Raw genomic sequence first — 57,540 nt, forward strand, 5'->3', positions numbered from 1 at the left:
CGTGGAACGACGTGTCGTGCGCACAGCGGAATGCGCCGGATGGGTCCGTCTTGATCCAACTGAGACTCCGGTGCGAGACACCATGCGGTGGACAGAGCCAGTGGACACCACAGACCGGTCTCCGACCCACCTAGGGGCGGCGCCTGGACGGAAGCGCGCGTGGCGGACCCCACTGCGCGAATGCCGGCTCCGGAACAGCCGAGGTCGCTGAGGGAGCCAACCGCTGACGACTCGCGGTTCTCGCAGTCCTGGAGGAACCGAGCCCGCTCCCCCACTCGGCACCGGCTTGCACCGCGCCAGGCCGAGCGTCGCTCATCCGCGAACACCATTGGTATTCAGGGGTATGGGCATCAGCCCGTGCGCGGAGTTGGTGTTTCACGTGAAACACCATCGCCCCGCGTGGATATGCTGCCGTCGGTACTGTGACAACGCCGGACGGTGGCGTTGCTCCTATGCGTTGATGAGCGGCGTGTCTCGACTCCAGCGGACGGCGCCGTAGACGCAGCACGACTAGCCGCTGAACTTCCTGCCTGCGCATGAGGCGTGCGGTCTGCGCAGCGATGAGAAGAGGACCGCCGCCAGTGGATGTCTGGCCATGGAGAGGATCCGCCATGCCGCGGAACAGACCTCCGGCGTAGGCGGACTGCGGCCCGTCGATGAACAGGTTCGCGAGGCGCGTCGTGTTTCACGTGAAACCATGGTGCGGTCCTGAGGTACGCCGCGTCGGATAGGCCTCGGTAGGTCTACACCACGCTGGCTGTACTCTTGGCGCCGCCACAACTGCGCCTCCTCGCGACTCGCGAGGAGTGCGGGACGGCGTCCGTTCGGAGGGGGGCATCCGGCCGGGTCCGGGCGGCCACCGGTGTCGCGGGGGACGTTCTGAGTGCGCTTGGGTTGGCAGGACATCGCGATGTTCCACGTGAAACACTGGCGCGGAACGCACGCGCCGTTCGCAATGATCCACTGCCGACTCGAGCGGCTGCTCTCTGTGGATAACTCTGTGGACAGTTTGCGGCAGCTGGCACGGTTCGTCGGCCTTCATCTCCCGTTTCTGCTCGCGCATCCATTGGCGGGTCGTCGATGAGGGCACTGTCTGCCGGGGGTGGTTGAGTGTCGGTGCTCGTCCAGAACCAGCCGTACGGCACGAAAATCCGCATGTTTCCGCGGATCCATCGAGCACTCGTCCCGCGAGCGAGGAGCCACCCAGCTCGGGCGGTCGCCGAGCAAGGCGATCGGTCCGGTGTCGTCGGAGCGACAGCGGCCGAGATTCAGTGAACGCCAGAATGCCGTCAAGCCTCGGGAGCGCCTGTGGATAAGTGTGTGCACAACTCACGCCCTGACGTGCGCCGGTGCCGGCGGTATCGATCCCTCGGAGAGCCCACGGCGGAGAATGTGCCCGAAGTCCAGCGCCCGACACCCTCGGATCCGTCGCGCTCGTGGCAGATCCCCGTCCCCCGCGTCAGCCTGCGCTGGTACGGTTGAAGAACACGTTTCGAGCGAGAAGGTTTCACGTGAAACAACCCGAACCAACGCATTCCGCAGCATCCGCGCGCGACTCCGTTGGTAGCGCCTTCGATGCATCGACTCCCCTGGCTCGCGAACTCCACCATCTGACTGAGAGGCGCAAAGCCTTGGCTACTGCGACGCTGCCGACTCCAGACCACACCCGGGTGTTCACGGTTTCCAATCAGAAGGGCGGAGTCGGCAAGACGACAACGACGGTCAACATCGGTGCGGCTCTCGCCCGCTCAGGGGCCCGGGTGCTCGTCATCGACCTCGATCCGCAGGGGAATGCGTCCACGGCGCTGGGTGTGGAGCACCACTCGGACGTGCCCAGCGTGTACGACGTCCTGATCGACGACTTCCCGCTCGCCGACGTGGTGCAGCAGAGCCCCGAGTTCCCCACCCTCTTCTGTGCCCCCTCCACCATCCACCTGGCCGGTGCCGAGATCGAGCTCGTTTCCCAGGTGGCACGTGAACACCGGCTGCGTACCGCCCTCGAGCAGTTCATCCAGGACGCCGAGGAGCCGTTCCACTACGTCCTCATCGACTGCCCGCCGTCGCTCGGCCTCCTCACGATCAACGCGTTCGTCGCGGCAAAGGAGGTGCTCATCCCGATCCAGTGCGAGTACTACGCGCTGGAGGGGCTCAGCCAGCTGTTGAGCAGCATCCAATTGATCCAGCGCCATCTGAATCCTGGTCTGGCTGTGAGCACCATCTTGCTCACGATGTACGACGGCCGCACCAACCTCGCGCAGCAGGTCGCACAGGATGTCCGCGACCACTTCACCGGTCAGGTCCTGGAGTCCATCATCCCCCGCGCCGTGCGCATCTCGGAGGCGCCCAGCTTCGGACAGAGCGTCATCAGCTACGACCCGACGTCGCTTGGTGCGGTGTCCTACCTCGAGGCCGCTGCCGAGATAGCGAATCGCTGGGCCGCACAGCAGCACGCATCACCCGATACGAACCAACCTGAGGGAGTCAGTCACTGATGGCAACGAAACGAACCGGACTCGGCCGCGGAATCGGTGCCCTCATTCCGACCACGAGCTCCGATACTCAGGCGAACCGTCCCGTCGACGTGTTCTTCCCCGACAACCAGGGGACGGCTCGGAAGGCCGCGAAGGACGCCGCTACCGCCGCTGCCGACGCTGCTGCTGCGGCCGCCGAGCCTCAGGCACCGTCATCGGAGGCGACCCCGTCCGATGGCCCACAGCTCGTCGCCGTCCCCGGCGCGCGGCTCGCCTACCTCTCCCCCGCGCTCATCGTCCCGAACGCGAACCAGCCGCGCACCGTGTTCGACGAGGACCACCTCGCCGAACTCGTGACCAGCATCCGCGAGGTCGGTGTACTCCAGCCGATCGTCGTCCGCCCCATCCCCGGCGACGACGAGCAGTACGAGCTCATCATGGGTGAGCGGCGCCTCCGGGCCTCGAAAGAGGTCGGACTCGACCGGATCCCCGCGATCATCAAGGACACCGCGGACGAGGACATGCTCCGTGATGCGCTCCTCGAGAACCTTCACCGCTCCGAACTGAACCCGCTGGAGGAAGCCTCTGCGTACCAGCAGCTCCTCGCGGACTTCGGGATCACCCAGGACGAGCTCGCGAACCGGATCGGCCGCTCACGCCCGCAGATCAGCAACACCATCCGGCTCCTCAAGCTGCCAGCAGCGGTCCAGCAGCGCGTCGCAGCGGGCGTCCTGAGCGCCGGCCACGCACGGGCCATCCTCTCTCTGACGGACCCTGAAGCACAGCAGCGTCTCGCCGACAAGATCGTCAACGAAGACCTCTCCGTTCGCGCGGCGGAAGCTGCCGCAGCTCAGGGCGTCCAGGCGAAGAAGCCGCGGCCGATCGCCGGGTCCCGCCGTGGCCAGCTCGACGAGATCGCGGACCGACTCGGCGACCGACTGAACACTCGGGTGAAGGTCACGCTCGGCGCGAAGAAGGGCCAGATGGTGGTCGAGTTCGCGACGATCGCGGACCTCAACCGCATCCTCAGCGAGCTCGGCGAGTCCGGATTCGGCCAGTCCTCCTAAGTAGGTTTCACGTGAAACACGGGGACCGGTCAGTCGACCGGTCCCCGTGTTCGTGGATGAGACGAGATATCGACACACCACTGCTCTCGTTTCACCCTGCGTCGACTATCGGGACAAATCCCTGGTCAACGGTATGAAACGTGGTTCGACGTCGAGGTTTCACGTGAAACCTCGGGCTGCAGCTGTGTCTCGTCAGAGTCGACCCAAGAGGCCCGCACCAACGAAGAACCGCCCGACTCCGGAGAGTCGGGCGGTTCTGAACGAGAAGGATCTCCTGGTCAGCCGATGAAAGCTGCGAGGTCCTTCTCGAGGGCGGCCTTCGGCTTCGCGCCGATGACGGTCTGAACGACCTCGCCACCCTTGAAGACCTTCATGGCCGGGATGGAGGTGATCTGGTACTTCATCGCGAGGTTCGGGTTCTCGTCGACGTTCAGCTTGAGCACGGTGATCTTGTCACTGTTCTCAGAGCCGATGGTGTCGAGGATCGGGCCGACGGCGCGACACGGACCGCACCAGGCGGCCCAGAAGTCGACCAGGACGGGCTTGTCGCTGTTGATGACCAGCTCGTCGAACGTTGCTTCGGTGACTGCATCTGACATGAGTGTTCTCCTTCGTGGTGCGCGCGTCGAGATGGGCGCGCGGTCGATCAAACGGTGGTGGCGAGGACCGGGTCGGAGGGCTGCGGGCGACCAGCGGTCTGAGCCTCGCCGATAGCGGACAACTCGCCTGCGGCCTGCTCGCGGTCGGCGAGGTAGTGCTCCGCGTCGAGGGCCGCGATGGTGCCACTGCCGGCAGCGGTGATCGCCTGACGGTAGGTGGGGTCGATGACGTCGCCGGCGGCGAAGACGCCGGGCAGGTTGGTCTTCGACGAGCGACCCTTGACCGCGATGGTGCCCTCGGGAGCGAGGTCCAGCTGACCGTGGATGAGGTGCGTCCGTGGGTCGTTGCCGATCGCGATGAACAAGCCGCCCAGCGGCAGGTGGGTCTCGGTGCCGTCGGTGGTGGATCGCAGCGTCACGCCGTCGACCGCGTCGGCGCCGGTGATCCCCGCGACCTCGCTGTTCCAGATGAACTCGATCTTGTCGTTCGCGAAAGCGCGGTCCTGCATGATCTTCGACGCGCGGAGCGTGTCCTTGCGGTGGATGACGTAGACCTTCGACGCGAAGCGCGTGAGGAAGGTGGCCTCCTCCATCGCGCTGTCGCCGCCACCGATGACCGCGATGGTCTTCTCCTTGAAGAAGAACCCGTCGCAGGTCGCGCACCAGGAGACGCCGTGGCCGGAGAGACGCTCCTCGTCGGCCAGTCCGAGCTTGCGGTACGCGGAACCGGTGGCGAAGATGACGGTGTGTGCCTCGTGGACCTGACCGTTGCCGAGGGTGACGGTCTTCACGTCACCATCGAGCTTGAGGTCGGTGACGTCGTCGTAGAGCACCTCGGTGCCGAACCGCTCGGCCTGCTCCTGCAACTTCATCATGAGCTCAGGGCCCTGGATGCCGTCGGGGAAGCCCGGGAAGTTCTCGATCTCGGTGGTGTTCATGAGTTCGCCGCCCGCCTCGACCGACGACGCGACGAGCAACGGCTGCAACGAGGCGCGCGCAGCGTAGATCGCCGCCGTGTAGCCGGCGGGTCCTGATCCGATGATGATGACCTGACGCACGATGCTCCTCAGTGGTTCGTGGACTCCCGGACCAGGTGGGTTCCGGGCTTCCGAGTGGTGTAACACATCCTAACCGGCGCCTATTCCGGTCCTGCGGGGCCTCGGACAGCTCTCAGGTGGGCGTGATGAGTCCGACCCGCCTGCCCGGTGATCAGCGGCCGAGGCGGGCCAGGACGGGCGCCAGAGCGGCCTGCAGTTCCGGCGTCCGCAGCAGGGCCAGGACGGCCAGGTAGACCGCGGCCATGACGGCTCCGACGACGGCCATCGTGATGATGGCCCCGGGGATCGTCGCGGTGGTGAACCCCTCCTCGCCGACGCCGCCCAACAGCAGCAGGACGACGACACCGACCGCTGCGGCCGGCACGGCGGCCGCGACGTACCGGAGCAGGCTGAGGAGGATCCGCTTGGTGTCGAGGCCGCCCAGTCGACGACGGAGCAACAGTGCGGCGACCACGGTCTGCGCGACGCACGCGATCGTGATGGCGAGCGCGACACCGGCACCGACCAGGTGAGCCGGGAGGACGAGGATGACGATGATCGCGAGCAGCACGAAGAGCAGCGTCTGGAAGAGGGTGAAGAAGAAGGGGGTCTTCGTGTCGCCGAGGGCGTAGAAGGCGCGCTGCAGGACGAAGAGGATGCAGAACGGGACGAGCCCGATGACGAAGGCGATGACGATGCCGCCCATGGCCTGCGCCTGTTCGAAGGTCTCGGCGAACACGCTGCCGAAGGGGACGGCGACGACCATGATGACGGCGGCTGCGAGGACGATGAGGACGCTCACCACGCGGATCGCGGCCGAGATGTCGGCCTGGAGCCGAGGGATGTCCCGTCCCTGCTCCCGTGTCCCCTGCGCGTGCTCGCTCATGCGGGTGAAGTACGCCGTCGCGATGGAGACGGTGATGATCGAGTGCGGGAGCATGAAGATCAGCCACGCGTAGTTGAGGATCGCGACGGACGGCCCCTGGTTACTGACGGAGGCGACGATCTGGGTCTCGATGATCCCCGCACCGGTCGTCAGCAGCAGCATGCCGAAGGTCCAGCTGGCGATCCGGCCGGTGGCACGGAGTCCCACGCCCCGCCACTGGAAGTCGGGCCGGAAGCGCAGCCCGGCCTTCCGCCAGAAGAGCATGAGGAACGCGGCTTGGACCACGACGCCGAGCGTGGCGGACCCGGCGAGCAGGACGGTCCGGCCGTCGGTCCACTCGCGGACGGCGAGATCGCCGCTGCCGTACAGGCCGATGAAGGCGATCAGGCCGGCGATCGCGATGACGTTGTTGAGCACGGGCGCCCAGGTGAACGGCCCGAACATCTTGCGGGCGTTGAGGACCTCACCGAGCACGGTGTACAGCGCGTAGAACAGGATCTGCGGGAGACACCAGTAGGCGAACGCCGTCGCGAGCGCGAACTGCTCCGGCGGCAGGGCGGCGGCGACGATGAACACGAAGACCGGTGCCAGGAGCGTGATGACCGCCGTGGCTCCGCCGATGAACACCAGGGTGATCGTCACGAGCTTGTTGATGTACGCGTTGCCACCGTCGGCGTGGATCCCGGCTCGGACGATCTGCGGCACGAGCACGGCGCTCAGGACACCGCCGCCGATGATCACGTAGATGGTGTTCGGCAACTGGTTCGCGATGGCGAAGGTGTCACCGATGACGACGACACCGATCGCCTGTGCCACCAGGATGGCCTTGACGAAGCCGAGGAGCCGGGAGACCAGCGTCCCCGAGGCGAGGAGGGCGCTCGCCCTGCCGATGCCGTCAGCCATTCGTCTCCCGTCGTCCGGGTGACGACTCTACCGGGGGCTCTCCGTCCGCACGCTCATCGTCGTCCGGAGCGACGCCCGCGGAAGCGGCGAGAGCACGACGCTTCGCCCGCCGGCTGAGCACCATGCGGATCACCCCGCTGACGAACAGCAGGGCGACGAGCAGCGCGAGGACGATGGCGCCGATGCCCTCCCAGTCGGCGCGGACGTTCACCCCGACGAACGACTGCTCGCCGATGGCCTGACCACCCGTGCTGAACAGTTGCAGTCGGAGGGTGGCGTCACCGTTCCCGATCTGCGCCTGGACGGGGACGAGGACGGTGGCCCGTGAATCCGCGGCGATCTCCTGCGTGACGGACCCGGAGATGCTGAGGCGACCGTTGCTCGGCGACGCCTGCATCACGACGGTGACGGGGTACGGCAGGTCGTTCCGGACCGCGAACGGCAACGACACCTCGCCGCCCACCATGTTGATGCGACTGCTGTCCGTCACGCGGACCGATGTGAGGACGGTGTCCGTGCGTTCCTGTTGCGCGGTGACCGCGGCGCCCCACCCCTCCGCCGTGGGGAGCCACCCGGCCGCGAGGCTGGAGAGCAGCGTGGCGCGCTCACGCCCGGTCAACAGCTCGGGGTCGTTCAACACGGAGGAGAACTCGGTGACGAGTCGTTCGTCGTCGAGGAGGACCCGGACATCCGACACCCGGTCGTCGTTCGGGGCCATCGCACCGAGGGTGACCGCGGTCGGCGGCTCCGTGAGGGTGCTCGCGAGGGACGTCCGGGACGTGGCCGGCAACGAGCGGAGCGCGTTGACCGTGTCGCCCAGGGCTGGAAGGGCAGCGTCGACGGCGCGCGGGAGGACGGCGACGACCGTTCCGCCCGTCGACCCCTCGGTCCCGATGGCGGCGGCCCGGGCGTTCACGTCTGCGATGGCGTTCTGGAACGCGCTGTCCGTCGTCGCCGAGGCGGCGGCGCTCAAGGAGTCGGCGAGGCCGTGGTCGACCAGGAGGGTCGGTGTGGTCCCGGCCGTCGCCGACGCGCGGAGCGTCTGGCCGCTCGTGGAGGTGTTGTCGGAGTCGATCATCGCGACCGCGCCACCGGACGCGGTGAAGACGGAGAGGTCGGCGTCGGACACCGCGCCGCCCGCCCAGACGATGCTCGGGAGGGTGTAGCTCCACTCGAGCAGCTCGGCCATCGTCGGAACGGTCGGGACAGGTTGAGCGGGTGTCTCGGAGGGCGACGGTGTCGGGGTGGATCCGTCGGACGGCGTGGCGGTCGGGGACGCGCCGTCGGTCGCCGTCGCCGGTGACGGCACGGTCTGCGGGCTCGGCTGGACGCCGTCGGGGTCGGTGGTCGGTGTGTCGGTCGGCGTCGGGGTGTCGGTGGGCTGCACTGCAGGGAAGTCCGCGACGTCCAGGGCGAAGTCGAACGAGGTCGGTGCCATCAGCTGTCCGAGCCCGGCCTCGGCTTGGACAGCGGGTTCCGCGTCGCCGTACTGAAGGGCGAACGTCTCGTTCGGTGCGGCCTCGAGTCGGGCGAGCCAGGCCACGGCGCCCTGGGGTGCACGGGTGCCGAGCGCTCTGATGGAGGCGACGATCCGGGGATCGATGCCGAGGGCGATCTGCTCGCCGAAGTACGCGTCGAGCTGGGTGGTGAGGGCGCCGTCGTCCTCGGTGAGTTCGGTGAGCTCGTCGGCGTCGAGGAGCCCGCCGTAGCGGATCGGGACGGTGAGTGGGGCCACGAGGGCCACGGAGGCCGCGGTGGGCTGTCCCTGGGATCGCCAGACCAACGCCGTCCGCCCTCCGGCGGCCGTGTCCCCGGCCGTGTAGCCGGCGGAGACACCGTAGGAGCCCCAAGCGTCCGCGTCGTCGAACCCGAGCGCAGGCGGGGTGAAGTCGAGGCCGCTCACGACGTACTGCTGCCCGGCGATGAGTTCCGGGATGTCGATGGTCCGCACCACGGTCGTCCCGGTCGGTGTCGTCGCCGCGTCGGCACCCGAGGTGTCGAGCCACGTGTCGAGCGCTGCCGTCCCGGTGATGCGCGCGGTGGTGACCGCCAGGGAGAGGGAGCCGGCCGGCAGGTCGTCGTCGGTGCCGTTCGTCAGGGTGATGCCGAAGGAGGTGATCGAGGACTGCTCGACCGCTCCCCCGTCACTCGGACTCACCTCGACCGACACGAGGCCGTCCGGTGTCGCAGCGGAATGAGCGGTCTGCAGGGGCGCGGCAGCGGCGAGGGACCCTGGCGAGAAGAGCCCGGAGGACACGACGGCGAACGACAGCGCGGCTGCTGCGAGGGCGCTGAGGAGGCGTGGGAGGCGGCTTGATCGTGTCATGGGCTAATGGACCACGTCGCTCAGGCGGAGTGGTCCGCTCACGATTCTACGGTGGCGCCCCAAACGAACCTGGGTGCTGGTGCACCGGGAGGTCACGGCTTCCGCCGGGAGCACCACCGAGCGTCGGGCTAGGTCCCGTCTGACACGATGCGATCGGCGTCGCCATCGTCCGGCACACCCTCGTCCTCCCGCCGGCCGTGACCGAGCGAGAGGGTCGCGAGGAAGCCGACGACGAGGAACGCCGCGGCAGCGAAGGCCGCGTATCGCGTGCCGTCCGAGAGCGCGACCTTGGCGTCCTCGGCGACCGCGGCCGTCGAGGGGTCTGCGGCGAGTCCGGCGATGGACGCCCCGGCGCTGTCGACCACGCTCGAGACCAGGGCGTCGCGCTGTGCCACCGGGATCCCGGCGTCGTCGAGTCGTGCGTCGAGCACGGAAGCAGTGCTGACGAACAGCACGGTGCCGAGGACGGCGATGCCGAGGGCCGATCCGATCTGCCGCGCCGTGCTCTGCGTCCCCGAGCCCTGCCCGCTCTGCTCGATCGGGACGTCCTTCAGGACGACGCCGGTCAGCTGTGCGGTCGCGAGCCCGACACCGAACCCGTAGACGAAGAGGGACACGGCGATCGCGAACCACGGGGTGTCGGTTCCGACCGCGAACCCGACACCGATGACACCGGCGACCTCCGCGAGGATGCCCACCCGCACGATCGTCACCGGCGCGACGCGGTTCCCGAAGGCACCGGCGAAGCCGCTGGCGACGAACGATCCGATCGCCAGGGCGAGGAGGACCACGCCCGTCTGCAGCGCGCTGTATCCGAGGACGTTCTGCAGCCAGATCGGGAGCGACAGGATGATGCCGAACTCGCCCAGGGAGACGATGAGGGCAGCGATGTTGCCGTTGCGGAACGACGGCAGGGAGAAGAGGGAGAAGGCGATGATGGTGCTCCGCCCCTGCCGCATGCGCCGGCGGCCCCACAGCACGAACGCGATCGCACCGATGACGGTCACCAGGAGCGCGATGGGCACCGGGGAGAGCGTGAACGGCCACGTCCAGTCGCCGACGACCAGTGGTGCCTCGGTCGTCCACCAGCCGAGGCTCCGACCTTCGATCAGTCCGAACACGAGGGACGAGCTGGTGACGATCGACAGCGCAGCGCCGACACCGTCGATGCCTCCGGTCGCCACGTCGCGAGACTCGGAGACGAACAGGAGCAGGCCGATCACGATGACGACACCGAGCGGCACGTTGATGCCGAAGGCCCAGCGCCACGAGAAGTCGGTCGTCAGCCAGCCACCCAGGAGCGGCCCGACCGCGACCATGCCGCCGATCGTCGACCCCCAGACGGCGAAGGCGATCGCCCGGTCGCGCCCTCGGAACGTCGCGTTGATGATGGACAGGGTGGTGGGGAGGATCATCGCACCACCGACGCCCTGGACGACCCGCGCGAGGATCAGGAGCTCGCCGGTCGCTGCGAGTGCGGCGAACACCGACGCTGCGACGAAGACGACGACGCCGAGGAGGAGCATCCTCCGCCGACCCACCCGGTCGGCGAGGGTCCCGAAGACGATGAGGAGCGCGGCGAAGACGAGGGTGTAGGACTCCTGGACCCACTGGACCTGTGTCGACGAGATACCGAGGTCTTCCACGATCGACGGGATCGCGACGTTGACGATGGTGGAGTCGACGATGATGAGCGCGACGGCGACGCTGATGGCGACGAGTCCGAACCATTTCCGGCGGTCGGCGGTGCTTCGTCCGGGCGTCTCGGACAGGTTGGATTCCGTCATGCGCGGAAACGATCAGCTAGCTGCATATTTTGAGTATGCGCCCACGATCAGCGGTTGTCACCCACCATGTGTCGTATTCGCATTCTGGAATACAACTGCCCGACGGGTGTCGTCGAGGCAGACGGCGTCACTCCGCGTCGTCGCCCTCCCACGGGGGTCGAGCCACCTTTCCCGACATCCGCCAGACCGCGCGGGTCAGTTCCGGATGCACCCGCGCGATCTCCCGCAGCACCTCGTACTCCAAGTGGTCCGCATTGTCGCGGTGATCCTGGGCGTCCTCCAACGAGGAGTACCCCGCGAGCCGTGCCATGGCGTGCTGGGCGGCGAGCCCTCGCGCGTGCAGCGCGTCGTCCCGGAGCACGGCGACGACGAGCTCGTCGACCGTCGGCATCGACGGCAGGAAGTCCCACGGGTCCTCGCCGTCTCGGGCACGATGCTCGATGATGACGTCGCGTTCGAGTTGCGCATCACGCCGCAGTTTCGGGAGGTCGGCCGCCTGCAGATCCACGTACCCTCCTCGCTCCGGCGCACCGGCGGCGCGCACTCGGGTATCAAGGGTACGCCTCGTATCGGTGGACCTCGCCGTCAAGGCGGCCTCGGACCGGCGGACGCACCTGGTACCCCAGGACCATCGGCGTCGTCCGATCGGCGGATGGACAGGCCTCGGCAGGTCCGTCATCGTGTGGATGTGCCGCCGGACGACGCTCCCTAGCGTGGAGTGGGGCGACTCGCGCCCACTCCGCGACCGAGAGGCCAGCCGCCCATGTCATTCCTCACGAGGCTCAGTCTCGCCAACCGATTGATCGTGGGCCTGATCACCGCCGCCATCGTCGTGTTCGGCCTCTTCGCCGTCGGCTCCCTGAAGCAGGAGCTGCTGCCGTCCGTCCAACAGCCCGGCGCCTACGTGTCGGCCACCTACCCCGGTGCATCGCCCGCGTCCGTGGAGCGGGAGGTGACCGAGCCGGTCGAACAGGCGGTGCAGGGCATCAAGGGCGTGACCGGCGTCACCTCGACCTCCGTCGGCGGCTCGACCTCCTTGCAGGTGAGCTGGGACTTCGGGCAGGACGACGAGAAGATCGTCGGGGACATCCGGAGCGCGCTCGCGGGTCTGAAGAGCACCCTCCCGAGCGACACGACCACCGAGGTCTTCGCCGGGGGCAGCGACGACATCCCCGTCCTCCAGCTCGCCATCGCCTCCGAAGACGAGTCCGGGGAGTTCGCGGGCCGGGTCGAGAGCACCGTCCTCCCCGCCCTCCGCGGCATCAGCGGCGTCCGCCAGGTCGACCTGGCCGGACAGAACGCCACCCAGCTCGTCATCACGATGCGCCCGGCCGACCTCACCGCCAAGAAGGTCACGGCTGAGGAGGTCGTGGCTGCGGTGCAGGCGAGCGGCGCGGTGACCGCGGCGGGGACGAGCGTCGACGCCGGCAAGGAACTGTCGATCGAGGTCGGCTCGGCGGTCGGATCGCTCGAGGAGCTGCAAGCGCTCCCCATCCAGCACGAGGACGGGCCGTTCGCCCTCTCCGCCGTCGCCGACGTCGAGCTCGTGCCCGCGGCGGAGACCTCCATCGCGCGAGCGGACGGCCTCCCCTCGCTCTCCCTCACCATCCTCAAGGACCCGTCGGCGAACGCCGTCCAACTCGCGCACGCGATCCGTGACGCCCTCCCCGGTCTCGAGCAGGACCTGGGATCCGGAGCCAAGTTCACCGTGGTGTTCGACCAGTCGCCGATGGTGGAGCAATCGATCCACGACCTCTCCGTCGAAGGCGGGCTCGGGCTCCTGTTCGCGATCATCGTGATCCTCGTGTTCCTGCTGTCGATCCGCTCGACGATCATCACCGCCGTCTCGATCCCCCTCTCGCTGCTCATCGCGATGATCGGGTTGTGGATCGGCGACTACTCGCTGAACATCTTCACCCTCGCCGCCCTGACGGTAGCGGTCGGGCGGGTGGTCGACGACTCCATCGTGGTCATCGAGAACATCAAGCGTCGACACAGCGGTCGTTCCATGACCGCCTCGAGCGTCGTCGACGCGGTCCGCGAGGTGGCCGGTGCGGTGACGGCCTCGACCATCACCACGGTCGCGGTGTTCCTGCCCGTCGCCTTCGTCGGAGGCACCGTGGGTGAGCTGTTCCGGCCGTTCGCCGTCACCGTCTCCGTGGCGCTCATCGCCTCGCTCGTGGTGTCGCTCACGATCGTCCCCGTCCTCGCCTACTGGTTCATGCGCGGCTCCTCCTCGCCGGTAGCGGCCACCGACGCCGCTCCGACCGTCGAGGAGGACGAATCGGAGGCGTACTCCAAACTGCAGCGCGCCTACCTCCCGGTCCTCACCACCGCGCTCAAGCGGCCGGTGGTCACCCTGCTGATCGCGGCCGTCGTGTTCGCGGGGACGATCGTCTCGGCCGGGTTCCTGAAGACCGACTACCTCGGAGACATCGGCGGCGAGAACACGGTGACCGTCACCCAGGAGCTCCCCGAGGGGACGAGTCTGGACGTGACCAGCGATGCGGCGGCGACCGTCGAGGCCGTCCTCGCGAAGACCGCCGGGGTGTCCGGGTACCTGACCACCGTCGGTGGGAGCGGATCGAGCAACACCGCGCAGATCAGTGTGACCGTGGGCGAGGAGAGTTCACGGGAGGCCGTGGTCGACACCATCCGCGACGCCGTGGCGAAGCTCGACGACGTCGGTGAGATCACCGTCGGTGACGCCGGTGCAGGACTCGCCGGTGGCGGCGGTGGCATGGAGGTGACGCTCCAGGGCGAGGACCCCGTGGCCCTGGCGACGGCCGCCTCGACCGTCCAGGAGATGCTCGGCACGACCGACGGTCTGCGGGACGCGACGAGCGACCTCGCCGACGAGCAGGGACTGTTGAAGGTGAACGTGGACCGCGCCGCCGCCGCTCGCTACGGCTTCACGCAGGAACAGGTCGGGCAGGCCATCGCCGCCGCACTCCGCGGCACGCCGACGGGTTCGGTCATCCTCGAGGGTGCTTCGCGGGACATCATCGTCCGCTCGCAACGCGTCGGGACGACGCCGGCGGAGATCGCGGCACTCCCGCTCCCGGTCAGTGCGTTGCAGCAGGCCGCAGCTCAGAAGGCCGCGACCGATGCGCTCACGGCCGAGCAGGATCAGGCCACGCAGCGGGCGAAGGACGAGGCCGCGTCCCAGACGGCGACGCAACGGTCCGAGCTCCAGGAGGCGCGGTCGACGGCCGCGTCGCAGCTCGACGCGCTCCGAGCGCAGTTGAGCGCCCTGCAGGCGGCTCCGGTCGAGGTCCCGCCGGTCACGCCCACCACCCCGGAGGAGGAGGCCGCCCGGCAGGCCTATGAGGCCCGTGCCGCGCAGCTCGCGGGGCTCAGTGACGCCATCATCCAGCTCCAGGGTTCCATCACGACGCTCGACGAGCAGTTGACCGCGATGCGTGACGCGGAGGCGGAGGCGGCCGAGCAGCAGGCCGAGGCCGACCGTCTCACCCAGGCGCAGAAGGACCTCGCCAACGTCAACGCCGTCCCGATCCCCGTGAGCGCGGTGGCGCAGGTGGTGGAGGAGCAGGCCCCCGCAGCGATCACCCGCATCGACGGCGTGCGGACCGTGACCGTGTCGGCGACCCCGACCGGTGACGACCTCAGCGCGACGACGCTCGCGGTGCGGCAGGGGCTGGACGGCCTCGACCTCCCGAGCGGCGTCACGGCGTCGGTCGGCGGTGTCGCCCAGGATCAGGAGGAGTCGTTCGCGCAGCTCGGCCTCGCCATGCTCATCGCGATCGTCCTCGTCTTCATCGTGATGGTGGCGACGTTCCGGAGCCTGCTCCAACCGCTCATCCTGCTCGTCTCGGTGCCGTTCGCGGCCACCGGTGCGATCGCCGCACTGCTCATCACGGGCACCCCGCTCGGCATCCCGTCGATGATCGGCCTGCTCATGCTCATCGGGATCGTTGTCACGAACGCGATCGTGCTGATCGACCTGGTCAACTCGTATCGTGCGCGGGGTGACGGGATCGACGACGCCGTGCTGCACGGCGCGAGGCTGCGACTGCGACCGATCATCATGACCGCCTGCGCGACGATCTTCGCCCTGGTGCCGATGTCCCTCGGCCTCACCGGCGGCGGCGTCTTCATCTCGCAGTCGCTCGCGATCGTGGTGATCGGCGGTCTCGTCTCCTCGACGTTGCTGACGCTCATCCTCGTGCCGGTGCTCTACCTGCTCCTGGAGCGGCGCACCGAGCGACGTCTCGCGAAGCGGGAGCGGAAGCGTGCGGCCAAGGCCGAGCAGGCCGCCGCGTCCACCGATCAGGACGCGGACGAGGACCTGGAGTCGATCATGGCGGCGGACCGCTGATCGGCCGGCGGGGTGAGTGGGGCCGTTTCGCGGAACCGCTCACCCCGCAGCTGGCACACTGGGGGCGTGGACCAGCGACTGATCGACCTCCTCCGTGCCGACCTCACGACCGCCGGGTACACCGTGGAACGGGTGCGCGGCCTGTGGGGTGAGATGGCCGAGGCGGCCCTGCATCGATCGAACCGGGTCGTGGCGACCCGAGCGCTCGACGCCCGACAGGGCACGGAGGGCGTGGAGCCGGTCGCGACCTTGGCGAGACTGTTCATCCTCGGGCTGCCGGCGGACGTCGACGCGGTCTCCCGCGCTCTGCCGACGCTCGGCGCCGACGGAGCGGTGGAGCTCGGCCTCCTCAGCCGGGCCGAGGACGGCGGTCTCCGGCCGGCCCTCGACCTCCGCCCCTATGCCTGGGTGGACGCGAACGGGAGCGGGGCCTGGTGGATCGCCTCCGACCTCGGCGAGCTCGCCCTCGGCCACGAACTCGGCGAGGAGCACGTGCTCGGCGTCGGTGGTGCGTCGATGACCCTCAGCGGCATCATCCTGCCTGAGCGGGTCGGATCGGCCCTCGACCTCGGCACGGGGTGCGGGATCCAGGCGCTCCACCTGTCGCGGATCGCCGATCGTGTGGTCGCGACGGACATCTCCGAGCGGGCGCTCGAGCTCGCGGCACTCAACGCGCGGCTCAACGGCATCGACTCGATCGAGTTCCGTCTCGGCAGCATGTTCGAGCCGGTGACCGGTGAGCGGTTCGACCGCATCGTCTCGAACCCGCCGTTCGTCATCACGCCACGGATGGAGGGGGTCCCGAACTACGAGTACCGGGACGGCGGGCTCGTCGGTGACGCCCTCGTCGAGTCGGTCTTCGTCGAGGCGGCCCTGCATCTGACGGAGGACGGGGTGGCCCAGTTCCTCGGCAACTGGGAGTACCGCGCACGGACGGACGGACTCGATCGCGTCGCGGACTGGGTGGAGCACAGCCGGGAGACGGTGGACGCCTGGGTGATCGAACGCGAGGTGCAGGATCCGGCGGAGTACGCCGAGACCTGGATCCGGGACGGTGGCACGAGGGCCGGCACCGCCGAGTTCGAACGCCTCGCGGCAGCCTGGCTCGACGACTTCGCATCGCGGTCGGTGACGGGCGTCGGCTTCGGGTACGTCCTGCTCCGGCGGACCGACTCCGCCACCCCGATGCGCCGGTTCGAGCGTCTCCACGGGCACGCGGGATCCAACTCGGCGGGCCTCGGAGCCCACCTCGCCGTCTGCCTCGCCGCGCACGACTGGCAGGTCGCGCTCGACGACCAGGCCCTGCTCCGTGAGCGCGTCGTCCTCGCTGGCGACGTCACGGAGGAGCGTCACTACTGGCCGGGCGACGAGGACCCGACGGCGATGCACCTGCGCCAGGGTGGCGGGCTGGCCAGGTCTGTCGGCGTCGACACGGGACTCGCCGGACTCGTCGGTGCGTGCGACGGCGAACTCGCCCTCGGTGCCATCGTCGACGCGATCGCGCAACTCGTCGAGGTCGACGCCGTCGAGCTCGGCGACGAACTCCTCCCCCGCGTGCGTGCGCTCATCGACGACGGGATCCTGCTTCCCGCTGTCTGAACGGTGACCGTTCGCGGAACGGATCCCCAACTGGATAGTGAAACTATCCGATAGTGCTACTCTCCAACTGGGACGACGAACCGCGTCGCTCAGAATCGAGACCAGCATGAGCACCACCCACGTCATCCTCGGCGGCAACGGCGTCATCGGACGGGAGACCGCGCAAGCGCTCCTCGCGACCGGCGTATCCGTCGGCTCGGTCGGCCGCCGGGCGTCCACGGTGCCGGGCGTCACCTCGGTCATCGCCGACCTCCTCGATCGGGATGCGGTCAGGACCGCGCTCGACGGAGCGGACGTCGCCTACCTCACCGCTGGTCTGCCCTACTCCGCCGCTCTCTGGGAGCAGCGCTGGCCCCGCATCGTCGAGAACGTCATCGAGGCGGCAGTGGCGACCGGGACGCACCTCGTCTCCCTCGACAACGTCTATGCGTACGGCGCGGTGGATGGCCCGATGACGGAGGGGACTCCGCTGGCACCCGTCAGCCGGAAGGGCCGGGTCCGTGCTCGTGCTGCGGCCGCGCTCGCAGCGGCGGTGGCGGAACGCGGTCTGGTCTCGACGGTGGGACGGAGCGCCGACTTCTTCGGCCCCGGTGCATCGACCAGTGTGTTCAACAGCTTCGGGATCGACCCGATCGCCGCAGGACGGCCGGGCACCTGGCTGTACGACGCCGACCTGCCGCACTCGCTCACCTACACCCCCGATGTCGGTCGTGGACTGGCCATCCTCGGCACGGACGCCGCCGCGCGCGGACGCCTCTGGCACCTGCCCACCGGTCCGGCGCTGACAGGACGCGACTACCTCCGTCTCGCCGGAGGGCATGACCGCCCGATCAAGATCATGGGTGCGGCCATGATGCGGATCGGGTCCCTCTTCAACGCCGGTGCGCGCGAGACGCGCGAGATGAGCTACCAGTACACGGCTCCGTACCGGTTCGACTCCAGTGCGTTCGAGCTCGCCTTCGGCGTGCGACCGACGCCGATCGCCGATGCCGTCGCCGAGACCGTCCGAGCCGCCGGTGCCGGTGTCCGGGCCTGAGCGGAGGGCACCCGGGTGGCACGCTCGGCGAGCGGCACTTCGGCGCTCTGCCAGCTGACCGCGATAGTCTCCCGTGTCGGAGACACCGACCCCGCCGACGAAAGCGACCACCCTCGATGCCGGAGAGCCCACTCTCAGCCAGCCCGTACGAGGTGCTCGGTGTGAGCACGACGGCGTCGCAGGACGAGCTCCGTCGGGCGTATCGTCGGCTGATGCGCGAGACGCATCCCGACCTCGGCGGCAGCGCGCGGCAGTTCAACGCGGTGCAACTGGCCTGGGAGCGCGTCGGCACGGTCGAGGATCGAGCCGCGTACGACCGCGGTCGGAGCGTCCCGTCCGGCGGCGTCGACGCGGACGACGAGCCCACCTGGTCCGCGTCCACCACCGGTCGCTCCGGCACCCAGCGGGCGGACTCCCGTCCTCGAGCGCGGGCCTACGGGCACCCCGGCGGCGACTCACGGGAGGCCTATCTCGAGCTCATCAGGGAGTGGGTCGGCCGTGGCGTCCCACTCGACGACCCCTACGACCCCAAGCTCGTCCGCTCCGCCCCGCGCGAGATCCGACACCAGCTCGCCAACGCACTGGCGGAGGAGCAGACGGCTCGCACGGTGGCGACGCTCGGCATCGGGTACACCGTGTGGCACGACGTCCTGGCTCCCGGCGAGGCGAAGATCGATCACGTGGTCCTCGGCCCGACCGGGCTGTTCGCGGTGAAGTCCGAGGACTGGGGCGGGCCGGTGAGCGTGCATCGTGGTGAGGTCGTCGGCGAGACGCTCGGCGTCCGAGAGGAGCCCGTGCGTTCGATCGTCCGCTCGGCGCGCACGGTCGCGAAGGCGGCCCGCGTGAAGTTCACCGCCTCGGTCATCGTCGTACCCGACGGCGCCGTCGAGGAGTCCGTCGAGTTCATCGGCCGGAAGCATCCCGTCACCGTCCTCGTGGAGCGATCGCGCCTCGCCGACCTGCTCCGTACCGGCCTTCCGGGCATCGAGCGCATGGGTGGCAACCAGCTGTTCGACATCCGCACCAGGCTCCAGCAGACCGTCCGTTTCGTCGGCGTCTGAACCGCGCAGCACGACACCCGTGGGCGAAACCCCCCACCGCCCCACTCGGGGTTCTTGTGCGGATGGGCGCCAGGCCCCACCATCAGGGCATGAGCACTCCATCCGGCTGGTATCCCGATCCTGAACGACCAGGCGGTCAGCGGTGGTGGACCGGTTTCGCCTGGGGTGGGGCGCGATTCCCGGCGACGATGCCCGACAACGCGACTGCGACGTCCACCGCCGCTGCGACCGGGTCGCCCGTCGAGAACCGTCCGAGCAGACTCCGGCCCCTGCACGTCCTCCTGATCTGCCTCGTCGTCGCGCTGGTGCTGCTCAGCGCGATCGGCGGTGCGTTCTGGGGCGCCCTGCTCGCGCTCGTCGCCATCGCCGCGGCGGTCGTCGGCGTGGTCGCGCTCGTCCGCGGTCACGCCAGCCGGCTCGGCATCCGGAACCGGGGTACCGCGCTCGCCGTGGTCGCCGCAGCCCTCTGCCTCGTCGTGGTCGGTGGCGGTGCGAGTGCTGCGACGCTTCCGGCGTCAGACCGGCCTGCGGCCCTGCTGACGGCTCAAGACGTGGCCACCCCCGCTCCGAAGCGGACCCCGGTGGCGACCCCGACACCGACCGACATCGTGACCGAGGTCACTGAGGTCATCGCGGTGCCGTTCACGGCGACGGAGGTGCAGGACCCGAACCTCGACGTCGGTCAGGTCATCGTCACCACCGTCGGGGTCGACGGTCAGCAGACGAACACCTACCGTGTGACGACACGGGCCGGCGCGGAGATCGCGCGGGAGCTCGTCGCCCAGGTCGTGTCGGTCGAACCGGTGGCGCAGGTGACCTCGGTCGGCACCCGGCAACCCGCGCCCGTGGCTCCCGCACCCGTCGCCGACCCGGTCGGAGGCGGCTGCGACCCGAACTACGAGGGGCAGTGCGTCCCGATCGCGAGCGACGTCGACTGCGCCGGCGGCAGTGGGAACGGACCGGCCTACACGCCGGGACCGGTGTACGTCGTCGGAAGCGACGTGTACGACCTCGACCGTGACGGGGATGGCATCGCCTGCGACGCCTGAGCAAGCCCGTTCGCGCTCGGCGGAAGGTCGGGCCGTCGATCCAGGCCCGAGCGTATCGTCGCTGACGGGTCGCCGGACGGCGCCCCTGACGCTGATGGATTGGAGCGACGATGAGTGCAGAACTCGACGGCAAGCAGGTGGCCTTCCTCCTGACGGACGGCTACGAGGACAGCGAACTGACCAGCCCGTGGGAGGCGGTCACCGCTGCAGGCGCCACGGCCCGACTGGTCTCCCCCGCGACGCAGGACGTGACCGGCAAGAACGGGCACGTCCAGCCGGTCGACGTGGCCGTCGCCGAGGCGTCCTCCGGTGACTACCACGCGCTCGTGCTCCCGGGTGGTGTCGTCAACGCCGACGACCTCCGCCTGGACGAGGCCTCGATCGCCTTCGCGAAGGCCTTCTTCGAGCAGGGCAAGCCGGTCGGTGTGATCTGCCACGGTGCATGGATCCTCGTCGAGGCCGATGTCGTCCGCGGCCGTGAACTGACGAGCTACGCGAGCCTCAAGACGGACCTGCGCAACGCGGGGGCCTCGTGGGTGGACGAGGAGGTCGTCGTCGACCAGGGTCTGGTGTCGAGCCGGACGCCCGACGACCTCCCGGCCTTCAACGCGAAGCTGGTCGAGGAGATCGGTGAAGGGGAGCACGAGGGTCAGCACGCCTGAGCGCGAGACCCCACCACCGACGAACGCCCGGCCCCTCGAGAGGGACCGGGCGTTCGCGTGCTGTGAGGCTGTCGTTACGCCTTCTTGTTGCGGGTCAGTGCGCCGTAGATGAGGAGCACGACGATGGAACCGCCGATGGCGAGGAGCCACGTCTGCAGCGAGAAGAACTCCTGGAGGTTCGCGCCGAAGAGGAGGCCGCCGAGCCAACCACCGAGCAGTGCCCCGACGACACCGAGCAGCAGCGTGATCAACCAGCCGCCGCCCTGACGACCCGGAAGGATGGCCTTGGCGATGGCGCCGGCGATGAGGCCGAGCAGCAGGAAGCCGAGAAAACTCATGATGTCTCCAAATGTGATTGCTGGATCGAGCGGGGTGCCGACCGATCGTGGTGCTACCCCCGCCGGTGAGCGGGGCCAGCCACTGTATCGCGAGGACTAGTTCTTGAAGACGTCCTTGACATTCTCGCCGGCCTTCTTGGCGTCGGCCTTGGTCTGGTCGGCCTTGCCCTCTGCGACCTTGCTGTCGTCGCCGGTGATCTTGCCGAGGGCTTCCTTCGCCTTGCCCGCGAGGTCTTCAGCGGCGTTCTGGATCTTGTCCGATGCACTCATGGCGTACTCCTTCTTCTGCGTTGGAAACCGGCGGTGATGACCGGTTCATGAAGTAGGACGCAGCCTGGGGCGCATTCGTCACGGAATCCGTCGAAAACCTTCGGCGGCACCGTCGGCGCGCTGACGGATGCGACACTTGATGTTCGTGTTCCGCCAGGCAGTGCCGCCGTCCAGACCCGCCAGGAGGTGAATCGCTTGAGGACAGACCGCCCTCGTTCCGGCTTCTCGCGATTCCTGCGCATCGTCCGCAACACCATGTTCTGGATCATCGGCGTGATCCTCGCCATCGCCGTGCTCATCTTCGTCTGGCTGCAACTGACGCCCTGGCCGGGGTCGATGGTCATCCGGATGGCGTTCGACGAGCGGGCGAAGGTCGTGCAGTCGGACCTCGAGAGGTACGTGCCGGACGGTGTCGACGTGCGACGCGACATCCCGTACCGCTCCGGCGACGCCGACGCCCTCCTCGACGTCTACACCCCCGACGGTGTCCGCGGGAGTGGCGCTGCACTCCCGACCATCGTCTGGGTGCACGGCGGCGCCTGGATCTCCGGCAGCAAGGAACTCATCTCCAACTACATGCGCGTGCTCGCCGGCGAGGGGTACACGGCGATCGCGGTGGAGTACACGATCGCGCCGGAGGGCCAGTATCCGCTGCCGATCGAGCAGGTCGCCGACTCCCTCGGCTACCTCGACGCCAATGCGCGGGCGCTCAACGTCGACTCCTCCAAGCTCATCCTCGCCGGTGACTCCGCCGGTGCGCAGATCGCCGCGCAGGTCGCGAACGTCGTCACGAGCTCCGAGTACGCCAGCTCGATCGAGGTCGAGTCACCCATCGAACCGGAACAACTGGCCGGCGTCGTGTTGGCCTGCGGCGCGTACGACCTCAGCCTGGTCAACGCCGAAGGCAGCTTCGGGTGGTTCCTCGACACCGTGCTGTGGTCCTACTTCGGCGCGCGCGACTACAAGACGCGGCCGGAGGTCGCCTCAGCGTCGGTCGTCGACTACCTGACGGCGAAGTACCCGCCGACGTACATCACGGTCGGCAACTGGGACCCGCTCTACCCGCAGTCGGTCGAGTTCAAGGAGAGACTCCAGGGCCTCGGGGTCGACGTGCAGTCCATGATCTTCAACCCGGACTACCGGCCCGGGCTCGAGCACGAGTACCAGTTCCTGCTCAACGACCAGGGGCGGTTCAACCTGCAGCGCATGGACGCCTTCATCGACGGCGTCACCGACACGAGCCTCCCCTACGGACAGCAGGGTCCGCCCGTCCGCTGACGAAGCCGGGTCAGGGAAGGCGGATGCGCTCGCCATCCTCGACGAGACGGCCGTGGAGCACCGCCTGGTCGAGCGTCAGATCCAGCCAGCGCCGAGCGGTCTCACCGAGGCGGCCGTAGCCGAGGACCGAGGCCGCCTGCATGGGCAGCTGCTCGCGGTCCACCTCCTGCTCGGGGCTCGCGGCGATGACGAGTTCCATGGCGTTGCAGATCTCGGCGGGGCTGATGTCCGTCACCGCACGGTGGTCGCGATGGACGACCCGGCGGACACCGCGCCAGGTGACGACGTCGAGTCCGGTGGGCCAGGCGAACCCGTTCTGCACGACGAACGCCTCGGTCACCAGCGCGGACAGCTCCGTCCGGGTGTCCTCCGACAGCCGGTCCACGCCGAAGCGGCGGGCGACGATCGACACGAGCCGTGGGACGGCGATGGGCCCTTCCGTCGACAGGATCGCTGCTGCGATCCTGGTGACGGCCGCTTTCGTGAGTTCCAGGTTGTCGAGGACCGAGGCGGGCCCGATCACGGAGTCGTCGGCGAGTTCGAAGTCGGTGATGGCGACGCTCAGCGGGACGACGGGGGCCGACGCCGTGACGGGGAGGGCGACCGGGTCCATGAATGGCACCGACTGCTGGCCGGTGGCGGTGTCGGACGCCGTGTCGGCGGTGGGGGCCGGCGTCGGCGGGAGCTCCGTGGCGTCCCGAGTCGCCGATCCGGCGGGTGCCGTCGGGGCGGAGGCCGGACCGGTCGACGCATCGGGTGTCCGTCCGGAGGCGGTGGGCTGCGGCTCCGACGAGGGCGACGGGTCGGCCGCGGACGGTGCCGTCGTCGACTCCTCGCTCAGCGCGCGTTCGGCCCGTTCACGCCAGGACTTGGGGAGCCAGGACGACTTCGCCACGAAGCCGTTCCACCCGCGACTCACGGTGTCACCGTCCACGCACGGCACGGGGCGGCGGAGCGACGGTGCTCCACGGGGAGGGTCTGCGAGGTCAGAGGTGGCACCTCCACAGGATAGACCGCGGCGGACGTGGGCTCAGCTCGCCGACTGCCGACGCGCCTCGCGTCGACGTTCGCGTTCGAGGTCGGCCGCGGCGGCTTCGGCGGGTGTCGGTGCCGTGCCGCCGAGCGAGCGAGGCTGCCACCAGGCTCCGGTTCCGTCGACCGGGTAGTCGCGCTGCAGCACGTCGATCATGCTCTGCAGCCGGTCGCGCAGCTGTTCGGTGCTCGTGGCGACGTCGTCCTCGGGGTGGACCTGGATCGGCTCACCGAAGGAGAAGTGCACCGGCACACCGAAGCGCTCGCGGAAGCCGACCTTGTGGTTCTTCGTGAGGAGCCGGTGGCCACCCCAGACGGCGACGGGGATGATCGGGACGCCCGCCTCCTGGGCGAGGCGGACGGCGCCGGACTTCAGCTCGCGGACGGTGAACGAGGCGCTGACGCCCGCCTCCGGGAAGACCCCGACGAGTTCTCCGCTGCGGAGTGCCGCGACGGCGTTCGCATAGGCGGCACCTCCGGCGCGCATGTCGACGGCGATGTGACGCATGCTTCGCAGGAGTCGGCCGACCAAGGGCTTGTCGAACGCGCCCTGCTTGGCCATGAAGCGGATGCGACGCCGGTTGTGGAGCACGGTCGCCCACTCGACGAGGGCGAACTCGAGGTACCCGAAGTGGGTCATCGCGATCACCGCCCCGCCGTCGTCAGGCAGGTGTTCGATACCGGTGGTGTGACGGCGCAGGCGCCAGACACCGAACAGGGAGCGACCGACACCGACGGCGGTGTCGTATACGGGCTCGATGGGGCGTCTCATGGCGATACCGTACGACAGACACCTGGGGAACTGCCGGAGTGGGACCGGAGGCTGAGATCCGGTCCGTCTCGCGACGACCGACCGGGCGATACGATCGCGGGATGACGTCAACGCAGACCGGCCGCCCCCGTGGCAGCTACGCCAAGACGGCGGCCAGACGCCGGGAGATCCTCGAGGCGGGCATGGACGTCTTCGCCGAACAGGGCTTCCGCAGTGGTTCCCTCCGTGAGGTCGCGGAGCGCGTCGGCATGAGCCAGGCCGGTCTGCTCCACCACTTCTCGACCAAGAACGACCTGCTCGCCGCGATCCTCGACTTCCGCGATGACCGTGACCGTGAGCAGTCCGCGATCGAGATCGGCAGCGGTCTCGAGGGCATCCGGGGGCTGTTGCGTCTCGTCGAGCACAACATGCGCGTGCCGGGTCTCGTCGAACTCCACTGCGTCCTCTCCGCGGAGGCGACGTCGCCGGATCACCCGGCACACGATCACTTCGTACGGCGGTACAGCTGGCTGATCGACGGCATGACCCTCTCGTTCCAGGTGATGGCCCGCGAGGGCCAGCTGGCGCCGGGTGTCGAGCCGGCGAGTGCGGCGCGCATGCTCATCGCGATGATGGACGGTCTGCAGTTGCAATGGCTGCTCGATCGCGACGCCGTGGACATGGCTGAGGAGACGCGCCGCTCGCTGCGCCCGCTGCTCACCGTCGAGTTGTAGAGGCTCACCGCTCCACAGCCTCCGCGCTTCTCCACAATCTCTTTGCCCGCCCGCTGCATCGAATATCAGATATTAGAGTGGTGGGGGCTGCGGGAAGACCTGAGGGGAAGCCTTATTTTGATAAATTCAAAACAACTCGATACGGTGGAGGCATGAACGGATCGGTGGTGGCGTCGGCGGCGAGCGACTTCAACGCCAAGATCCGGGCCGCCGGTCTGCGCGTGACCACCGGGCGCCTCGCCGTGCTCGAGATCCTCGCCAAGACACCGCACGCCGACGTGGAGCAGGTGGTGGCGAGCCTCCGGCCTCGCGCTCCGCAGACGTCTCCGCAGGCGGTCTACAGCGTCCTCAACGCCTTCGTGGCCGCCGGACTGGTGCGTCGCATCGAGCCCGACGGCCATCCGGGTCGCTACGAGCTGCGCGTCGACGACAACCATCACCACCTGGTCTGCAGCTCGTGCGGCGCGGTCGTCGACGTCGACTGCACGAAGGGGTCGGCTCCGTGCCTCCACCCCGACGACACGGCGGGATACGTCGTCGACGCCGCCGAGATCACGTTCTGGGGCGTGTGCCCCGCGTGCCAGGCGGATGCGTCCTGACGCCGTTCCACAGATCATTCGACGGCACTTCCATGCCGATCGTCAGCTGGCACCGACATGGTGGCAGTGCTGAAGCCAACCGACCGTCCGACCAGCCCCACCCCTCGAGGAGAGACATGTCCGAGCCCAGCTACACCACCACCAACAGCGGAGCGCCCGTCGCCAGCGACGAGCACTCCCAGAGTGTCGGCGCCGACGGAGCGATCGCACTCCACGACCACTACCTGGTCGAGAAGCTCGCCCAGTTCAACCGGGAGCGCGTGCCGGAGCGCGTCGTCCACGCGAAGGGTGGTGGGGCCTTCGGTCGCTTCGTCACGACCGGAGACGTCTCCCAGTACACCCGCGCGGCGCTGTTCCAGCCGGGCGTCGAGACCGAGATGCTCGCCCGCTTCTCCACCGTCGCCGGCGAGCAGGGCAGCCCGGACACCTGGCGCGACCCCCGCGGGTTCGCCCTGAAGTTCTACACGAGCGAAGGCAACTACGACCTCGTGGGCAACAACACGCCCGTCTTCTTCATCCGCGACGGCATCAAGTTCCCCGACTTCATCCGCTCGCAGAAGCGCCTGCCGGGGTCGCACCTCCGCGACCACGACATGCAGTGGGACTTCTGGACCCTCTCGCCAGAGAGTGCCCACCAGGTGACGTGGCTCATGGGCGACCGGGGTCTGCCGGGCTCGTGGCGGCACATGGACGGCTTCGGTTCGCACACCTACCAGTGGATCAACGCGAGCGGTGAGCGCTTCTGGGTGAAGTACCACTTCAAGACCGATCAGGGCATCGAGATCCTCACGCAGGACCAGGCCGACCAGATCGCCGGTGAGGACGCCGACTTCCACATCCGCGACCTCTCCGAGGCCATCACCCGCGGCGAGCACCCCAGCTGGACCCTGTCCGTGCAGGTCATGCCGTACGCCGATGCCGCGAACTACCGGTTCAACCCGTTCGACCTCACCAAGGTCTGGCCGCACAGCGACTACCCGCTGATCGAGGTCGGGAAGATGACGCTCGACCGCAACCCGGAGAACTACTTCGCCCAGATCGAGCAGGCGACCTTCGCGCCGTCGAACTTCGTCCCCGGCATCGCGGCGAGCCCCGACAAGATGCTCCTGGCGCGCATCTTCAGCTACGCGGACGCCCACCGGTACCGCGTCGGCACCAACCACGCGCAGCTGCCGGTCAACGCCCCGCACTCGCCCGTGCACTCCTACTCGAAGGAAGGGGCGATGACGTACACCTTCAACGACGCGAACGCCCCGGTGTACGCGCCGAACTCGGTCGGCGGAGCCCACGCCGACCCGGCCCGCGCGGCCGAGTCCTCCGGTTGGCAGTCCGACGGCGAGCTCGTCCGGGCGGCCGCGACGCTCCACGCCGAGGACGACGACTTCGGGCAGGCGGGCACCCTCGTCCGCGAGGTGCTCGACGATGCAGCCCGCGATCGCCTCGTCGGCAACATCATCGGCCACGTCTCCAAGGTGACCCGCCCGGACCTCCGGGCCCGGGTCATCGCCTACTGGACCGCCGTCGACCAGACGCTCGGCGCGCGCGTCTCGGCAGGACTCCCGCCGCTCGTCTAGAGCGAGGGGCTTCACGCAGACGGACGGTCGTCATCCCTGAGGGGTGACGACCGTCCGTCTGTCGGTCCGTGTCCGGTGGGTCAGACGCCCATGGGGCCCCCGCCGCGTCGCGGCTCGCCGCCCGTGCCCTGCGCGAGGGCCTTCGCCCGTTCGCGCTCGTGCTCGGTGTCGGCGTCGTGCGAACGGTAGGCGTCGTCTGTCCGAGCCGCACGGTCGCGCCGCACGACGTACCAGACGGCGCCGACCGCCAGGAGGGCGATGACGATCAGGATCGCGATGGTTCCGATGTCCATGTGCTCTTCCTCTCCTCGTCCACTCGACGCTAGCAAGCGCTCAGACGTACGCAACCCCCTCGCCGACCGGGGCGAGGGGGTTGCGGATGGATCGGTGCGCGGGACGCTAGCCGGCGACCTGCTTGGCGCGCGCGAAGACCTTCTCGATCTCCTCGCGACGACCAGGCTGCTTCAGCGACAACGGTGACGGGTGCGGCGCGTTGAACGCGCTGTAGGTGTTCCCGAGCAGTGGCTCGACGTGCTTCCACCAACCGTCCTGGGCGTGCGGACCGCAGAGGACCACGACGCGGAGGTTGCGGAGCAGCGGGAGCAGTGCGCGCAACTCCATGGCACCCTGGGCGACCTCGGGGGCGTTCGGCTTCTTGCGTCCGGCGCTCAGGTACCACGGGACGATGTTCCAGACCATGACGTCGTCGAAACCGATGTCGTTCCGCAGGTTCCAGAGACTCTCGGCGACCGGGTCGTCGTTGTCGACCGAGGCGAACCCCGATCCAGGTGCGTCGAGGCTGTCCGGAGCGAGGGTGCCCGGGGCGTCGAGGAGGATGAGGGTCTTCGCGTTGACGGCTGCATCGGCCGGGTCGACGAGCGGGAGCACGAGGTCGCTCTGCCGCCGTCCCCGGCGGGCCATCATCGCGTCCGCCCAGTCGCGCAGCGGCGCGAGTGCCGGCGACTCGGCCAGCATGCGGTGTCGTTCGGCCAGTTCGTCCGGGTCCTGCAGCCCTCGCGGGGCGTCCATGTGCATCTTCCGAGCGTAGCCCGTGACGGGAGTCTCGTCATCGTCTGAAGGCGTTCCAACCCCGGAACCGGCGACGAGGACGGTGAAATCCGTGCTCGTCAACCGGGGGTGAGGACCGTCGAGCCGGGCATAGGCTGACCAGGATGACCACCGAGCCCACCGCCCCCGACGACCGGACCAAGTGGCGCGCCTTCGCGGTCTGCGTCTCCGTCGCCGCCCTCACGATCCTCGACCTCTCGAAGGTGAACGTCGGCCTCCCGTCCATCGAGCAGGCCCTCGACGCCGGTCCGACCGCACTGCAGCTGATCGTCGCCGGGTACGCCTTAGCGTTCGGTCTGATCCTCGTGCCCGCCGGTCGCTACGGCGACCTGCACTCCCGTCGACAGATGTTCATGATCGGCCTGAGCGTGTTCGGTGCTGCGAGCCTCGTGTGCGCGATCGCCCCGAGCGTCGCCATCCTGATCGGCGGGCGGATCCTGCAGGGCGTCGCCGCTGGATTCCTCATGCCGCAGGTGATCGGGCTCATCCAGCAGCTCTTCGTGGGCAAGGAGCGCGGACGCGCCTTCGGGCTCTTCGGCGCCATCATCGGCCTGTCGACGGCGTTCGGTCCGACGCTCGGTGGCCTGCTCATCGCCGTCGGCGGCCCGGAGGACGGCTGGCGCCTGCTCTTCTGGATGAACGTGCCGCTGGCGATCATCCTGCTGCCGATCGCCGCCCGCCTGCTGCCCAAGCAGCAGCCACGTGAGGCGGGGGCCGGTTCGCTCGACCCCGTCGGCATCGTGCTCCTCGGTCTCGCGGTGCTGTCGCTCATGCTGCCCTTCGTGCTGACGACGGGTTCGCCGGACGACGACCCGGCACGCTGGTGGCTCCTCCTCGGGTTCGCCGTGTTCGCCGGCCTGTTCGCCTGGTGGGAGGGTCGGTACCAGCGCGCCGGACAGACGCCCGTCGTCGACTTCTCGCTCTTCTCCCTCGGCAGCTACCGCAACGGCGTCCTCATCTCGACGACGTACTTCGCGGCCATGCCGGCCACCTTCCTCACCCTCACGCTGTTCGTCCAGCAGGGCCTCGGCCTCGAACCCGTCTTCGCTGGCATGATCACGATCCCCTTCGCGCTCGCCTCGGCGGTCAGCTCCTGGTTGAGCGGCCGGGTCGTCGACAAGCTCGGACGTCCGCTCGTCGTGGGCGGGCTCGTGTTGGTGGTGGTCGGCTTCACCCTGAACTCGGTGCTCGCGTTCATCACTCCCCCGGAGGTCACCCCGTACGCCATGGGTGCGGCGATGCTCCTGGCGGGCATCGGTGGCGGAGCCGTGATCTCGCCGAACCAGACGCTGATGCTCGCGGACATCCCGGTCGCGTCCGGCGGTGTCGCCGGGTCCATCGGTCAGCTCGGTCAGCGGATCGGCACCGCGGTCGGGCTCGCGGCGGCGACGGCGACCTTCTACGCGACGGTGTACTCGGAGAACGGCGGCGGTGCTTCGGGCGCCTCGCTCGACGTCTACCACGACGCCTACCGCAACAGCACCATCGTCACGATCGGCTTCGTCGTGATCGCCCTGGTCTTCGCGCTGCTCGACACGCGGTCCCGCAAGGCGGCCGATGTCGACTCAGGACCTTCGAAGTAAGGGTCACCTGAGTTAGGGTTACCTCAGTAGCGGCTGACGGGGTCGCTGGACGGAGGAGACCGGATGGCGCGGACGAACGCTGAGGCGTCGAGGATCAAGCCCGAGGCGGCGCGCCTGTTGACCCTCCGGGTGCTGCGGCGGGCGACGATCTCCCCGAACTTCGCCCGGGTCACGCTCGGCGGTGGAGACATCGCCGACTTCGCCTTCCTCGGCTACGACCAGTGGTTCCGCTTCTTCATCCCCGTCTCGGACGGCGGCCTCGATCGGCTCCCGACCAAGCTCGACATGATCGCCTACGCGAAGTACCTGGCGATCTCGAAGTCGGTCAGGCCGGTGCTGCGCAACTACACCGTCCGCGACTACCGCGCGGACGGACCGGAGGGTCCGGAACTCGACGTCGACTTCGTCATCCACGGCGCGGCAGCCGACGGGACCGCCGGACCCGCGGCCGGCTGGGCGCAGACGTGCCGACCGGGAGACCCGGTCGCGCTGCTCGACGAGGGTCGGATGTTCAACCCGCCGCCCGGCACGGACCGGATCGTGCTCGTCGCCGATGAGACGGGATTGCCCGCCGTCGCCGGGATCCTCGCGCACCTTCCGGCCGACACGATCGGGACCGCGATCGTCGAGGTGCCGTCGGCAGCGGATGTCCAGACGCTCGAGGCGCCCTCCGGGGTCGAGGTCCGATGGGTCGTCCGGGACGATGTGCATGCCGTCCCCGGCCGCGGGGCGCTCGCGGCGGCGGAAGCCCTCGAGGCGCCGGGCCCGTCGGCGTACGGATGGGTCGTGGGCGAGCAAGCGCTCGCCGCGGCGGTGCGTCGCTTCTGGGTCCGCAGCGGCACGCCCAAGGAACGCGTCATGTTCTGCGGGTATTGGAAGGTCGGCAAGGCGCACTGATCACCGGCATCGATCGTCCGAGTTCCGGAAAAACTCAGTTGATCGACCGAATACGGGGTGTCCCCGATGCTGGAGGAGCCAGGCTCGACTAGCCTCACGACATGCCCTCTCCCGCCGGCTCAGCCGGAAACACCATCGGCGCGCTGCCGATCGGTGCGGTCGCAGGGCTCAGGCGTCCGGGCTCGATGCGCTCGAGCACGGCCGACGTCGAGGATGTCCGCACGGATGCCGTCTCCACCGAGGACGGACGGCGATCGCCCGGGCCGCTCGCCACCTGGGACGGTGTCCGCTCGCGGTTCCAACCCGGCGAGGAACTCACCTTCGACGAGCGGTACCGCTACGCTCAGCTCCCGCTCATCGACGCCGACCATCCGCTGGCGCTCGCAGCCAGTCCCGATGGCAGCTACCGGGCCGGTCGCTACGTGGAACCACGCGTCGCCGTCGTCGTGCCCGTGCCGGTGGAGCGGTTGTTCGTCGACCCCATCTTCCTGAGCTACGAGGCGGACCTCGCCTCCGCGCCGTTCGCCGCGAAGCTCGCGCGAGGCATCGAGCTGCGTCGCGCCCACCGGCTGCATGCCACGCTCGCCTCCGTCGACGCCTCCGACGACCTCCTCACCGGTCTCCGATCGGCGGTCGGCGCGTTCGCTCCGTTCCGAGCCAGACTCGCCGGACCCGTGATCGGCGGCTTCAATCGCGGCCGCTGTTACCTCCCGGCCACCGCTGACGCCTTCGAACCGATCCAGCGGGCGGTCGGCGGACGTGCCGTCCCGCTCGTGGGGGTCGGCATGCACCACTTCCGGGACGAGCTCGACCCGGCGGAGACGGCCGCGCTCGCGGCCTTCCTGGAACGCTGGCAGGACGCGACCCTGTTCGAGTGGACGGTCGACGAACTGGCGGTCACCTCGACCCACGACGATCTGGTGCTCAGTGGCCGCACCCTGGCCCGGATCCCGTTGCGGGCTGGGGCCTGACACGTCGGACCGTCGACTCAGCCGTCGGTGAGCAGCCGGACCATGGGGAGGTCCGGCGACGCCCAGTCCAGCTCGGCCAAGCGGTTCCGCGGCACCCACCGCAGTTCATCGTGATCGGTGCTGCTCACCGGTGGACCATCGCGGAAGGTGACGGCGTAACACGCCAGATCGATCCGCAGTGCGCCGACCGCGACGACGGATCGGTCGAGGAGACGACCGACGGAGACATCGGCTCCGAGTTCCTCCTGCAGCTCCCGCGCGAGGGCCTCCTCGGGGCGTTCGCCGGCCTCGACCTTGCCTCCGGGGAACTCCCACCGGCCGCCCGAGGACCGCTCAGGGGAGCGCCGGCACGCGAAGACGGTGTCGCCCTGGGAGGCGACGCCCGCGACGACCTCGATCGTGGTGACCATACCGGTCCGACCCCCTCGCTCGTGTCGTCGTCGGAGACTCCAGGGTAGGGGACCCGGCGCTCGGGTCGGCGCGACCGTGCTCCCCAGGGAGGCGTCGCACGGCGTCCGCTCATGGCGTCGCGGACGGGCGGCCGCGGGTCGGTGGTGCGTGCCAGACTGACAGCGATCGGGGGCGATGGTCCCCCGCCGCAGCGTCGTCTCGAAAGGCACCCACCGCACCGATGTTCCTCCTCGACGGTTCCGCCATCACGAGTGCCAGCGACCTCTCCAACGCGTCGTATTGCGAATTCGCCTTCCTGCGCTCCATCGACGCGAAGCTCGATCGCATCGACCCGATCGAGGAGCCCGAGGACGAGATGCTCATGCGCACCTCGAAGCTGGGCGATCAACACGAACTCCGTGTGCTCGAGTCCTACCGGGCGGAGTTCGGCGCAGGCGTGGTCGAGCTCGAGCGCCCCGACGTCCGCGACGCCGGGGCGCTCGCCGCCGCCGTCGCGTCGACGCTCGCAGCCTTCCGTGCCGGCGCACCGATCGTCTTCCAGGCCGCGTTCTTCGACGGCTCGTTCATCGGCTTCGCCGACTTCATCGTCCGCAGGCCCGACGGCCGGTACCGGGTACAAGACACCAAGCTGGCCCGCTCTCCGAAGGTGACGGCGCTGTTGCAGCTCGCGGCCTACGTGGAACAACTCAGCGCTGCCGGGGTGCCGGTCGACGACGATGTCGACCTCATCCTGGGCGACGGGACGATCAGCACGCACGCCGTCGCCGACATCCTCCCGGTCTACCGGCGTCGCCGCGCACGGCTCGTGCAGATCGTCGCGGAGCGGCTGCAGGACACGGACGCGGTGCAGTGGGGCGACCAGCGGTACAGCGTTTGCGGACGTTGTGCCTGGTGCGACGCGGAGATCACCGCGTCACGCGACGTCCTGCTGGTGGCCGGTCTCCGGCTGACCCAGCGCGACCGCCTGTTGGCCGCCGGGATCCACACCATCGACGACCTCGCCACCCTCGCCCTCACCGGGTCGGCCCCCGGCGGCGCGTTCCACGGGCACCCGGCCACCGGTGGCGGCACCGTCGACGGGGTGTCGGAGACGACGCTCGCGGCCCTGAGGGATCAAGCCCGTCTGCAACTCGAACCCACCTCGGAGCCCGGCGTCCCGGCATTCCACGTCCACGACGCCGCGGCACTCGGGCTCCTCCCGCAGCCCGATCCCGGCGACATCTTCTTCGACTTCGAGGGAGACCCGCTGTACACGGAGGGCGAGCCGGGCGACGCCCGCCGAGGCGATCGCACCCGCTGGGGCATCGACTACCTGTTCGGGCTGGTCGACACCGACGGCGTCTTCCGATCCTGGTGGGCTCACGACTTCCACGAGGAGCGCATCGCGTTCATCCACTTCCTCGAGTACCTCACCGCCCGCCGGGCGGAGTACCCGGGCATGCACGTCTACCACTACGCGGCCTACGAACGGACGCACCTGCTCGCCCTGGCCGCCAGACACGGCGTCGGCGAGCAGGTCATCGACGACCTCCTGCGGGAGGCCGTGCTCTTCGACCTCTACCCGTTCGTCCGCAAGACGGTCCGTGTCGGCTCCCGGTCGTACTCGATCAAGAAGCTCGAACCCCTCTACATGGGCGACGACCACCGCGACAGCGAGGTCACCAATGCGGCCGCGTCGATCACCGAGTACGCCGACGCCCGCGAGCTCAGCCGCAGCGACGACCCGGCGCTCATCGCGGAGGGCGAGCGCAAACTGGCGGAGATCGCCGAGTACAACGAGTACGACTGCGAGTCCACGCGCCGACTCCGCAACTGGCTCCTCGCCCTGGGCGAGGAGCGGGGCGTGCTCCCCGGCACCTTCGTGAACGATGCGCCGGAGCCGCTCATCGACGACCCGACGCCCCTGCACGACGCCCTGACTGCCCTGGCCGGCGACCCGCTCGACCCCGGACGTTCCGACGACGCGGCGGCGTATGCCCTGGCTGCAGCCGCGATCGACTACCACCGTCGGGAACACAAGTCGTTCTGGCAGGAGCACTTCTCACGGCTCATCGCCGCGCGCGACGACTGGGAGGACACCCGCAACGTCTTCACGGTCACCGCGGGCGAGGTCGAGCGCGACTGGTTCCGGGAGGGGCGGCAGCGGAGCGATCGCCGGCACGTCCGCCTCTTCGGCCGCTGGGCTCCCGGCAGCAGCGTGAAGGTCGGCGCCGACCCCTTCGCCGTCTACGAGTACCCGGGCCCGTACACGGTCACCCGCGCCGAGCCCGGCTCCCGTCCAGCCGGGCAGATCACCGTGCTCGAGGTCGACGACGATTCCGTGCTCATCCAGGAGACGCTGAAGGCCGACCGGGATCCCTACACCGAGCTGCCGGTGGCGCTCACGCCGTCTCCCCCGCCCCGGCCTGGGACGCAGGTCGACGCCATCGCCGAATGGGGGCAGGCCATCGTCGACGCATCGCCCGACTGGCCGAGCGACGGTGTCGTCGACATCCTCCGCCGCCGGCCGCCGCGCACCGGTTCGGGTGGTCCGCTCCCCCACCACGGCGACCGCGAGACGATCGCGGACGTCACCGCCGCCCTGCTCGACCTCGACGACTCAGCGCTCGCCGTCCAGGGTCCACCAGGGACGGGCAAGACCTACGTCGCTTCGCACGTCATCACCGCGCTGGTGCAGCAGCACGGGTGGCGTGTCGGCGTGGTGGCCCAGTCGCACGACGTCGTGGAGAACCTGCTCGAACGCATCGTGAAGGCCGGCCTCGCCCCGGGCCTCGTGGCGAAGACGCTGCGGACCGGTGCCGACCCGGACGCCGACCGCGGCTACACGATCCTGCCGTCCAACGGCCACGCGGCCTACGCGGACGAGCAGGCCGGCGGGTTCGTCGTGGGCGGGACCGCCTGGGACTTCAGCAACCCCAACCGGTTCCCACGCCGGTCACTCGACCTGCTGGTCGTCGACGAAGCGGGTCAGTTCTCCCTGGCCTACACGATCGCGGCGAGCGTCGCTGCCCGGAACCTGCTGCTCCTCGGCGATCCACAACAGCTCCCCCAGGTGAGCCAGGGGACGCATCCGGAGCCCATCGACACCTCCGCCCTCGGGTTCGTGGCCGATGGACGAGACGTCCTGCCACCGGAACTCGGCTACTTCCTCCACGAGACCTGGCGGATGGACGCGGCGGTCACCGAGCCGGTCTCGCGCCTGTCGTACGGCGGTGAGCTGCGGTCGGCGGCCGCCACGGCGAACCGCCGTCTCGTCGGCTGCGAGCCAGGCCTCCACATCGTCGACGTCCGTCACGTCGGCAACGCCACGAGCTCGGTCGAGGAGGCCGAACGCGTCGTCGAGCTCGTCCGCTCGAGCATCGGCCTGCTCTGGACCGACCCCGACTCCCGCCGCTCGGACTCACCCTTGACGCAAGCCGACATCATCGTGGTCTGCCCGTACAACGCACATGTGGCGGTGGTGCGCGAGGCTCTCGACCAGGCCGGGTTCGGCACCGTCCGGGTCGGAACGGTCGACAAGTTCCAAGGCCAGGAGGCGGTCATCGCGATCGTGACCCTGGCCGCGTCCGCGCCGGCCGAGGTACCGCGCGGGATGTCGTTCCTCCTGATGAAGAACCGGTTGAACGTCGGCATCTCGCGGGCGCAGTGGGCGGCTTACCTCGTCTCCTCCCCCGCGCTCACCGAGTACCTCCCGACGACCCCGGAGGGCGTCGCCGAGCTCAGTGCCTTCATCAGGCTCGTGGACGGGCACTGAGCGACGCTGCCGACGAGCCCAGGTCGCTCGCGGGCCGACGCGAGGCGTCCGCGCTCCCGAGCCGGGCCGCCTTCGCGATCCACGCCTGTCGTCGCGCGTCGCTCGACCCCTTGACCGGGCCGAACCGGCTCGCTGCGACGGACCGGATCCCGCAGAACCGGAGGGTCGTGGTGCGGAGCTGCTTCACGGTCGTGTCCCCCACCAGCGGGAGATACCACCATGGCGAGTCGGTCGTGACGATCACGCGGCCCGAACGCCCCGTGAGCAGTCCCTCGGGAAGCCCGTTGTCCTTCGTCCGGTAGGCGCGACGCGGCAGCAGGACCCGATCGAAGAAGCCCTTGAGCAGCGCCGGGACGGAGCCCCACCAGACCGGGGCCACGACGACGAGGTGGTCTGCGGCCAGGATCTGCTGCCACGCGAGCTCGAGGTCGGGCTCCAGTTCCTGCCGGTGGGTGTAGCCGAGCCGCAGGTTCGGATCGAATGCGAGGTCGCGGACGGCGAGGACCGTCGCGTCGCCGTGGGCATCCGCATACGCCGACGCCAGAGCGGCGCACAGGGAGTCGGGATTGGGGTGGCCGTCGATGACGAGGGTGGTCATGGGTGCTCCAAAGGTCGTAGGTTTTGACAGTGTCCAGAATCTAGACACTGCCCACATCGGTACGGGAACGACCGTACGGGTACGATGTTGCTTGTGTCAAGATCGACGACGGCCTATCACCACGGCAACCTCGGACCCGTGCTGGAAGACGCTGCGCTCGACCTCATGCGGACACAGGGACACGTCTCGCTGAGCCTGCGCGAGGTCGCCCGCCGCGCCGGCGTCAGCCACAACGCGCCGTACCACCACTTCGGCGACCGGACGGCGCTGCTGAAGCGCTTGAGTGAACGGTCAATGTCGGAGCTCCTGGAGTGGATGCGCGCCGAGCGGGCGGCCGTGGCCGCGGGCACGCCGCAGGAGATCGCCATCCGGGTCGGCGCGAGCTACGTGGCGTACGCGGCCCACCATCCCGAACGGTTCCGGGTCATCTACGACCCGGACGTCTGCGCTCCGGGCGCGCCGAGCGCGGCGATGGCGCCGCTCATCGCCGCCGTCGAGGGCATCCTCGCCGAGACCACCGCCTCTCTCGCGCCCGATGCGCCGGCCGAGGTCGTCGCCGCCCTCACCACGGCGGTGTGGGCGACGGTGCACGGCTTGGCCGAGCTCGTCGTCGCCGGTCACATCTCGGAGGTCGAGGCCCGACCCGCGCTCGAGGCCTTGCTGTCCCGGTCCTGAGGGCACACCGCGGCGACCGCCCGGCCCCGTTCCGGAGGTGCGAGGGCCTGTCTCTCAGGCTGTACACAAACCACACCCGGTGAACGGTCGGGAACCTCAAAGGCGGCTCTTGGCCCCAGGTGACGATTCCCTCGGTTTGCAGGAGTCAGATGATCTCAGCACTCGCCGCCGAGAGGAACCTTCATGACGAACACCACAGGACCGGACACCCCGGAACCCGAAGCCACCGATCCCGCCACCGCAGACCCGACCGCCGCAGCCCACGCCTACGAGCAGCCGACGGGGTCGTACCAGCCGGCCCCCGGCACGGACGTCACTCCCCCGCCCGGGTACCCGGGTAACGCCGCCGCACCCGGCCGGCCGTGGATGGCGACGACGCCGTACGGCTACGCCACGGCACCGCATCAGTACACCGACGGCCCATCCGTCGCTCAGCCCACGCTGCAGGCGCCGCAGACCCCGCCGCAGCCACCGACGGCACCGAAGCAGCAGCCGATCGGCTGGATCATCGCTGCCGCGACCGCAGCGACCGTCGTCTCCCTCGTCACCGGCGGGCTGGGCATCGCCTCCCTGGCCGCGGGCGCCTTCCACAGCGTCGCAGCGTCGTCCCAGGTGGCCGAGACGGTTCCCGACGGGGACGGCCAGAGCTTCCGAGCGCCGGGCGGCCTCACGCCACCGCAACAGCAGACGACTCCGGATGCCGCCACCGCGGACACCAGGAGTGCGACCGCGGCCGAATCGGTCGGTGTCGTGGACATCGAGACCGAGCTCGGCTACCAGGGCGGCGCCGCCGCCGGCACCGGGATGGTCCTCACGGCCGACGGACAGATCCTGACGAACAACCATGTCGTGGCGGGAGCGACCAGCATCGTGGTCACGGTCGTCAGCACGGGTCAGCAGTACACGGCGCGGGTCATCGGGACGGATGCCACCGACGACGTCGCGCTCCTGCAACTCGACGGCGCCTCGGGACTCGACACCGTGACGATCGACGACGACGGCGGCGCGGCCGTCGGCGATGCCGTCACCGGGGTCGGCAATGCGGGCGGGACGGGTGGGACGCCGAGTGCCGCCGATGGATCGGTCACCGCGCTCGACCAGGACATCACCGTGCAGGACGAGACGACGGGCGGCGGCAAGCAGCTCACGGGCCTCATCCAGACCGACGCGGACATCCAGGCCGGAGACTCCGGCGGCCCGCTGTACGACGCGGAGGGTGAAGTCATCGGGATCGACACCGCGGCGTCCTCCGGTGGCACCGACATCGACGGCTTCGCGATCCCGATCGACGACGCGCTGTCGATCGTCGGTCAGATCCGCAGCGGCGTCGAGACCCAGACGGTCTCGATCGGCTACCCGGCCTTCATCGGCATCGGCCTGAGTTCAGCCGCGGACGGTGCGGCGCAGACCGGCGCGGGCGCCGTCGTCGGTTCGGTGATCGAGAACACGCCGGCCGCCTCGGTGGGCCTCGCCGCGGGCGATGTGATCACCGGGCTGAACGGGACGCCCATCGACTCCGCGCAGACCCTCACCGCGACCATGGCCTCGCTCGAGCCCGGTCAGACGGTCACCATCACGTGGACCACATCCGCTGGTACGAGCCAGACGGCGGACATCGCGCTGATCGAGGGCCCCGTCGCCTGACGAGGCCGTCCAGCTGCTCGGCTCCTCCGATCCGGCCCGCCGTCGGATCGGAGGAGCGGACGGCGCTCGGCCAGTAGGCTCGGGTCCGCGGTGCCCGCCGCTTCCACCGGAAGGACTCACCCGTGACCCGCTACCTCGGAGTCGACCTCGCCTGGGGCGAGGGGACCGAGCGACGGGTGGCGAACGAGTCGGGCGTGGTCTGCATCGACGAGACCGGGACGGTGGTCGACGCGGGCTGGGCCATCGGCATCGACGCCGTGGTCTCGTGGATCCTCGCGACCGCCGAACCCGGATCGGTCATCGCGGTCGACGCGCCGCTCCTCGTCCAGAACGCCACGGGGATGCGGCTCTGCGAGCGGGAGGTCGGCCAGCGCTACGGCCGGTGGCAGGTGTCCGCCTACCCGTCGAACCTGGGCCTTCCGGCACTCGGTGGGGTGGCCCTGTTCCGAGCGCTCGAGGCAGCCGGGCTGCACTACTCCGACGGCTTGAGCACACCGGCCGAGGAGGACATCGTCTTCTTCGAGGCGTACCCGCACACGACCCTCGTCGGCGCTGAGGAACTCGGCTACACCGAGGCGCGTCCGCGATATAAGAAGCTCGACGCCTCGCTCCCGCTGACCGAACGGCGCCAGCGGCGCGCGGACGTCTGCGATGAGCTGATCGCCCGGCTCGATCGCCTCACCACCGCGACGCCGCCGTTACAGCTTCGCTCCCATCCGGTGACGGCGCTCCTCGTGGACGAGCCCTCGCCGACGAAGGAGGCCGCGCACAAGCATCGAGAAGACCTCCTCGACGCCGCGATCTGCGCCTGGACAGCATCCTCCTGGGCCGAGCACGGTCTGGAGCGGTTCCAGGTGCTCGGGGCGGCGGACACGCCGGACGACCGCGGACGCGTGCCGACACTCCTCGCAATGGCCAGACCGGAGCAACGACATCCACCTCGTATTCCGCAAGGTGCATACGCTACGAACGCGCCAATCTCCCGTGATTCCGGGGAAGGTCCGGCAATCGCCGCCCCATCACTGCCCCGACTGACGACACTCGAAGGACACATGAACAAGCAGGCATATACCGAGACCGGAGCGAACGGCGCGGACGCGATCGAGTTCGTCGAGGGCGGTGCCGCCGGATCGGCGGCCGTCGAGGGCCAGCCGTCGGGCTCGACCCGGGCGCCCTCCCCCGCCCCCACCACGGTGGAACTGCTCCGCAGCGCCACCTGGCACCTCGAACACGCCCGGGTGACCGCGGACGCCGACGATGTGGCCTTCGAGGCTGCGCGCTCGGCGCTCGCCGAGGCCGTCTTCGACCTCGAGGCCGTGCAGTACGGCGAGTCCACGCGGGGCTGACGCGTCCTCAGACCGGATCGAGGTCCGATCGACGGGCTTCGCGCTCGGCACGCGCCCGGCGTTCGAGGAGGTCGGTGCGGATCCACCGGATCGCCAGGGAGATCGCGAGCGACAGGAACAGGAACGCCGCTGCACCGAGGGCGTAGGAGATGAAGTCCGTGGGGATGAAGGTCGTGCCGAGCAGCAGGGCCGACGGCGCCCACTGATCCGCCAATGCCGCCGGGACGCCGGTCGCCTGGAAGCACTCGATCGCCGCGGAGAACCCGAACGCTCCGACGGCGACCTGCCACAGCGGGAGCCGTGGCGCGGCGAACGCCAGCAGCAGGGCGACGAGCACGGTGTAGAGGGCGTTCGTGACGGGGTTGGCCCAGACGGCGGTGACCGACCAGTGCACGGTCAGCCCGGCGACGATCGTGACGATGGCGGCACCGAGCAGGAGTGCCCGCTTCAGTGAGGTCGCCGGCCGTGGCCCCTCGGGGTTCGGCTCCGGGAGATCGCTCATGCTCTGGTCCTTCTCGTGCGTCGTTGTCGCCCACGGGCCCAGTCGCGGGCCTCGGTTCCTGAGAGGGCGAGGATGATGGAGCAGTCGACGGCGAAGCCGATCAGGTTGGTCTGCAGGGTGAGGCCACCGGCGCCCGCGAGGTACGTCGCGGTCAGGGTGGCGATCGAGGTGGAACTGAAGGCCATGGCGAGCAGTCGTGCCAGGTTGCCGCCGAGGTGGACCCGCCAGGCGAGGACCAGGTAGCTCAGCGTCACGGCTGCGGACAGGCCGACGACGAAGCCGACGACCCACGGCACCAGGACGGCGTCGTCCGCCGTGGTGGCGGTCGCGGTCACCTCGGCCATGACGTGCTTCCAGTCGGAGACGAGGAGGACGCCGGAGAGGATGGACGACAACGACGCGACGACCATGAGCAGGACACCGACCGTGGTGTCGAGCGGTCGTGGTTCACCGGCTCGGACGAGTGATCGGGTCGGCGGTGCATCGGCCGGCGGGAGCGTCGCGGTCGCCGGGACGACGACGGCGGTGAGGTCCACGATCGGAAGGTCCCCGTCCGTCATGATCGCGTCACCGCCCCCGTTCCGCGAGTGGTACCCCGTCGAGAAGTTCTCGATCACGGAGGTGGAGGCACCGACGCCGGCGGCCTCGATCGACCCCACGATGTGGTCGCGTTCGTCGTCCACGTCGTCCGCGATGCGGTGGGTGATCTGGAGCGTGAAGACGCTGATGCCGACCGAGCGGTCGTAGGTGCCGGCCGCCAGCCAGTCGGCCTGGTACCCGCCGGGGAGCAGCCAGCCCTCAGGGGTCGGCCAGAACCGGACGTGGTGTCGCTTGCCCGGGCTGCCGTCGACCTCCTGCTGGTAGCAGAACGCCTGCGGGCGGCCGAAGAGGTAGAGCGAGGAGACCGGCGCCTCCGGATAGCTGCGTCGCGTCAGCGTGGAGGACACGATCCGCAGGTCGGCGCGGAGGCCGAGGTCGTCGGCGAGGGTCCATCCGGCCGTCAGCATCGCCGTGTGCACCTGCTCCTCGCTGCCGCGGAACCCGAGGTTGACGGGGTCGCCGAGGATGCCCTCCCGGGTGCGCGTGCGTCCGATGAAGTAGTCGGGCAGGTAGACGCGCGAGAGCACCGTGTGCAGCCGCGGCAGGATGAGATAGGCGATGACGAGGTAGATGACGAGGATGAACCAGGCCTGGGCCCACCCTCGGGCGAAGGCCTCCGTCAGCAGGACGTAGGCGAGGAAGACGGCGGCGGCCGTTCCGAAGGCGAAGAACCAGCCGTCGACGATGCGCGCGATGCGCCCGCGTCGATCCTCGGACAGGCCGCTGGCGGGCCCGAGGAGCGTCCCGGTCTTCGTCACCCGTCCAGGGTAGGGCCTCGTGGCTCGCCGCGTCCGGCACACCGGCTGGTGGGAGGATGGAGGCATGGATTCCGTCGCCCACATCACCGACCTCGCCGACTTCATCGTCGCCTCGCCGACCTCCTATCACGCGGTCGCGGAGAGTGCGCGGCGGCTGGAGGCGGCCAGGTTCACGCGCCTGCTCGAGACCGAGTCCTGGGATGGCGGTGGAGGCCGGTTCTTCGTCGAACGCGAGGGCGCGATCATCGCCTGGGTGCAGCCGGAGGGCGCCACTCCGACGACCCCGTTCCGGATCCTCGGCTCGCACACGGACTCGCCGAGCTTCAAGCTCAAGCCGAAGCCGACCATCGGCGCTCACGGGTGGCTGCAAGCCGGCGTGGAGGTCTACGGCGGGCCGCTCCTCAACTCCTGGCTGGACCGAGAGCTCGAACTCGCCGGTCGTCTGGTCACGCTCGACGGGACCGTGCACCTCGTGCGCACCGGGCCGTTCCTCCGGATCCCGCAGCTCGCCGTCCACCTCGACCGCGCGGTCAACGACGGCCTGGTCCTCGACCGCCAGCGCCACCTGCAGCCGGTCTACGGCGTCGGAGAGCTCGCCCACGCCGACGTTCTCGCGCACCTGGCGGAGATCGCGGGCATCGACCCCACCGCGATCGCCGGGTACGACGTCCTCGTCGCCGACACCCAGGAGCCCCGCCGGTTCGGTCTCGACGGTCAGCTGTTCGCCGCCGGACGCATGGACAACCTGACCTCGGTCCACGCGGGACTCGCGGCGTTGCTGGCCGCCGGCGACGGGGGAGCGACGGACGAAGCCGACCACATCTCGGTCTTCGCCGCCTTCGACCACGAGGAGCTCGGTTCGTCCTCGACCTCCGGCGCCAGCGGTCCGTTCCTCGACGACGTCCTCACCCGCATCGGCGCCGGCCTCGGTGCGACGACCGCCGAACGGCTGCAGGCCTACGCGGGGTCGTGGTGTCTGTCGGCGGACGCCGGCCACGCGATCCACCCCAACTACCCCGAGCGCCACGATCCGACCAACCGGCCGATCGCGGGCGGGGGACCGCTCCTCAAGATCAACGCCAACCAGCGCTATGCGACGGACGCCCTCGGAGCGGCGCTCTGGGCCCGGAGCTGCGCCGCCGCCGGCGTGACCTCGCAGGACTTCGTGTCGAACAACACGGTCCCGTGCGGTTCGACCATCGGCCCACTCACCGCGACCAGGCTCGGCATCCGGACGGTCGACGTCGGGACACCGCTGCTGTCGATGCACTCCGCCAGGGAGCTGTGTCACATCGACGATCCGGCCGCCCTGAGCGCCGCGGTCCAGGCGTTCTTCCGGGGCGCCTGAGCCGCGCCGCCGCAGGAGATCCGCCTGCGAGCAGGAGGCCCTTCGGCGATCGGTCCTCCTGCGGCGCAGATCTCCTGCTGCCGGCTCGGGCTCAGCCCAGTTCGCGCAACCGCAGTCGTCGCCCGTCGGGGCTCGCGTCGGGGTTCACCTCGACGAGGTCCGACCGTGAGTTGATGAAGTCGCTGAACGAGCGGTGGCCGAGCGGCTTCTCCTTGAACGCCGGATCCATGCGGATCATCTGGTTCTTCACCTCGGCGTTCAGCAGCCAGTCCTCGTCGTCGTTCTTGGCGTGCACGAGGCGGAGTGCGCGCACGAGCAGTTCGGTCGCGGCGCGCTGGGCGTCGGGGCCGGAGGGGTCGGCCGTCTCCTCGTCCACGTCGTCCAGGTCATCGGCGTCGCGGTGGCTGAAGACCGGTTCGGTGAACAGGCCACCGATCCGGGGCGGTGCCTGCGTCGCGGGCGCGTCGGGCGTGGCGGCCGGAGCGGAGGAGGCACGGCGCCGACCGCCGGACTTGGAGGTGGACTTGGGGGTCTCCTCGGCTGGGGCGTCCGCCTTGGCGCCGGACGCCGTGGCGTCGACGGCGGCGGGGGTGCGCGGCGTCCTGCTGACGACGGGGCGGACGATGCCCGGCAGGTCGTCGTAGTCCGAGAACTCGTCGCACGCGGCCATGAGCGCCCGGCTCGTCGCGCCGGCCACGCCGATGCCGATCACGTGGCGTCCGAGACGGCGGCAGCGCTGGGCGAGGGAGATGTAGTCGGAGTCACCCGCGACGATGACGATGTGCGTGAGGTCCGGCAGTCGGAAGAGGTCCTCGACGACGTCGACCGCGAGACGGATGTCCGCGCCGTTCTTCATCGCCTTGGTCGTCGGGAACATCTGGGTGAGGTCGACGGCGCGGTCGACGAGGTCCTTCTGGTAGGCCGAGTTGACGGGCTCCGACCAGTCGGCGTACGAGCGGCTGATGACGATGTTGCCGAACGAGGACGTGTAGTCGAGGATCGCGCCGACGTCGACGCGGGCCGCCTGGAGACGCTCGGAGATCTCGTCGCCCTCCGGTGCGGTGGACGGCACGTGGGAGCGTGCGCGATCGCGGCTGAACGCCGCCTTCCCGTAGAGCTGGTTGTAGCGCGAGATGACGATGTTGTCGAAGTCGATGTAGACCGCGACTCTGGGCGTTCCGGTTTCTGCCATACCCCCATCATCCTCCGACGCCCTGCGAATCGGCGACTCCGGAGCCGTCCTGACGGGCCCCCTGGCTCAGAGGTGGCCGGTGAGCTTCCCGTGGAAGGCCGAGCTGCGCTCGTCGAGGCCGGTGAACACGACCTGTTTGCCGTGTTCGGCGTACTTCTCCTGCACGGAGTCGAGGACGGCCACGCTCGAGGCGTCCCAGATCTGGGAGGCGGTGAAGTCGACGACGACGTCCGCGGGGTCTGCGGCGTAGTCGAACTGCTCGACGAGGTCGTTGCTACTCCCGAAGAACAGCGGGCCGATGACGGTGTAGCGCACGGAGCCGCCGTCCGCCGTCGGCACCCGCCGGACCCGGATGACGTGGGCGACCCGACGGGCGAACAGCACCATCGCGAGGACCGCGCCCGCGGCGACGCCGATCGCGAGGTTGTGCGTGATCACCACGACGGCGACGGTCACGACCATGACGAGCGTCTCGGGGATCGGCATCCGCCGCAGGGTGGCCGGGCGCACGCTGTGCCAGTTCACGGTCTTGATCGCGACGATCATCATGACCGCAGCGAGGGCGACCATTGGGATCTGCGCCATCACGGGGCTGAGCGCCGTCACGAGCAGGAGGAGGAAGATCCCGGCGACGAAGGTCGAGATCCGGGTCCTGGCCCGACCGAGCTTCACGTTGACGACGGTCTGGCCGATCATGGCGCACCCGGCGATCCCGCCGTACCAACCGGCGAGGATGTTGGCGACGCCGAGCGCCCACGACTCGCGCCCCTTCGACGACGTCGTGTCCGTGATGTCGTCGACGAGCTTCGCAGTGAGCAGCGTCTCCATCAGTCCCACGAACGCCACGCTCAGGGCGGTCGGCCAGATGATCCCGAGCGTCTCGAGGTTCAGGGGGACGAGGAGTGCCGTGAGGCCGGGCAGCCCGCCGGAGACGTCACCCTGATCACCGACGGTCGGCACGGCCGCGTGGGCGATCATCGTGATCGCGGTGACCACGACGATCGCGACGAGGGGCGCGGGCACCGCCGCGGTGAGCTTCGGCAGCAGGAGCACGATGAGCACCGTGACGACGAAGAGCGGGTACACGAGCCACGGGACGCCCAGCAGGTGGGGCACCTGGGCGACGAAGATGAGGATGCCGAGCGCGTTGACGAAGCCGATCATCACGGAGCGGGGGATGAAGCGCATGAGCCGCGAGAGCCCGGTGACCCCGAAGAGGATCTGGATGAGCCCGGCGAGGACGACCGCGGGCAGCAGGTACTCGACGCCCTGCTCCTTCACGAGCGGTGCGACGACGAGCGCGACGGCTCCGGCGGCGGCCGTGATCATGGCCGGGCGACCACCGAGGATCGACATCGAGATCGCGAGGACGACCGAGGCGATGAGGCTCACCTTGGGGTCGACTCCGGCGATGATGGAGAAGGAGATGACCTCGGGGATGAGCGCGAGCGTGGTCACGATCCCCGCGAGGATCTCGACGCTGAACGCCTTCGGGTTGCGCAGGGTCGCGATGACGCCGGGGCTCGGGCGGACGGCGGTGCGCATGGGCGCGTCGGGCTGACTCACCGTGCCAGCCTAGGCTCGTTCGCAGCTCAGGACGCACCGGGCGAGTCGCCGCCGATGTGGCCGGACGGGCCGCGACCCGCGGCGACGGTCCTGAGCTGTGAACCGAGGGTCACCCCCGCAGCCAGGCCTCGAGTCCGTCCGCGCTGATCGGCAGTGCCGACGAGAGCACCTCGTGGCCCGTCGGGGTCACGAGCAGGTCGTCCTCGATGCGGACCCCGATCCCGCGCAGCTCCGGCGGGACCGTCAGGTCGTTCGCGTGGAAGTACAGCCCGGGCTCGACGGTCAGCACCGCCCCCGGCTGCAACGGCTCGTCGAGGTAGCGTTCGTCGCCGATGCGGGCGCAGTCGTGGACGTCGAGACCGAGGTGGTGCCCGGTGCCGCTCGGCAGGTAGCGGCGATGCTGCTGACCGTTCGGGGACATCGCCTCGTCGACCGAGACCTGCAGGATCCCGAGCTCGACGAGGCTGGTCGCGATGTGCTCGTAGGCCGTATTGCGCATCTCGAGGAACGAGCGTCCCGGGCCGACCTGGGCCATGGCCGCCCGGTGGGCGCGTTCCACGTGGTCGTGCACCTCGCGCTGGGCGGTGGTGAACGTACCGCCGGCCGGGAAGGTGCGCGTGACGTCCGCGGTGTAGAGCGATCGGGCTTCGACCCCCGCGTCCATGAGGATGAGGTGCTCGGGCAGCACCGGCCCGTCGCACCGGGTCCAGTGCAGGGTGGGGGCGTGGGGGCCGCTGCCGATGATGGTGGAGTAGCCGACGCCGTTCCCGAAGGTGCGGGCATGGCGCTCGAAGGTCGACTGCAGCCAGCGCTCGCCACCGAAGGCGATCGCGGCTGGCAGCTCGTGCACGACCGAGCGGAACCCGCCGACCGTCGCGTCCACCGCCGCTCGCAGCTGCCCGATCTCCCACTCGTCCTTGACGAGCTTCGCCGCGGACAGGGCGACGAGCAGTTCGCGGGAGGCGCCGAAGCGACCGTCGACACGGGGTTCCGCTGCTCCTGCCCTGGCTGCCTCGGTGGGAACGAGCGCGAGCGCCTCGTCCAGGGCCTCCAGGGACCGCACCTCGACCTCGAGCGCCTCGGCCCACTGCCGGAGTCCGGCGGACGGACCGATCCAGAGCTCGCCGCGCATGGCGTCGGCGTAGAACGCCTCCTCACCGGGGCCGACCGGCTCCGGCAGGAACAGCGTCGCGTCATGACCGCCCGCGGTCGGGCGCATGATCAGGACGGCGCCCTCGGCCTGACAGGACGTCAACCACACGAAGTCGCTGTCCGGACGGAACGGGAACTCGGTGTCGTTCGCACGGGTGACGGCGCGCCCGGCGGTGACCACGATCCAACGACCGGCGAACTGGGCGCCGAGGATCGCGCGGTGTCGTCCGGCGGCAGCACCGGCGCCCTCCGCGAGGTCGACGGAGCGGTCGACCTCGCCCCAGCCGCTCGCCAGGAAGTCCCCGAAGGCGTCGTCCTGGGGGAGTGGCTGCGTGCGAGGGTCACGGAATTCGATGCTGTCTGGACACATGGAGATCAGTTAGCCACCGTGGGTGGACGGCGTCAAGGCGACGCGGTATCACGGAGCGGAACATCCTGTCCGGTCGGCCGGAACCGACGTTTCGTCCCGAAGGTCGGGCGACGACCGTGGTGTTGGTGGACGGATCGTCGACGGATTGACACCTGTTCGGGCCCCTCCGCACAATGATCGGCATGACAGGAACCGCCGATGCCGGCACCACCACCCCGCTCGATGTCGACCTCGATGCGCGGGTGTTCGACATGGTGTCCTCGTCGGCGAGTGTCGTCGACGCCGACGCCCCGACCCGTTTCGTCTACCACGAGGCGCATGGGGTGCTGTGGGGGGAGTACGTCGGCGACACGGTCTCCGTCGGGCGGTTCTGCGGCGTCCGGACGGGCGAGCGGATCGACATCTCGTTCGTCCACCGCAACCGTGCCGGAGACCGCACCACGAGGGGCGAGGCCAGCTCGATCATCTCCCGTGGCGAGGATGGCGCATTGATCCTCACGGAGGACTTCATCGGCCCCGACGGCCAGGCCCACGTCAGTGTGTGCCGGGAGATCGTCGCGGCCTGACGCCTCCGCACCAGGTCCGTGCGGCTCCGGTCGTCAGCGGCCGCGTCGCTCCGGAACCCGCTGAGCCCGCTCGTCGCTCGTGCGGACGAACCGCGTCATGCCGAAGCGCTCGCCGGAGTCCTCGACGCTCGTCCGCTCCGACCGCGCCATGCGGAGCGACACGTCCGAGCGTTCCTCGTCCATGAGGAACACGGTGGTCGTGGCCTTGATCGACGGCCACTGGGCCAGCCTCGTGGCGACGAGCTCGTGGATCGCCGCGACGTCGGGGGCGCGGATGAGCATCATGGCGTCGTGCTCGCCGGTGGTGACCGCGAAGTACTCCAACTCGGGGACCGAGGAGAGCCGCGCGCGGAAGTCCGCCCACTGGCTCTGCCGCAGGGTGATGAACACCATCGCCGCGACGCCGAGCCCGACGGTCGCCGGTTCGATGTCGGCGTGGACGCCCTTCAGCACGCCTGCCCTGACCATCGCCTCGTACCGCGCGTAGGCGTTCGAGCGCGAGATCCCGAGGTGCTCGGCGAGGGCGGCGACCGAGGCCCGGCCGTCCTCGCGCAGGAGCTCCAACATGCGGATGTGGGTGTCGTCGAGTTGCATCGAATGCTCCAAACGTCCAGATTCAGCGGTGGTCCTGGCGGCTGATTGAGAGGATATGCCAATTCGCGCGCGAGATCGAGACAATTCTTCTTTGGTAACGGCTTGTAGATTGACGAATGATCGCTGATGACACTACTTTCAGCTCATCCCTCCAAGCAGATAAGGAGCTCCACCTTGTCACGATCCTTCAGCCGCACCAGTCGGCGCGGCATGGCGGCCCTCGGCCTCGCCCTCGCCGCCGGCCTCGCGCTCGCCGCCTGCTCCCCGTCAGGTGGCTCCGACTCCTCAGCAGGCAAGTCGCTCGTCGTCGACGCGTCCTTCGACCTCAAGACCGCCGACCCGAACCGCGAGTACGAGACGACCGGCTCGATCGTCGCCAAGGCGCTCTACGAGACGTTGCTCACCTTCAAGGGTGACGACGTGACCGCTCCCGTCGACGGCCTCGCGAGCTACGAGATGAACGCCGACAACACGGTGATGACGCTCACGATGAAGGAAGGGAAGAAGTTCTCCGACGGATCCGACGTGACCGTCGACGACGCCGTGTTCTCGCTGCAGCGCGTCCAGGGCGTGAAGGGCAACCCGTCCTTCCTCCTCGACGGCGTCACGATCGAGAAGACCTCGGACACGACCCTCACGCTCACCTCGGCGACGCCGAACCCCGCGCTGCCGTTCATCCTCCCGAACCCGGCCCTCGGTGTGGTCAACAAGAAGGTCGTCGAGGAGAACGGCGGCACCGCCACCGCCGACGACGCCGCCGAGTCCTTCCTGAACACGACGTCCGCCGGCTCCGGCCCGTACAAGCTCGAGTCCTTTGACGCCGCCTCACAGGTCGTCTTCACGGCGAACCCGGAGTACACCGGCACGAAGCCCGCCTACGAGCGCGTCGTCCTCCGGAACGTGCAGGGACCCACGCAGAAGCTCAACGTGGAGGCCGGTGACTCGCAGGTCGCCCTCGACCTCAACCCCGACCAGGTCGCCGAACTCGACGACTCGAAGGTCAAGATCATCGCGAACCCCTCGCGGTACATGATCTTCCTCCTGCTCAACCAGGACCCTGCGGTCAGCGACATCACGAGCAACCCGAAGTTCCTCGAAGCCGTCAAGCTCGGCATCGACTACGACAAGATCGTCGACCTCGCCGGTGACGGATCGGTCCGCCCCGGCGGGTTCATCCCCTCGATCTTCAACGGTGCGCTCGACGCGGCCGACGGCAACCAGTTCGACGCCGACGCCGCGAAGGCGGCGCTGAAGGAGTCCGGCTACGCGGGGGAGGCGGTCACCCTCAACTTCCCCAACGACATCACCGTGCAGGGCCTCTCGCTCCAGAGCATCGCCGAGTCCGTCCAGGCGCAGCTGAAGTCGGTCGGCATCACCGTCACGCTCGCCCCGGCGCCGGTCGCCACCGAGCTCGACGCCTACCGGGACGGTAAGGAGACCGTCGGCCTCTGGTACTGGGGCCCGGACTTCCCGGACCCGTCCAACTACCTCGCGTTCACCCCGGGTGAGCTCGTCGGCCTCCGTGCCGGCTGGGCGGCAGGCGCCGACCCGACCGTGACGGACCTGGCGAACGCCGCGCTCGCCGCGACCGACACGGATGCCCGTGCCGCCGCGTACCAGGAGCTCCAGAAGGCGCAGAACGCGAGCGGACCGTTCATCCCGCTCCTGCAGCCGGCGCAGAACGTGGTCACCGCGACCACGATCACCGAGGTTCCGCTGAACCCGACGTGGACCGTCGATCTTGCCGGAATCAAGTAGCGTCGCACCGACGACGTCCAGCGCGCGAGCGGGTCTCCACCCGCTCGCGCGCTACCTCGGCATCCGGCTCGGCCTCACGGTCCTCCTGATGTTCGGGGTGACGCTCGTCACCTTCACGCTGACCAACCTCGTCCCCGCCGATCCGGTGCAGGCGGCCCTCGGCGAGCAGGCTGCGGCGGATCCGGCGATCGTGGCGCAGTTCCGCGAGAACGCCGGCCTCGACAAGCCGCTGCCCGTCCAGTACGTCACCTACGTCGCGAACCTGTTCCAGGGCGACCTCGGGACCTCGCAGCAGACCCGCGGCGCCGTCGCGGACGAACTCGGACGGGCCTTCCCGGCGACCGCCGAGCTCGCGCTGACGGCCATCGTCATCTCGATCATCATCGGCGTCGGCCTCGGCATGTGGGCCGCGCTCCGCCGGAAGACGATCACCGACCAGGTCATCCGCGTCGTGAGCCTCATCGGCATCTCGGTGCCGTCGTTCTGGCTCGCGCTCGTCGTCTACTTCGTCTTCTTCTCGCAGTTGCACTGGTTCCCGGGTTCGGGCCGCCTCTCGCCCGCCGCGATCCCGCCGCCCAAGGTCACGGGGATGTACACGATCGACGCCCTGCTCGCCGGGCAGTGGTCGACCTTCGGAGACGCGATCGCCCACCTGATCCTGCCCGCGTCCGTGCTCGCGCTCTACACGATCGGTCTGCTGACCCGCTTCGCGCGATCGGCGATCCTCGAGGTGCTCGACCTCGACTACGTGCGGGCGGCCCGGGCGAAGGGCCTGCCGGGGCACGTCGTCGTGACCAGGTACGTCCTCCGCGGGGCGCTCGTCCCGATCATCACCGTGCTCGGTGTGGCCTTCGGCTCGCTCCTGTCCGGCACGGTGCTCGTCGAGAAGGTGTACTCGTGGCACGGCCTCGGTGAGTACGCGTACTCGGCCGCGACCAAACTCGACCTGCCCGCGATCATGGGCGTCGGGCTCATCGTCGGCTTCGTGTACATCGGCCTGAACTTCCTCGTCGACGTGTTGTACGGCTTCATCGACCCGAGAGTGAGGGTGGCATGACCGACGTCCTCGCCGTCCAGACCAGGCGCAAGGGCCGCTTCCGCGTCTCGAAGCAGCTGCGCACCCCGCTCGCCGTCGCGGGTGGCGTCATCGTGCTCTTCTGGCTGCTCGTCGCGGTGCTCGCACCGTGGATCCGCCCGTTCGACCCGCTCGCGCAGGACTTCGACCGCCTGCAGGCACCGAGCGCCGAGCACTGGTTCGGCACCGACCAGGTGGGCCGTGACGTCCTGTCGCGGGTCATCAGCGGCGCCCAGGTCTCGATCCCGCTCGCCCTCATGCTCGTGGTCTTCGCCATGCTCATCGGGTCCCTGCTCGGGGCGATCGCCGGATACTTCGGCAAGGCGCTCGACGAGACGATCATGCGGATCGCAGACCTCGTGTTCGCGTTCCCGACGATCATCCTCGCGATGGTCATCGCCGCCGCGCTCGGCCCGAGCCTCACGAACGCGGTCATCGCGATGCTCATCGTCTCCTGGCCGGCCTACGCCCGCGTCACCCGCTCGCTCGTCATCGGCGCGCGCGGTGCCGAATACGTCATCGCTGGCCGGCTGCTCGGCAACGGGCCGTTCACCTCGCTCGGCAAGGACATCCTGCCGAACGTCGTCTCGCCGGTCGTGGTCCTCGCGACCCTCGACGTCGGCACGGCCATCCTGTTGCTGTCCGGCCTGTCCTTCCTCGGTCTCGGCGCGGTGCCGCCGACGCCCGACTGGGGCGCGATGGTGTCGGACGGCGTGCAGAACTTCTCCTCCTGGTGGATCGCGGTCTTCCCGGGACTCGCCATCCTCACGGTGGTGCTCGCCTTCAACTTCCTCGGCGACGCCCTCCGCGACGCCCTCGACCCGCGCTCGCAGGAAGCCGTCCAGGGGCGTGCCCTGTGAGCGGCCGGCACGGCGGGACCGACGCACCGAAGGGACACGACATGACACCCGGAGCGAGCGCGGCAGGCGGAACGGGTGGCGGCATCGTGATCGAGGGGCTCACCCTCGGCTTCGGTCGCGGCGCCGCGGCCAAGCAGATCCTGCGGGGCATCGACCTCGAGGTCCCCGCCGGGCGGATCACCGGACTCGCCGGTGAATCCGGCTCCGGGAAGACCATGACCGGCCTCGCCATCTGCGGACTGCTGCCCGCGGGCGCCGACCTCGGCGGGAGCATCCGCTTCGACGGCACCGAACTCGTCGGGCTGAAGCAGCGCACGATGAACCGGTACCGCGGCACGGAGATCGCGATGATCTTCCAGGACCCCACCGCGAGCCTGCACCCGATGCTGACCGTCGAGGCGCAACTCGTCGACCACTACCGGCACCACACCGGAGCGTCGAAGGCGGCGGCGCGTGCGCGGGCGCTCGAGATGCTCGGCCTGGTCGCGGTCCCGAATCCGGAGGCGGCGCTGCGCAAGTATCCGCACCAGTTCTCGGGCGGACAGCTGCAGCGCATCGCGATCGCCTCGGCACTCATGTGCGACCCGTCCGTCCTCATCGCGGACGAGCCGACCACGGCGCTCGACGTGACGGTGCAGGCCGGCATCCTGCGGCTGCTGCGCAAGCTGTGCGACGAGCTCGGCATCGCGATCATCCTCGTCACCCACGACCTCGGGGTCATGTCCGCCCTCGCCGACACGATCGCGGTCATGCGCCTCGGCGAGATCGTGGAGCACGGCAGCCGCTTCCAGGTCATCACCGATCCGCAGCACGAGTACACGAAGGCGCTCATCGACGCGCTGCCCGACACGGGAACGGAGGCGGCGTCATGACGCTGCTGCACCTCGACGACGTCCGTGTGACGTACAAGCTGCCCGGTCGTGGCGCGCTCAACGCGGTCGACGGCGTGAGCTTCGAGTTGGAGCCGCGCCAGGTCCTCGGGCTCGTGGGGGAGTCGGGCTGTGGCAAGTCGACGCTCGCCCGTGCCGTGTGCGGGCTCGAACCCACCTCGGGTGGATCGATCACGTTCAACGGGACGCCCATCGGCAAGCTCGGTCTCCGCAAGCGCCCGTCGGAGCTCCTGCGCATCCAGATGGTCTTCCAGAACCCCTACGCCTCGCTCAACCCGCGACGGACGATCGGGAGCCAGATCGAGGACGGCCTCCGGGTGAACCCGGTCCGCGACGCCTGGGACGTCGGTCAGCTCCTCGAACACGTGGAGCTCGACGCCGCCAGCCGGACCCGCTACCCCCACCAGTTCTCCGGTGGTCAGCGGCAGCGCATCGCGATCGCCAGGGCCATCGCGGCCGGGCCGGAGCTGCTCATCGGCGACGAACCGATCGCCTCGCTCGACGCCTCGTTGCAGGCGCGGGTGGCGAAGCTCATGCGGACGTTGGCGGTCGAGACCGGAGCGGCGCTGCTGTTCATCAGCCACGACCTGTCCGTCGTGCGGGTGATAGCCGACGACGTCGCCGTGATGAGTGCGGGACGCATCGTCGAGCACGGCCCGGTGGACCGCGTCTGGTCGGACCCGCAGGACCCGTACACGCAGCGCCTCCTGGCCGCGATCCCGGTCGTCGACGGGCTCGGTACGCTCCCGGGCACTTAGGCCGCGCTCCCTGTCTCAGGTGCGTCCCGGCGTGTCGGACCCCCCCTCTCCGACACGCCGGGGCGTTCCTGAGACAGGGAGCACTGCACCTTCGGAGCGACCCTCGCCCGGAGCGGGTCAGCGAAGGGTCGGCGAGACGACCGGGCCGGGGGAGTCGTCGAGGAACGGGCGGTCGATCGTCTCCCGCACGAGCAGCTCGAGCAGGCGGAACGCGCCGACGGCGACGAGCTGGACGAGCAGCAGCGGTGCCAGCAGCGCACCCGCATACGGCAACCAGACGAGGAGTCTCCGCTCCTCGCGCCAGAACACCGCCAAGACCGCGGGAGCGATCCCGAGGGCGAGCCACGCGGGGCTCTGCACGCCGAGCAGCGGGGTCACGAGGCCGATCGTCGCGGCCACGATCGCCAGCACGCCGAGGACCGACTGCCCGATGAGCACCGCGGCGAGGCGCGGGGCGTGCCGGAGGTACCGTTCCACCGAGACCACGGCCCACATCAGCCAGGCGCGGAGGAGCGGCACCCGCTGCTGCCGGAGACCGACCCGGAACTGCCGGTCGTCCTCGAAGCGCTGCGTGAGCGCTTCCTCCGACGGGAGCCCGAGTGCGAGGGACACCCGGTGGTCGTGCACGATCGCGGGGGCGGACTGGCGGCCGTAGCTGCCGATGAAGCTCCAGAGCACCCCGGGTACGGATGCCAGGTCCGTCCGTCGACGCGCGTCGTCCGTGTCACGCGCGTCGTCGTGCGCCGGCGCCCAGACGACGGGGCCGTCTGGTGCGTGCTCCTGGAACCCGATCCGACGTTCGAGCCGGAACAGGCGGCCGGTCGGGGGGATCTGCGCGAGGTCGATCCGCTGCAGCGGCTGCTCGTCGTCGTCGAGATACGGCATGCGGACATCATCCCGCAGCCCACCGTCAGGTGTGAGTCACCTGGATGTCGGCCCCTCCGCTTGCCGTTGCGTTTCCCACGTCGTAGCGTGGCGTTCCGTTGCCGTTCAACAGAGTCTGGTCAGATGGTCGAACAGCTGCGATGCGGTTCGGAGAGCATCGCTCGAACGAGAGTTGTCACGTGAGTCTTCGCACGGCCGAGTACCCGAGGCCTGATCACTTCCTGCTCCATGTGAGCGACACGCACCTCCTCGCCGGCGGGGGGAGCCTGTACGGAGCGGTCGACAGTGAAACGCACCTGCGGCAGCTCTTCGCGGAGTTCGAGGCGTCCGGCGGGCGTCCGGAGGCGATCATCTTCACCGGCGACCTCGCCGACAAGGGCGAACCCGACGCGTACGACCGCATCCGCGCGATCGTGGAACCCGTCGCCGCTCGTCTCGGTTCCCAGATCATCTGGGTCATGGGCAACCACGACGACCGCCAGGCGTTCCGCGCCGGGCTGTTCGGTGAGGTCCCCACGACCCGCCCCGTCGACCGCGTCTACGACGTCAACGGCCTCCGGGTCATCAGTCTCGACTCGAGCGTGCCCGGCCACCACCACGGCGAGGTGTCCGACGCCCAGCTCGACTGGCTCGCCGAGGAGCTCGCGACCACGGCTCCACACGGAACGATCCTGGCCATGCACCACCCGCCGGTGCCGAGCGTGCTCGACCTGGCCGTGAGCGTGGAGCTGCGCGACCAGCCGAAGCTCGCCGAGGTCCTCGAGGGCTCGGACGTCCGCAGCATCCTCGCCGGACACCTCCACTACTCCTCGACCGCGACCTTCGCCGGCATCCCCGTCTCGGTCGCATCGGCGACGTGCTACACCCAGGACCTCAACGTGCCCGTCGGTGGGACCCGAGGACGCGACGGTGCCCGGGCGTTCAACCTCGTGCACGTGTACGGGTCGACGGTGCTGCACTCCGTCGTCCCGCTCGGCGAGACGCCCCCGCTCCACTACATCGACCCCGAGGAGAGCGCCCGCCGCCTCGCGCTCGCGGGCGTCGAGCTCCCGGTGTCGGACACGGTCCGCGTGGAGCCGGAGCCGCCGCTCACGATGCCGATCGGCGTGATGGCCTAGGCCTCGCTGCACCGCGACGCCCCTGGTTTCCGAGCCTGCCGAAGGGCTGCGACCTCGCCGTTGCGGGAGGACCGTCGCGCGGACGCGCCTATCGTTGACGGATGACTTCTTCACCGAACCGTCGCACCGCACTCGTCGTCGGCGCCAGTGGCATCACCGGCGCAGCGATCGTGTCACACCTCCTGGCCGACGGCGACTGGCGCATCCTGGCCCTCTCCCGCAGTGCTCCCGTGTCCCACCCGCAGGTCGAGCACGTCGCCGCCGACCTTCGGAACGCGGACGACCTCCGTCGGGTCCTCGGTGGCAGCGGGGTCTCCCACGTGTTCTTCACGGCCTGGTCGCGGCAGGACTCCGAGGCCGAGAACATCCGGGTGAACGGCGGCATGGTCCGCGACCTCCTCGCCGCGCTGTCGGACGAGCCGGTGCAGCACGTCGCCCTGGTGACCGGCCTCAAGCACTACCTCGGCCCGTTCGAGGCCTACGCGGCGGGTGAGATGCCCGACACCCCGTTCCACGAGGACGAGCCCCGCCTCGACACGCCCAACTTCTACTACGAGCAGGAGGACGAGCTGTTCGCGGCGGCCGCTCGGTCGGGCTTCACCTGGTCGGTGCACCGCTCGCACACGGTGATCGGGCACGCCGTCGGCAACGCGATGAACATGGCGTCGACGATCGCCGTGCAGGCCTCGCTCTGCAAGCGGCTCGGACGTCCGTTCGTGTTCCCCGGCTCCGAGACCCAGTGGAACGGGCTCACCGACATGACGGACGCCGGACTCCTCGCCGAGCAGATGCTGTGGGCGGCGACCTCGCCGGCCGGAGCGAACGAGCCGTTCAACATCGTCAACGGCGACGTCTTCCGTTGGCGCTGGATGTGGCCTCGCCTGGCCGCGTACTTCGGCGTCGAGGCGGAGGGGTTCCGCGACGCACCGCGTCCGCTCGAGCAGCAGATGGTCGGGCTCGAAGGCGAGTGGGCCGAGCTGGTGGCCGAACACGGTCTGGTCGAGCCCGACCTCGCGCGGGTGGCGTCCTGGTGGCACACCGACGGCGACCTGGGGCGCGACATCGAGGTCGTCACCGACATGAGCAAGAGCCGTCTCGCCGGGTTCACCGGCTACCGGCGCACCCTGGACGCGTTCACGGCGATCTTCGACCGCCTCCGCGAGGAGCGCATCGTCCCGTGAGTCCGGTTCGACAGGCTCGGTG

Annotated in this window: 49 protein-coding genes; 28 read left to right on the forward strand and 21 right to left on the reverse strand. The window is 69.5% G+C overall.

The window, feature by feature from the left end:
* Positions 1 to 1,511: 1,511 nt before the first annotated feature.
* Together ASE44_RS13210 and ASE44_RS13215 are read left to right on the forward strand one after the other, a co-directional pair.
* Entirely contained in the window at positions 1,512 to 2,492 is a 981-nt protein-coding gene (locus tag ASE44_RS13210; protein ID WP_157579945.1) for a ParA family protein, read from the forward strand.
* Complete coding sequence (locus ASE44_RS13215) at positions 2,492 to 3,538, forward strand: ParB/RepB/Spo0J family partition protein (protein WP_056780518.1); 1,047 nt, start codon at positions 2,492 to 2,494, stop codon at positions 3,536 to 3,538. Before ASE44_RS13210 ends, ASE44_RS13215 begins: the two co-directional genes overlap by 1 nt.
* A 278-nt stretch (positions 3,539 to 3,816) precedes the next feature.
* On the opposite strand, the gene trxA is transcribed toward ASE44_RS13215, so the two are convergent.
* The 6 genes from trxA to ASE44_RS13245 all read right to left on the reverse strand — a co-directional run bounded on the left by trxA (position 3,817) and on the right by ASE44_RS13245 (position 11,584).
* Entirely contained in the window at positions 3,817 to 4,137 is a 321-nt protein-coding gene (gene trxA / locus ASE44_RS13220) for a thioredoxin (protein WP_056010228.1), read from the reverse strand.
* A gap of 47 nt (positions 4,138 to 4,184) precedes the next feature.
* Positions 4,185 to 5,195: a thioredoxin-disulfide reductase gene (trxB, locus tag ASE44_RS13225; protein WP_056780521.1), complete on the reverse strand. Its 1,011-nt coding sequence runs from the start codon at positions 5,193 to 5,195 to the stop codon at positions 4,185 to 4,187.
* Positions 5,196 to 5,346: 151 nt separating this feature from the next.
* On the reverse strand, positions 5,347 to 6,963 hold the full coding sequence (gene murJ / locus ASE44_RS13230; protein WP_056780523.1) for a murein biosynthesis integral membrane protein MurJ: 1,617 nt from the start codon (positions 6,961 to 6,963) through the stop codon (positions 5,347 to 5,349).
* Complete coding sequence (locus tag ASE44_RS13235) at positions 6,956 to 9,289, reverse strand: DUF6049 family protein (RefSeq protein WP_056780526.1); 2,334 nt, start codon at positions 9,287 to 9,289, stop codon at positions 6,956 to 6,958. The genes murJ and ASE44_RS13235 overlap by 8 nt, the downstream gene beginning before the upstream one ends.
* Positions 9,290 to 9,417: 128 nt before the next feature.
* Positions 9,418 to 11,076: a DHA2 family efflux MFS transporter permease subunit gene (locus tag ASE44_RS13240; protein ID WP_056780527.1), complete on the reverse strand. Its 1,659-nt coding sequence runs from the start codon at positions 11,074 to 11,076 to the stop codon at positions 9,418 to 9,420.
* Between the two features lie 127 nt (positions 11,077 to 11,203).
* Positions 11,204 to 11,584 (reverse strand): hypothetical protein, encoded by a 381-nt coding sequence (locus ASE44_RS13245; RefSeq protein ID WP_157579947.1) that lies wholly within the window; start codon positions 11,582 to 11,584, stop codon positions 11,204 to 11,206.
* Between the two features lie 255 nt (positions 11,585 to 11,839).
* Here ASE44_RS13245 and ASE44_RS18990 point away from each other — a divergent pair, with 255 nt between their 5' ends.
* The 6 genes from ASE44_RS18990 (at position 11,840) to ASE44_RS13275 (ending at position 20,822) form a co-directional block, all read left to right on the forward strand.
* Positions 11,840 to 15,415 (forward strand): efflux RND transporter permease subunit, encoded by a 3,576-nt coding sequence (locus ASE44_RS18990; RefSeq protein ID WP_056780529.1) that lies wholly within the window; start codon positions 11,840 to 11,842, stop codon positions 15,413 to 15,415.
* 66 nt (positions 15,416 to 15,481) lie between these two features.
* Positions 15,482 to 17,014 (forward strand): methyltransferase, encoded by a 1,533-nt coding sequence (locus ASE44_RS13255; RefSeq protein ID WP_056780531.1) that lies wholly within the window; start codon positions 15,482 to 15,484, stop codon positions 17,012 to 17,014.
* A gap of 106 nt (positions 17,015 to 17,120) precedes the next feature.
* Complete coding sequence (locus ASE44_RS13260; protein WP_056780533.1) at positions 17,121 to 18,050, forward strand: NAD-dependent epimerase/dehydratase family protein; 930 nt, start codon at positions 17,121 to 17,123, stop codon at positions 18,048 to 18,050.
* A gap of 116 nt (positions 18,051 to 18,166) precedes the next feature.
* Positions 18,167 to 19,111, forward strand: a complete 945-nt coding sequence (locus tag ASE44_RS13265; protein ID WP_056780535.1) for a DnaJ domain-containing protein — start codon at positions 18,167 to 18,169, stop codon at positions 19,109 to 19,111.
* An 89-nt stretch (positions 19,112 to 19,200) separates the two neighbouring features.
* On the forward strand, positions 19,201 to 20,160 hold the full coding sequence (locus ASE44_RS18860) for a G5 domain-containing protein (RefSeq protein WP_235522606.1): 960 nt from the start codon (positions 19,201 to 19,203) through the stop codon (positions 20,158 to 20,160).
* A gap of 110 nt (positions 20,161 to 20,270) precedes the next feature.
* The gene (locus ASE44_RS13275) at positions 20,271 to 20,822 is read left to right on the forward strand and encodes a type 1 glutamine amidotransferase domain-containing protein (RefSeq protein ID WP_056780537.1); all 552 of its coding nucleotides are present in this window, start codon (positions 20,271 to 20,273) and stop codon (positions 20,820 to 20,822) included.
* Positions 20,823 to 20,896: 74 nt separating this feature from the next.
* On the opposite strand, the gene ASE44_RS13280 is transcribed toward ASE44_RS13275, so the two are convergent.
* On the reverse strand, positions 20,897 to 21,160 hold the full coding sequence (locus ASE44_RS13280) for a GlsB/YeaQ/YmgE family stress response membrane protein (RefSeq protein WP_056010248.1): 264 nt from the start codon (positions 21,158 to 21,160) through the stop codon (positions 20,897 to 20,899).
* A gap of 96 nt (positions 21,161 to 21,256) precedes the next feature.
* Complete coding sequence (locus ASE44_RS18250; RefSeq protein ID WP_082456008.1) at positions 21,257 to 21,430, reverse strand: CsbD family protein; 174 nt, start codon at positions 21,428 to 21,430, stop codon at positions 21,257 to 21,259.
* 195 nt (positions 21,431 to 21,625) lie between these two features.
* Between ASE44_RS18250 and ASE44_RS13285 the strand changes: the two genes are divergently transcribed.
* Complete coding sequence (locus ASE44_RS13285; protein WP_056780540.1) at positions 21,626 to 22,708, forward strand: alpha/beta hydrolase; 1,083 nt, start codon at positions 21,626 to 21,628, stop codon at positions 22,706 to 22,708.
* A 10-nt stretch (positions 22,709 to 22,718) separates the two neighbouring features.
* Here ASE44_RS13285 and ASE44_RS13290 read toward each other — a convergent pair whose 3' ends face one another.
* Both ASE44_RS13290 and ASE44_RS13295 read right to left on the reverse strand, forming a co-directional pair.
* On the reverse strand, positions 22,719 to 23,627 hold the full coding sequence (locus ASE44_RS13290) for a hypothetical protein (protein WP_157579949.1): 909 nt from the start codon (positions 23,625 to 23,627) through the stop codon (positions 22,719 to 22,721).
* A 111-nt stretch (positions 23,628 to 23,738) separates the two neighbouring features.
* Positions 23,739 to 24,512: a 1-acyl-sn-glycerol-3-phosphate acyltransferase gene (locus ASE44_RS13295; RefSeq protein WP_056780545.1), complete on the reverse strand. Its 774-nt coding sequence runs from the start codon at positions 24,510 to 24,512 to the stop codon at positions 23,739 to 23,741.
* A gap of 101 nt (positions 24,513 to 24,613) precedes the next feature.
* On the opposite strand from ASE44_RS13295, the gene ASE44_RS13300 reads away from it, so the two are divergent.
* The 3 genes from ASE44_RS13300 to ASE44_RS13310 all read left to right on the forward strand — a co-directional run bounded on the left by ASE44_RS13300 (position 24,614) and on the right by ASE44_RS13310 (position 27,398).
* Positions 24,614 to 25,225, forward strand: coding sequence for a TetR/AcrR family transcriptional regulator (locus tag ASE44_RS13300; RefSeq protein WP_056010256.1), 612 nt, complete (start codon positions 24,614 to 24,616; stop codon positions 25,223 to 25,225).
* A gap of 152 nt (positions 25,226 to 25,377) precedes the next feature.
* Positions 25,378 to 25,824 (forward strand): Fur family transcriptional regulator, encoded by a 447-nt coding sequence (locus ASE44_RS13305; RefSeq protein WP_056010257.1) that lies wholly within the window; start codon positions 25,378 to 25,380, stop codon positions 25,822 to 25,824.
* Between the two features lie 116 nt (positions 25,825 to 25,940).
* The gene (locus ASE44_RS13310; RefSeq protein WP_056010260.1) at positions 25,941 to 27,398 is read left to right on the forward strand and encodes a catalase; all 1,458 of its coding nucleotides are present in this window, start codon (positions 25,941 to 25,943) and stop codon (positions 27,396 to 27,398) included.
* Positions 27,399 to 27,478: 80 nt separating this feature from the next.
* On the opposite strand, the gene ASE44_RS13315 is transcribed toward ASE44_RS13310, so the two are convergent.
* A complete protein-coding gene (locus ASE44_RS13315; RefSeq protein ID WP_056010262.1) occupies positions 27,479 to 27,691 on the reverse strand; it encodes a hypothetical protein in 213 nt (70 codons plus the stop codon).
* A 106-nt stretch (positions 27,692 to 27,797) separates the two neighbouring features.
* On the reverse strand, positions 27,798 to 28,433 hold the full coding sequence (locus ASE44_RS13320) for a uracil-DNA glycosylase (protein ID WP_082456009.1): 636 nt from the start codon (positions 28,431 to 28,433) through the stop codon (positions 27,798 to 27,800).
* A gap of 137 nt (positions 28,434 to 28,570) precedes the next feature.
* Here ASE44_RS13320 and ASE44_RS13325 point away from each other — a divergent pair, with 137 nt between their 5' ends.
* The 3 genes from ASE44_RS13325 (at position 28,571) to ASE44_RS13335 (ending at position 31,917) form a co-directional block, all read left to right on the forward strand.
* The gene (locus tag ASE44_RS13325) at positions 28,571 to 30,049 is read left to right on the forward strand and encodes an MFS transporter (RefSeq protein ID WP_056780551.1); all 1,479 of its coding nucleotides are present in this window, start codon (positions 28,571 to 28,573) and stop codon (positions 30,047 to 30,049) included.
* A gap of 63 nt (positions 30,050 to 30,112) precedes the next feature.
* Entirely contained in the window at positions 30,113 to 30,946 is an 834-nt protein-coding gene (locus ASE44_RS13330; protein WP_056780553.1) for a siderophore-interacting protein, read from the forward strand.
* Between the two features lie 101 nt (positions 30,947 to 31,047).
* The gene (locus ASE44_RS13335; protein WP_056010270.1) at positions 31,048 to 31,917 is read left to right on the forward strand and encodes a hypothetical protein; all 870 of its coding nucleotides are present in this window, start codon (positions 31,048 to 31,050) and stop codon (positions 31,915 to 31,917) included.
* A 17-nt stretch (positions 31,918 to 31,934) separates the two neighbouring features.
* Here ASE44_RS13335 and ASE44_RS13340 read toward each other — a convergent pair whose 3' ends face one another.
* Positions 31,935 to 32,327 carry a (deoxy)nucleoside triphosphate pyrophosphohydrolase gene (locus tag ASE44_RS13340; protein WP_056010271.1) on the reverse strand — a complete coding sequence of 131 codons (393 nt, stop codon included), beginning with the start codon at positions 32,325 to 32,327 and terminating at the stop codon, positions 31,935 to 31,937.
* 221 nt (positions 32,328 to 32,548) lie between these two features.
* Between ASE44_RS13340 and ASE44_RS13345 the strand changes: the two genes are divergently transcribed.
* On the forward strand, positions 32,549 to 36,082 hold the full coding sequence (locus tag ASE44_RS13345) for a bifunctional RecB family nuclease/DEAD/DEAH box helicase (protein ID WP_056780556.1): 3,534 nt from the start codon (positions 32,549 to 32,551) through the stop codon (positions 36,080 to 36,082).
* Here ASE44_RS13345 and ASE44_RS13350 read toward each other — a convergent pair.
* Positions 36,060 to 36,680 (reverse strand): NAD(P)H-dependent oxidoreductase, encoded by a 621-nt coding sequence (locus ASE44_RS13350; RefSeq protein ID WP_056780559.1) that lies wholly within the window; start codon positions 36,678 to 36,680, stop codon positions 36,060 to 36,062. The two genes, ASE44_RS13345 and ASE44_RS13350, sit on opposite strands and share 23 nt — an antisense overlap.
* Before the next feature lie 93 nt (positions 36,681 to 36,773).
* Here ASE44_RS13350 and ASE44_RS13355 point away from each other — a divergent pair, with 93 nt between their 5' ends.
* The 3 genes from ASE44_RS13355 to ASE44_RS13365 all read left to right on the forward strand — a co-directional run bounded on the left by ASE44_RS13355 (position 36,774) and on the right by ASE44_RS13365 (position 40,345).
* Positions 36,774 to 37,355, forward strand: a complete 582-nt coding sequence (locus tag ASE44_RS13355; RefSeq protein ID WP_056780562.1) for a TetR/AcrR family transcriptional regulator — start codon at positions 36,774 to 36,776, stop codon at positions 37,353 to 37,355.
* A 183-nt stretch (positions 37,356 to 37,538) separates the two neighbouring features.
* Positions 37,539 to 38,999: a S1C family serine protease gene (locus ASE44_RS13360; RefSeq protein WP_056780565.1), complete on the forward strand. Its 1,461-nt coding sequence runs from the start codon at positions 37,539 to 37,541 to the stop codon at positions 38,997 to 38,999.
* A gap of 122 nt (positions 39,000 to 39,121) precedes the next feature.
* The gene (locus ASE44_RS13365) at positions 39,122 to 40,345 is read left to right on the forward strand and encodes a DUF429 domain-containing protein (protein ID WP_082456010.1); all 1,224 of its coding nucleotides are present in this window, start codon (positions 39,122 to 39,124) and stop codon (positions 40,343 to 40,345) included.
* Between the two features lie 7 nt (positions 40,346 to 40,352).
* Here the strand turns inward: ASE44_RS13365 and ASE44_RS13370 are convergent, their stop codons facing one another.
* Both ASE44_RS13370 and ASE44_RS13375 read right to left on the reverse strand, forming a co-directional pair.
* On the reverse strand, positions 40,353 to 40,847 hold the full coding sequence (locus ASE44_RS13370; protein ID WP_056780568.1) for a DUF2809 domain-containing protein: 495 nt from the start codon (positions 40,845 to 40,847) through the stop codon (positions 40,353 to 40,355).
* Positions 40,844 to 42,205 (reverse strand): LssY C-terminal domain-containing protein, encoded by a 1,362-nt coding sequence (locus tag ASE44_RS13375; protein WP_056780571.1) that lies wholly within the window; start codon positions 42,203 to 42,205, stop codon positions 40,844 to 40,846. The genes ASE44_RS13370 and ASE44_RS13375 overlap by 4 nt, the downstream gene beginning before the upstream one ends.
* 64 nt (positions 42,206 to 42,269) lie before the next feature.
* On the opposite strand from ASE44_RS13375, the gene ASE44_RS13380 reads away from it, so the two are divergent.
* Positions 42,270 to 43,553, forward strand: coding sequence for a M18 family aminopeptidase (locus ASE44_RS13380; protein WP_056780574.1), 1,284 nt, complete (start codon positions 42,270 to 42,272; stop codon positions 43,551 to 43,553).
* 91 nt (positions 43,554 to 43,644) lie between these two features.
* Here ASE44_RS13380 and ASE44_RS13385 read toward each other — a convergent pair whose 3' ends face one another.
* The 3 genes from ASE44_RS13385 to ASE44_RS13395 form a co-directional block, all read right to left on the reverse strand.
* Positions 43,645 to 44,745: an NYN domain-containing protein gene (locus ASE44_RS13385; protein WP_056780577.1), complete on the reverse strand. Its 1,101-nt coding sequence runs from the start codon at positions 44,743 to 44,745 to the stop codon at positions 43,645 to 43,647.
* A 66-nt stretch (positions 44,746 to 44,811) separates the two neighbouring features.
* A complete protein-coding gene (locus ASE44_RS13390; protein ID WP_056780580.1) occupies positions 44,812 to 46,290 on the reverse strand; it encodes a SulP family inorganic anion transporter in 1,479 nt (492 codons plus the stop codon).
* 130 nt (positions 46,291 to 46,420) lie between these two features.
* Positions 46,421 to 47,833: an aminopeptidase P family protein gene (locus ASE44_RS13395; protein ID WP_056780583.1), complete on the reverse strand. Its 1,413-nt coding sequence runs from the start codon at positions 47,831 to 47,833 to the stop codon at positions 46,421 to 46,423.
* Between the two features lie 182 nt (positions 47,834 to 48,015).
* Between ASE44_RS13395 and ASE44_RS13400 the strand changes: the two genes are divergently transcribed.
* A complete protein-coding gene (locus tag ASE44_RS13400) occupies positions 48,016 to 48,399 on the forward strand; it encodes a hypothetical protein (RefSeq protein WP_200921069.1) in 384 nt (127 codons plus the stop codon).
* Positions 48,400 to 48,432: 33 nt separating this feature from the next.
* Here ASE44_RS13400 and ASE44_RS13405 read toward each other — a convergent pair whose 3' ends face one another.
* Positions 48,433 to 48,993 carry an Lrp/AsnC family transcriptional regulator gene (locus ASE44_RS13405; RefSeq protein ID WP_056010291.1) on the reverse strand — a complete coding sequence of 187 codons (561 nt, stop codon included), beginning with the start codon at positions 48,991 to 48,993 and terminating at the stop codon, positions 48,433 to 48,435.
* Between the two features lie 174 nt (positions 48,994 to 49,167).
* On the opposite strand from ASE44_RS13405, the gene ASE44_RS13410 reads away from it, so the two are divergent.
* The 5 genes from ASE44_RS13410 to ASE44_RS13430 are packed head-to-tail and all read left to right on the forward strand — an operon-like array spanning position 49,168 to position 54,334.
* Complete coding sequence (locus ASE44_RS13410) at positions 49,168 to 50,751, forward strand: ABC transporter substrate-binding protein (RefSeq protein WP_200921071.1); 1,584 nt, start codon at positions 49,168 to 49,170, stop codon at positions 50,749 to 50,751.
* Positions 50,735 to 51,808, forward strand: a complete 1,074-nt coding sequence (locus tag ASE44_RS13415) for an ABC transporter permease (protein WP_056010295.1) — start codon at positions 50,735 to 50,737, stop codon at positions 51,806 to 51,808. The genes ASE44_RS13410 and ASE44_RS13415 overlap by 17 nt, the downstream gene beginning before the upstream one ends.
* On the forward strand, positions 51,805 to 52,686 hold the full coding sequence (locus ASE44_RS13420) for an ABC transporter permease (protein WP_056780591.1): 882 nt from the start codon (positions 51,805 to 51,807) through the stop codon (positions 52,684 to 52,686). Before ASE44_RS13415 ends, ASE44_RS13420 begins: the two co-directional genes overlap by 4 nt.
* Before the next feature lie 41 nt (positions 52,687 to 52,727).
* Positions 52,728 to 53,558, forward strand: coding sequence for an ABC transporter ATP-binding protein (locus ASE44_RS13425; protein WP_056781219.1), 831 nt, complete (start codon positions 52,728 to 52,730; stop codon positions 53,556 to 53,558).
* Positions 53,555 to 54,334: an ABC transporter ATP-binding protein gene (locus ASE44_RS13430; RefSeq protein ID WP_056780592.1), complete on the forward strand. Its 780-nt coding sequence runs from the start codon at positions 53,555 to 53,557 to the stop codon at positions 54,332 to 54,334. The genes ASE44_RS13425 and ASE44_RS13430 overlap by 4 nt, the downstream gene beginning before the upstream one ends.
* 117 nt (positions 54,335 to 54,451) lie before the next feature.
* Here ASE44_RS13430 and ASE44_RS13435 read toward each other — a convergent pair whose 3' ends face one another.
* Complete coding sequence (locus tag ASE44_RS13435) at positions 54,452 to 55,219, reverse strand: DUF1353 domain-containing protein (protein ID WP_056780595.1); 768 nt, start codon at positions 55,217 to 55,219, stop codon at positions 54,452 to 54,454.
* A 140-nt stretch (positions 55,220 to 55,359) separates the two neighbouring features.
* Between ASE44_RS13435 and ASE44_RS13440 the strand changes: the two genes are divergently transcribed.
* The gene (locus ASE44_RS13440; protein WP_056010303.1) at positions 55,360 to 56,337 is read left to right on the forward strand and encodes a phosphodiesterase; all 978 of its coding nucleotides are present in this window, start codon (positions 55,360 to 55,362) and stop codon (positions 56,335 to 56,337) included.
* A 101-nt stretch (positions 56,338 to 56,438) separates the two neighbouring features.
* Positions 56,439 to 57,518, forward strand: a complete 1,080-nt coding sequence (locus tag ASE44_RS13445; protein ID WP_056780597.1) for an SDR family oxidoreductase — start codon at positions 56,439 to 56,441, stop codon at positions 57,516 to 57,518.
* The last annotated feature ends 22 nt before the right edge of the window (positions 57,519 to 57,540 follow it).

Origin of the sequence: Plantibacter sp. Leaf1 (genome assembly GCF_001421315.1) — a bacterium.
Lineage (GTDB): Bacteria > Actinomycetota > Actinomycetes > Actinomycetales > Microbacteriaceae > Plantibacter.

Coding starts and splice junctions, on each gene's coding strand:
- ASE44_RS13295 (WP_056780545.1), bottom strand. CDS start 24,512: ATGAGACGCCCCATCGAGCCCGTATACGACACCGCCGTCGGTGTCGGT.
- ASE44_RS13335 (WP_056010270.1), top strand. CDS start 31,048: ATGCCCTCTCCCGCCGGCTCAGCCGGAAACACCATCGGCGCGCTGCCG.
- ASE44_RS13370 (WP_056780568.1), bottom strand. CDS start 40,847: ATGAGCGATCTCCCGGAGCCGAACCCCGAGGGGCCACGGCCGGCGACC.
- ASE44_RS13330 (WP_056780553.1), top strand. CDS start 30,113: ATGGCGCGGACGAACGCTGAGGCGTCGAGGATCAAGCCCGAGGCGGCG.
- ASE44_RS13385 (WP_056780577.1), bottom strand. CDS start 44,745: ATGGCAGAAACCGGAACGCCCAGAGTCGCGGTCTACATCGACTTCGAC.
- ASE44_RS13390 (WP_056780580.1), bottom strand. CDS start 46,290: ATGCGCACCGCCGTCCGCCCGAGCCCCGGCGTCATCGCGACCCTGCGC.
- ASE44_RS13260 (WP_056780533.1), top strand. CDS start 17,121: ATGAGCACCACCCACGTCATCCTCGGCGGCAACGGCGTCATCGGACGG.
- ASE44_RS13265 (WP_056780535.1), top strand. CDS start 18,167: ATGCCGGAGAGCCCACTCTCAGCCAGCCCGTACGAGGTGCTCGGTGTG.
- ASE44_RS13445 (WP_056780597.1), top strand. CDS start 56,439: ATGACTTCTTCACCGAACCGTCGCACCGCACTCGTCGTCGGCGCCAGT.
- ASE44_RS13315 (WP_056010262.1), bottom strand. CDS start 27,691: ATGGACATCGGAACCATCGCGATCCTGATCGTCATCGCCCTCCTGGCG.
- ASE44_RS13435 (WP_056780595.1), bottom strand. CDS start 55,219: ATGCCGTATCTCGACGACGACGAGCAGCCGCTGCAGCGGATCGACCTC.
- ASE44_RS13325 (WP_056780551.1), top strand. CDS start 28,571: ATGACCACCGAGCCCACCGCCCCCGACGACCGGACCAAGTGGCGCGCC.
- ASE44_RS13345 (WP_056780556.1), top strand. CDS start 32,549: ATGTTCCTCCTCGACGGTTCCGCCATCACGAGTGCCAGCGACCTCTCC.
- ASE44_RS13320 (WP_082456009.1), bottom strand. CDS start 28,433: ATGCACATGGACGCCCCGCGAGGGCTGCAGGACCCGGACGAACTGGCC.
- ASE44_RS13420 (WP_056780591.1), top strand. CDS start 51,805: ATGACCGACGTCCTCGCCGTCCAGACCAGGCGCAAGGGCCGCTTCCGC.
- ASE44_RS18860 (WP_235522606.1), top strand. CDS start 19,201: ATGAGCACTCCATCCGGCTGGTATCCCGATCCTGAACGACCAGGCGGT.
- ASE44_RS13400 (WP_200921069.1), top strand. CDS start 48,016: ATGACAGGAACCGCCGATGCCGGCACCACCACCCCGCTCGATGTCGAC.
- trxA (WP_056010228.1), bottom strand. CDS start 4,137: ATGTCAGATGCAGTCACCGAAGCAACGTTCGACGAGCTGGTCATCAAC.
- ASE44_RS13280 (WP_056010248.1), bottom strand. CDS start 21,160: ATGAGTTTTCTCGGCTTCCTGCTGCTCGGCCTCATCGCCGGCGCCATC.
- ASE44_RS13360 (WP_056780565.1), top strand. CDS start 37,539: ATGACGAACACCACAGGACCGGACACCCCGGAACCCGAAGCCACCGAT.
- ASE44_RS13380 (WP_056780574.1), top strand. CDS start 42,270: ATGGATTCCGTCGCCCACATCACCGACCTCGCCGACTTCATCGTCGCC.
- ASE44_RS18990 (WP_056780529.1), top strand. CDS start 11,840: ATGTCATTCCTCACGAGGCTCAGTCTCGCCAACCGATTGATCGTGGGC.
- ASE44_RS13440 (WP_056010303.1), top strand. CDS start 55,360: ATGCGGTTCGGAGAGCATCGCTCGAACGAGAGTTGTCACGTGAGTCTT.
- murJ (WP_056780523.1), bottom strand. CDS start 6,963: ATGGCTGACGGCATCGGCAGGGCGAGCGCCCTCCTCGCCTCGGGGACG.
- ASE44_RS13350 (WP_056780559.1), bottom strand. CDS start 36,680: ATGACCACCCTCGTCATCGACGGCCACCCCAATCCCGACTCCCTGTGC.
- ASE44_RS13405 (WP_056010291.1), bottom strand. CDS start 48,993: ATGCAACTCGACGACACCCACATCCGCATGTTGGAGCTCCTGCGCGAG.
- ASE44_RS18250 (WP_082456008.1), bottom strand. CDS start 21,430: ATGAGTGCATCGGACAAGATCCAGAACGCCGCTGAAGACCTCGCGGGC.
- ASE44_RS13240 (WP_056780527.1), bottom strand. CDS start 11,076: ATGACGGAATCCAACCTGTCCGAGACGCCCGGACGAAGCACCGCCGAC.
- ASE44_RS13310 (WP_056010260.1), top strand. CDS start 25,941: ATGTCCGAGCCCAGCTACACCACCACCAACAGCGGAGCGCCCGTCGCC.
- ASE44_RS13395 (WP_056780583.1), bottom strand. CDS start 47,833: ATGTGTCCAGACAGCATCGAATTCCGTGACCCTCGCACGCAGCCACTC.
- ASE44_RS13235 (WP_056780526.1), bottom strand. CDS start 9,289: ATGACACGATCAAGCCGCCTCCCACGCCTCCTCAGCGCCCTCGCAGCA.
- ASE44_RS13215 (WP_056780518.1), top strand. CDS start 2,492: ATGGCAACGAAACGAACCGGACTCGGCCGCGGAATCGGTGCCCTCATT.
- ASE44_RS13275 (WP_056780537.1), top strand. CDS start 20,271: ATGAGTGCAGAACTCGACGGCAAGCAGGTGGCCTTCCTCCTGACGGAC.
- ASE44_RS13300 (WP_056010256.1), top strand. CDS start 24,614: ATGACGTCAACGCAGACCGGCCGCCCCCGTGGCAGCTACGCCAAGACG.
- ASE44_RS13430 (WP_056780592.1), top strand. CDS start 53,555: ATGACGCTGCTGCACCTCGACGACGTCCGTGTGACGTACAAGCTGCCC.
- ASE44_RS13340 (WP_056010271.1), bottom strand. CDS start 32,327: ATGGTCACCACGATCGAGGTCGTCGCGGGCGTCGCCTCCCAGGGCGAC.
- ASE44_RS13305 (WP_056010257.1), top strand. CDS start 25,378: ATGAACGGATCGGTGGTGGCGTCGGCGGCGAGCGACTTCAACGCCAAG.
- ASE44_RS13425 (WP_056781219.1), top strand. CDS start 52,728: ATGACACCCGGAGCGAGCGCGGCAGGCGGAACGGGTGGCGGCATCGTG.